Origin of the sequence: Pseudomonas sp. FW305-28 (assembly GCF_017351395.1) — a bacterium.
GTDB classification, from domain to species: Bacteria; Pseudomonadota; Gammaproteobacteria; order Pseudomonadales; family Pseudomonadaceae; genus Aquipseudomonas; species Aquipseudomonas fluorescens_AA.
In genome coordinates, this window is sequence record NZ_JACNDD010000045.1 from 1 (window position 1) to 43,518 (window position 43,518).

At 62.2% G+C, this 43,518-nt stretch carries 44 protein-coding genes; 35 read left to right on the forward strand and 9 right to left on the reverse strand.

The genetic code is table 11. The features are described from left to right. The 4 genes from J4E53_RS12595 to J4E53_RS12610 all read right to left on the reverse strand — a co-directional run. Positions 1 to 249, reverse strand: a 249-nt coding sequence (locus tag J4E53_RS12595) for a DUF3613 domain-containing protein (protein WP_207268148.1), incomplete at its 3' end; no start/stop codon positions are given. 22 nt (positions 250 to 271) lie between these two features. After that, positions 272 to 985 (reverse strand): tetratricopeptide repeat protein, encoded by a 714-nt coding sequence (locus J4E53_RS12600; RefSeq protein ID WP_103308001.1) that lies wholly within the window; start codon positions 983 to 985, stop codon positions 272 to 274. Between the two features lie 56 nt (positions 986 to 1,041). Then, positions 1,042 to 2,265, reverse strand: coding sequence for a type II and III secretion system protein family protein (locus J4E53_RS12605; protein ID WP_060741210.1), 1,224 nt, complete (start codon positions 2,263 to 2,265; stop codon positions 1,042 to 1,044). 704 nt (positions 2,266 to 2,969) lie between these two features. Then, positions 2,970 to 3,596 (reverse strand): hypothetical protein, encoded by a 627-nt coding sequence (locus tag J4E53_RS12610; RefSeq protein ID WP_060741211.1) that lies wholly within the window; start codon positions 3,594 to 3,596, stop codon positions 2,970 to 2,972. Between the two features lie 90 nt (positions 3,597 to 3,686). Between J4E53_RS12610 and J4E53_RS12615 the strand changes: the two genes are divergently transcribed. After that, positions 3,687 to 4,685: a LysR family transcriptional regulator gene (locus J4E53_RS12615; protein WP_060741212.1), complete on the forward strand. Its 999-nt coding sequence runs from the start codon at positions 3,687 to 3,689 to the stop codon at positions 4,683 to 4,685. Positions 4,686 to 4,853: 168 nt separating this feature from the next. On the opposite strand, the gene J4E53_RS12620 is transcribed toward J4E53_RS12615, so the two are convergent. Both J4E53_RS12620 and J4E53_RS12625 read right to left on the reverse strand, forming a co-directional pair. Continuing rightward, the gene (locus J4E53_RS12620; protein ID WP_003204309.1) at positions 4,854 to 5,261 is read right to left on the reverse strand and encodes a PA2817 family protein; all 408 of its coding nucleotides are present in this window, start codon (positions 5,259 to 5,261) and stop codon (positions 4,854 to 4,856) included. A 116-nt stretch (positions 5,262 to 5,377) separates the two neighbouring features. Then, positions 5,378 to 7,825 carry an acyl-CoA dehydrogenase gene (locus J4E53_RS12625; protein WP_060741213.1) on the reverse strand — a complete coding sequence of 816 codons (2,448 nt, stop codon included), beginning with the start codon at positions 7,823 to 7,825 and terminating at the stop codon, positions 5,378 to 5,380. 382 nt (positions 7,826 to 8,207) lie between these two features. Between J4E53_RS12625 and J4E53_RS12630 the strand changes: the two genes are divergently transcribed. The 4 genes from J4E53_RS12630 (at position 8,208) to J4E53_RS12645 (ending at position 11,385) form a co-directional block, all read left to right on the forward strand. Continuing rightward, positions 8,208 to 8,867: a transglutaminase family protein gene (locus J4E53_RS12630; protein WP_103308000.1), complete on the forward strand. Its 660-nt coding sequence runs from the start codon at positions 8,208 to 8,210 to the stop codon at positions 8,865 to 8,867. 44 nt (positions 8,868 to 8,911) lie between these two features. Beyond that, complete coding sequence (locus tag J4E53_RS12635; protein ID WP_060743154.1) at positions 8,912 to 9,535, forward strand: glutathione S-transferase family protein; 624 nt, start codon at positions 8,912 to 8,914, stop codon at positions 9,533 to 9,535. A gap of 135 nt (positions 9,536 to 9,670) precedes the next feature. After that, entirely contained in the window at positions 9,671 to 10,603 is a 933-nt protein-coding gene (locus J4E53_RS12640) for an ABC transporter ATP-binding protein (protein WP_060741215.1), read from the forward strand. A gap of 2 nt (positions 10,604 to 10,605) precedes the next feature. Continuing rightward, on the forward strand, positions 10,606 to 11,385 hold the full coding sequence (locus J4E53_RS12645) for an ABC transporter permease (RefSeq protein ID WP_177431672.1): 780 nt from the start codon (positions 10,606 to 10,608) through the stop codon (positions 11,383 to 11,385). A 92-nt stretch (positions 11,386 to 11,477) separates the two neighbouring features. Here the strand turns inward: J4E53_RS12645 and J4E53_RS12650 are convergent, their stop codons facing one another. Further along, positions 11,478 to 11,993, reverse strand: a complete 516-nt coding sequence (locus J4E53_RS12650; RefSeq protein ID WP_046063671.1) for a DUF2062 domain-containing protein — start codon at positions 11,991 to 11,993, stop codon at positions 11,478 to 11,480. Positions 11,994 to 12,139: 146 nt separating this feature from the next. Between J4E53_RS12650 and J4E53_RS12655 the strand changes: the two genes are divergently transcribed. The 12 genes from J4E53_RS12655 to J4E53_RS12710 all read left to right on the forward strand — a co-directional run bounded on the left by J4E53_RS12655 (position 12,140) and on the right by J4E53_RS12710 (position 23,646). Beyond that, positions 12,140 to 14,386, forward strand: coding sequence for a DNA internalization-related competence protein ComEC/Rec2 (locus J4E53_RS12655; RefSeq protein ID WP_103307998.1), 2,247 nt, complete (start codon positions 12,140 to 12,142; stop codon positions 14,384 to 14,386). Positions 14,387 to 14,481: 95 nt separating this feature from the next. Further along, positions 14,482 to 15,117, forward strand: a complete 636-nt coding sequence (locus J4E53_RS12660; RefSeq protein WP_162491247.1) for a MotA/TolQ/ExbB proton channel family protein — start codon at positions 14,482 to 14,484, stop codon at positions 15,115 to 15,117. Beyond that, complete coding sequence (locus tag J4E53_RS12665; RefSeq protein WP_053123850.1) at positions 15,114 to 15,542, forward strand: biopolymer transporter ExbD; 429 nt, start codon at positions 15,114 to 15,116, stop codon at positions 15,540 to 15,542. Before J4E53_RS12660 ends, J4E53_RS12665 begins: the two co-directional genes overlap by 4 nt. Next, positions 15,542 to 16,552, forward strand: coding sequence for a tetraacyldisaccharide 4'-kinase (gene lpxK, locus J4E53_RS12670; protein WP_103307997.1), 1,011 nt, complete (start codon positions 15,542 to 15,544; stop codon positions 16,550 to 16,552). Before J4E53_RS12665 ends, lpxK begins: the two co-directional genes overlap by 1 nt. Positions 16,553 to 16,575: 23 nt before the next feature. Then, positions 16,576 to 16,761 (forward strand): Trm112 family protein, encoded by a 186-nt coding sequence (locus tag J4E53_RS12675; protein WP_003179363.1) that lies wholly within the window; start codon positions 16,576 to 16,578, stop codon positions 16,759 to 16,761. Beyond that, a complete protein-coding gene (gene kdsB, locus J4E53_RS12680) occupies positions 16,758 to 17,522 on the forward strand; it encodes a 3-deoxy-manno-octulosonate cytidylyltransferase (protein ID WP_103307996.1) in 765 nt (254 codons plus the stop codon). Before J4E53_RS12675 ends, kdsB begins: the two co-directional genes overlap by 4 nt. Beyond that, the gene (locus J4E53_RS12685; protein ID WP_060741219.1) at positions 17,522 to 17,986 is read left to right on the forward strand and encodes a low molecular weight protein-tyrosine-phosphatase; all 465 of its coding nucleotides are present in this window, start codon (positions 17,522 to 17,524) and stop codon (positions 17,984 to 17,986) included. The genes kdsB and J4E53_RS12685 overlap by 1 nt, the downstream gene beginning before the upstream one ends. Then, complete coding sequence (gene murB, locus J4E53_RS12690) at positions 17,983 to 19,002, forward strand: UDP-N-acetylmuramate dehydrogenase (RefSeq protein ID WP_103307995.1); 1,020 nt, start codon at positions 17,983 to 17,985, stop codon at positions 19,000 to 19,002. The genes J4E53_RS12685 and murB overlap by 4 nt, the downstream gene beginning before the upstream one ends. 279 nt (positions 19,003 to 19,281) lie before the next feature. Further along, entirely contained in the window at positions 19,282 to 19,752 is a 471-nt protein-coding gene (locus tag J4E53_RS12695; protein ID WP_060741221.1) for a (2Fe-2S)-binding protein, read from the forward strand. Continuing rightward, positions 19,749 to 22,064, forward strand: coding sequence for a xanthine dehydrogenase family protein molybdopterin-binding subunit (locus tag J4E53_RS12700; RefSeq protein WP_060741222.1), 2,316 nt, complete (start codon positions 19,749 to 19,751; stop codon positions 22,062 to 22,064). The genes J4E53_RS12695 and J4E53_RS12700 overlap by 4 nt, the downstream gene beginning before the upstream one ends. Further along, the gene (locus J4E53_RS12705) at positions 22,064 to 23,035 is read left to right on the forward strand and encodes an XdhC family protein (RefSeq protein ID WP_103307994.1); all 972 of its coding nucleotides are present in this window, start codon (positions 22,064 to 22,066) and stop codon (positions 23,033 to 23,035) included. Before J4E53_RS12700 ends, J4E53_RS12705 begins: the two co-directional genes overlap by 1 nt. Positions 23,036 to 23,055: 20 nt before the next feature. Beyond that, positions 23,056 to 23,646, forward strand: a complete 591-nt coding sequence (locus J4E53_RS12710) for an NTP transferase domain-containing protein (protein WP_103307993.1) — start codon at positions 23,056 to 23,058, stop codon at positions 23,644 to 23,646. A 206-nt stretch (positions 23,647 to 23,852) separates the two neighbouring features. Here J4E53_RS12710 and rne read toward each other — a convergent pair whose 3' ends face one another. Further along, positions 23,853 to 27,047: a ribonuclease E gene (rne, locus tag J4E53_RS12715; protein WP_103307992.1), complete on the reverse strand. Its 3,195-nt coding sequence runs from the start codon at positions 27,045 to 27,047 to the stop codon at positions 23,853 to 23,855. 708 nt (positions 27,048 to 27,755) lie between these two features. Between rne and rluC the strand changes: the two genes are divergently transcribed. From rluC to J4E53_RS12730, 3 genes are read left to right on the forward strand one after another with little or no spacing between them, the layout of a single operon-like run. After that, on the forward strand, positions 27,756 to 28,712 hold the full coding sequence (rluC, locus tag J4E53_RS12720) for a 23S rRNA pseudouridine(955/2504/2580) synthase RluC (RefSeq protein ID WP_060743156.1): 957 nt from the start codon (positions 27,756 to 27,758) through the stop codon (positions 28,710 to 28,712). After that, complete coding sequence (locus J4E53_RS12725; protein WP_060741226.1) at positions 28,702 to 29,364, forward strand: HAD-IA family hydrolase; 663 nt, start codon at positions 28,702 to 28,704, stop codon at positions 29,362 to 29,364. The genes rluC and J4E53_RS12725 overlap by 11 nt, the downstream gene beginning before the upstream one ends. Before the next feature lie 20 nt (positions 29,365 to 29,384). Continuing rightward, a complete protein-coding gene (locus tag J4E53_RS12730) occupies positions 29,385 to 30,374 on the forward strand; it encodes a S49 family peptidase (RefSeq protein ID WP_103307991.1) in 990 nt (329 codons plus the stop codon). A 148-nt stretch (positions 30,375 to 30,522) separates the two neighbouring features. Here J4E53_RS12730 and J4E53_RS12735 read toward each other — a convergent pair whose 3' ends face one another. After that, positions 30,523 to 31,101, reverse strand: a complete 579-nt coding sequence (locus tag J4E53_RS12735) for a nucleoside triphosphate pyrophosphatase (protein WP_103307990.1) — start codon at positions 31,099 to 31,101, stop codon at positions 30,523 to 30,525. Positions 31,102 to 31,206: 105 nt separating this feature from the next. On the opposite strand from J4E53_RS12735, the gene J4E53_RS12740 reads away from it, so the two are divergent. The 15 genes from J4E53_RS12740 to J4E53_RS12810 form a co-directional block, all read left to right on the forward strand. Continuing rightward, positions 31,207 to 31,734, forward strand: coding sequence for a YceD family protein (locus tag J4E53_RS12740; protein WP_003204262.1), 528 nt, complete (start codon positions 31,207 to 31,209; stop codon positions 31,732 to 31,734). A 13-nt stretch (positions 31,735 to 31,747) separates the two neighbouring features. After that, positions 31,748 to 31,930, forward strand: coding sequence for a 50S ribosomal protein L32 (gene rpmF, locus J4E53_RS12745; protein ID WP_003179396.1), 183 nt, complete (start codon positions 31,748 to 31,750; stop codon positions 31,928 to 31,930). 4 nt (positions 31,931 to 31,934) lie between these two features. Next, positions 31,935 to 32,945 carry a phosphate acyltransferase PlsX gene (gene plsX / locus J4E53_RS12750; RefSeq protein ID WP_072406324.1) on the forward strand — a complete coding sequence of 337 codons (1,011 nt, stop codon included), beginning with the start codon at positions 31,935 to 31,937 and terminating at the stop codon, positions 32,943 to 32,945. Between the two features lie 123 nt (positions 32,946 to 33,068). After that, complete coding sequence (fabD, locus tag J4E53_RS12755; protein WP_103307989.1) at positions 33,069 to 34,007, forward strand: ACP S-malonyltransferase; 939 nt, start codon at positions 33,069 to 33,071, stop codon at positions 34,005 to 34,007. Between the two features lie 15 nt (positions 34,008 to 34,022). Next, on the forward strand, positions 34,023 to 34,766 hold the full coding sequence (fabG, locus tag J4E53_RS12760) for a 3-oxoacyl-ACP reductase FabG (protein WP_060741231.1): 744 nt from the start codon (positions 34,023 to 34,025) through the stop codon (positions 34,764 to 34,766). Positions 34,767 to 34,957: 191 nt separating this feature from the next. Continuing rightward, a complete protein-coding gene (gene acpP / locus J4E53_RS12765) occupies positions 34,958 to 35,194 on the forward strand; it encodes an acyl carrier protein (protein WP_003175607.1) in 237 nt (78 codons plus the stop codon). A 108-nt stretch (positions 35,195 to 35,302) separates the two neighbouring features. Further along, positions 35,303 to 36,547: a beta-ketoacyl-ACP synthase II gene (gene fabF / locus J4E53_RS12770; RefSeq protein WP_092255817.1), complete on the forward strand. Its 1,245-nt coding sequence runs from the start codon at positions 35,303 to 35,305 to the stop codon at positions 36,545 to 36,547. Further along, positions 36,547 to 37,362, forward strand: coding sequence for an aminodeoxychorismate lyase (pabC, locus tag J4E53_RS12775; RefSeq protein ID WP_103307988.1), 816 nt, complete (start codon positions 36,547 to 36,549; stop codon positions 37,360 to 37,362). The genes fabF and pabC overlap by 1 nt, the downstream gene beginning before the upstream one ends. A 3-nt stretch (positions 37,363 to 37,365) precedes the next feature. Further along, on the forward strand, positions 37,366 to 38,526 hold the full coding sequence (gene mltG / locus J4E53_RS12780; protein WP_060741234.1) for an endolytic transglycosylase MltG: 1,161 nt from the start codon (positions 37,366 to 37,368) through the stop codon (positions 38,524 to 38,526). A 20-nt stretch (positions 38,527 to 38,546) separates the two neighbouring features. After that, positions 38,547 to 39,179: a dTMP kinase gene (tmk, locus tag J4E53_RS12785; RefSeq protein WP_060743157.1), complete on the forward strand. Its 633-nt coding sequence runs from the start codon at positions 38,547 to 38,549 to the stop codon at positions 39,177 to 39,179. Further along, entirely contained in the window at positions 39,172 to 40,158 is a 987-nt protein-coding gene (locus tag J4E53_RS12790; protein WP_103307987.1) for a DNA polymerase III subunit delta', read from the forward strand. The genes tmk and J4E53_RS12790 overlap by 8 nt, the downstream gene beginning before the upstream one ends. 49 nt (positions 40,159 to 40,207) lie before the next feature. Further along, the gene (locus tag J4E53_RS12795; RefSeq protein WP_060741236.1) at positions 40,208 to 40,564 is read left to right on the forward strand and encodes a PilZ domain-containing protein; all 357 of its coding nucleotides are present in this window, start codon (positions 40,208 to 40,210) and stop codon (positions 40,562 to 40,564) included. Positions 40,565 to 40,575: 11 nt separating this feature from the next. Then, positions 40,576 to 41,370 (forward strand): TatD family hydrolase, encoded by a 795-nt coding sequence (locus J4E53_RS12800; protein ID WP_103307986.1) that lies wholly within the window; start codon positions 40,576 to 40,578, stop codon positions 41,368 to 41,370. A gap of 385 nt (positions 41,371 to 41,755) precedes the next feature. Then, entirely contained in the window at positions 41,756 to 42,394 is a 639-nt protein-coding gene (locus J4E53_RS12805) for a TetR/AcrR family transcriptional regulator (protein ID WP_060741238.1), read from the forward strand. A 156-nt stretch (positions 42,395 to 42,550) separates the two neighbouring features. Beyond that, positions 42,551 to 43,518, forward strand: a 968-nt coding sequence (locus tag J4E53_RS12810) for a GTP 3',8-cyclase MoaA (RefSeq protein WP_060741239.1), incomplete at its 3' end; no start/stop codon positions are given.

A 43,518-nucleotide genomic window follows, 5' to 3' on the forward strand; every position in this document is an offset into this window, starting at 1 on the left:
TCCACCCGAGTCCTGGTCAAAGAACTCCGGGATCGGGTAGTTGAAGCTGTTGAGCCAACGCTGCATGGCCATCTCGCGTTCGGCGGCCGAGGCGGTTTGCAGGTTGGTGGAGGCCACCACGCCGCGAATCTGCAGTTGCATCCAGCTCTCGGTGCCTTGCTGTGCGGCCGAGGAGGGGCCTGGCTCAATGGCCCAGGCGGCGGTGGACAGGCTCACCATGCACACGATCATCAATTGTTTGGTCATCATTTCTTGAACTCCTCGTAACGCTCTACTTGACCGCGCCGGTTGAAGCATCGACGACCTCGGCCAGGTGGTTGGCGGGTGACGTCGCTGCCTGAGTGGCCGAACCCCTGATTTTTTCCGCGCGGGCTTGGGCATCTGCCACTTGCTGGGGGCTGAGCTTGGCCATGTTCGCGAGCTCGGCGGCCTGCTTCCAGTTGTCCTGGTAAATCAGCAGGGTCACCATGTTGAGCGCGGCCAGCGTGTCGGACTGCTGGAGCTCCATGGCGGTCATGAACTCGAAGCGGGCTTCTGAAATGCGTCGCTGATTGAGGTAGACAACCCCCAGGTCATTGCGGATCTTGCCTTCGGTCGGGGCCATCTTCGCGGCGCGTTCGAGGTATTGCGTCGCGGCCGAATTGTCATTCCTGGCGGCCGCCAATTGACCCAGGCCATGCTCACCGTCAGCGGCCAGGCATGTCCCCAGCAGGCTTTTGTACAACGGTTCGGCCTCGTTGCGGCCCATCAGGCGCAGTACCCGAGCCTTGCGCAGGCGGACCTGGACCAAGTCTTCGGGCAAGCGTTCGAGGTTCGCCAGACTGGCGTATAGACGGCCCTCGTTGGCCATGTCTTCCGCCATGTTCAAGGCCAGTTCCTGGTCGGCTCCGGGCTTGGCGCAATCGGCTGTGCGTGAAGCCACCACGCCGCTGCTGGCACAACCGGCAAGCATCAAGGACGCCGCTAATGCGATCACTGTTTTCATGGAATACCCCTTGGCGAACCGTTGGAGGTCGCACGCGTTGCACACCAGGCGCCGGCTCATTGGGAAAGCCCGCTGCGGTTGTCGAACTCGCCATGTTCGAGGAAGTACATACGGTAGAAATTCGGGTCGTAATTGCGCAGTTGCTCACCCGGCAAGGTCGGCAGTTGCGCGTCGGCCGCCAACGGTTGGACCAGGTGCGGCGTGACGATCATCAGCAGTTCGCGCTCTTCGCGGTTGATGGAGTTGTCACGAAAGAACGCACCGAGAATCGGCACGTCGCCAAGCCCTGGAAACTTGTTCACCTGGGCGCTGTTGCGGGTGCTGATCAGGCCGCTGATGACGAAACTTTCGCCATCGGCCAGGGCGATGCTGGTATCGGTACGGCGCACGGTGAGTGCGGGCACCAATGTCCCGGCGATGTTCACCGCGTTGGTGAAGTCCAGCTCACTGACTTCCGGTGCCACCTTCAAGGCGATGCGATTCTTGCCAATGACGGTGGGGGTCAGGGTCAGGCGTATACCGAATTCCTTGTACTCGATGGACACATTGTCGCTGCCGGCACTGGGTACCGGAATCGGCACTTCGCCGCCGGCCAGGAAACTCGCGCTTTGCCCGCTGAGGGCCACCAGGCTCGGCCGCGCCAGGGTATAGGCAAAACCGCTGCCTTCCAGGGCGTTGATCATCAACAGGGTCTTACCGGTGGCGAAAGACAGGTTGAACATGTCGTTATTGACCGGCAATGAAGGCCGGACAACGCCGCCGATGGTGGGCAAGGTCCTCGGCGAGCCGAACAGGAAATTGCCACGGCTGCCGAAAATCGACGTTGAGGCTTCCTTGAGCTTGGTCCGGCTGACTTCAACGAAACGGATGTCGGTCTGTACCTGGGCGAGCAGCATCGGGTCTTCGGAAGGCATGCTCGCAGCGCCCGTCAGCGCCTCAGTGGCCCGGCCTTTGACAAAGACCATGCTCTGGCGCGGTATTTTCGAACAGTCGGTCCAGACCATCAGGCTGGTGGCGCCGGGCGCCAGGCCCGTGAGGATGAAGGCATCGCTGCCACTGGGTTGCACATCGGCAATTTTCGGGTCGCCGACAGCCAATTTCGTCACGGGTGCGAGGATACGCAGTTCGCTCTGGAGCCCTTGGCCGACCTCGAAGGTCGCCGGCAGATTGTCCAGTTGCGAACAATTTGCCGCAGCGGCCTGAGCCGCATCCAGGCCAAGGCCCATCCAGAACAGGCCATGAATGAAATGTTTTAAAACGGGGGCGGTGCGCTGGGTCATGAAGTGATCCTCGATAGAGAGGCCATCCTTAGGCTTAACCAGTGCCACGGATCACTTGAGAGGCCCGGGCTGCCCCTTCTATTTCATCCAACCCTTCAGCGGTCCGGGCACAGGCCTCATTGCTACAAGCAAACGGGCGCATTACACCGGCCTGACCGAACGGCAGGCAGCTTACGAAAAAGCTTTATGGGAACCGGAATATCCGGGTTTTCGAGCAAGGAGACCGATGTCAATCAGGTCGTCTGAAGGGTGATTTGACCCTGCCTTGTTCTCGCTTCTTTTTGAAGGTAGTTCAAGCATGGCAAAGCGCCACGCCTCAAACAAAAAAAACGACTAAAAAGTGACGGAAGGAAAATTGGTGATCAAGTGGCCGTCAATAATTTGTCTTTTGCGTGTTTTTTGCGTGACAGATTTACATGAGAAACAGGGCCGCCTTGCGACGAAAAAATCAGGATCACCCCGTGGTGTATATTTTTTACGGCTTAGCGCTGGTGCTCTCCTGCAAGCGCTATCAGCAGTGCCTCAGGCTGGTCTGGCTCGTGGAGCAGACCTTTCCCGTGGTGGGTTGTGGAGAAACATGAAGGGTTACCTGGGAAGCAGAACGCGCCGCTGATCGAGGTACTCGACGCCAAGGACCGGGGGCCGATCCGTCTGGATCGAGTAGGCCTGAGAGCCGCGGGCCAGGCTGCTGGCCACGGCGGGTATCAGTCCACGTGGTAGTGAACCGACAAGGTGCCTTTCTTTTGTGAAAGCGAGGCGATGGTGACTGTTCCCAGTTCCTGCAGGCACCGTACGTGAGTGCCGCCGCAGCCATAGGCGCACAGCTCACCGAAACCGACTTCTCGCGTGCCTTCGCGCAATGCGATCAGGCGAGGCAAATCCTCGGCAATCCACTCATCGATGCCTTGCTGGATGATTGATCTGTCCAGCTCCTGAGGATTTTCCCCTGGCTGGAATTGCACACGGCTTTCGCCGGGCCAGTGGTGGGCCTTGATCGGTTTCCAGCCACGGCTTTCGGCAAAATGGCCGATCAGGTGCCCGGCCGAGTGCAGGCGTGAATTCAGCCGCCGCCGCTGCTCATCCACGCGGATCGTGGCCATGCCCGGGGCTACTGGGCGGTCGACGTAATGAATGATCTGTTGCCCGTCCTGAACGACGCGCAGTACTTGGCCGTCGTCGATCCATCCGGTGTCGCAGGGCTGCCCACCGCCCTGGGGGTGGAACAGGGTGGCGCGCAGCACCACGGCGAATTCGTTTTCCTGGGGGCTGCAGTCCAGGACTTCCACGTTGGCCTTGAGGTCATCGCTATGGAAAAAAAGGCGAAGCGTCATGGTCCATACCCACATCAGAAATTGTGACGGGATTATAGGTAGCGTGTAAAAGGGTGATAATCCGTTCAAATTTCAAAGGACTGTTGCGTCATGAGCACAAATCTACCGTTGCCGTTGCTCGCCGAAATGGCGGTCTTCGTCAAGGTCGTGGAGACCGGCAGCTTTTCCGAAGCGGCCCGCCAGTCAGGCTCATCGCCGTCGGCCATCAGCCGCAGCATTTCTCGCCTGGAGAAAGCCCTGGCGACCCGATTGCTGCAGCGCACCACCCGCAAGTTGCGTTTGAGCGATGGCGGGGAAGAGGTGTTCAAGCGCTGCCAGGAGATGGTCGCCGCCGCTCGGTCAGTGATGGAGATCAGCGGCCAGTTCACCCAGGAAGCGGAAGGGCGCATCCGCGTCAGCGTGCCCAAGGCAGTGGGGCGTTTCGTGATTCATCCACACATGCCTGAATTTTTGCGCCGTTATCCGAAGGTCGATGTGGAGTTGTTCCTGGAGGATCGGCCGGTCGACCTGATCGATGATCACGTGGACCTGGCTATCCGGATTACCGATCAACCATCAGCCGGGCTGGTGGGGCGCCAGTTGCTGACCATTGACCACCTGCTTTGTGCCACGCCGCAATACCTGGCGGAACACGGTGTTCCCACGCATCCCCACGATTTGCTGGAGCACAGTTGCATTTACTTGGGCGAAACGCCCAATGACGCGCGTTGGAAATTCAAGAAAGGCAGCAAGTCGGTCACCGTAGGCGTGCGCGGACGCTATGCGGCCAATCACACGGGGGTACGGTTGGGGGCGGTCTTGCAGCACATCGGCATCGGTAGCCTGCCGTATTTCACCGCCCGTCACGCCTTGGAACAGGGGTTGATCGTGCAGGTATTGGCCGACTGGACGTTCCTCGCTTCGTACCACGGTGGCTTGTGGTTGCTGCATTCGCCGACCCGCTACCTGCCGCCGAAGCTGCGGGTGTTCATTGATTATCTGGTGGAGTGCCTGGCGAAGGAGCCGACCTTGAACAAGGTGGCGGGAGGAGGGCGTTCCAGCAAGGTCGCGGCGCACTATGAGTTGCCGGAAAGTGACGGGTTGTTCTGACGGGCCTCATCGCGAGCAAGCTCGCTCCCACACTGGCTGCGGTTGATCATGACTTTCTGTGGGAGCGAGCGTGCTCGCGATGAGGCCGGTCCAGGCAACACATTTGGGCAAGGCCAAAAAAAGGCCCGCCGGTTTAACCGTGCGGGCCTTTTTCAGGAGGGATCGCAATCAGTGCTTGCTGTCCTGGTCCGACATCGCCAGCAATTGCTTTTCCTGGTTCCAGTCGAAAGGCTCGTCGTTTTGCTCGGCTTCGAAACGACGTTCTTCCAGGGCCTGGTACAGGGCGATTTCTTCGTCAGGCATGTAGTGCAGGCAGTCACCGGCGAAGTACCAGAGCAGGTCGCGAGGCACCAGGTGGGCGATCTGTGGGTAACGCACGATCACTTGGCACAGGAGGTCCTGGCCCAGGTACTGGCTTTCGATTGGGTCGACGGGCAACTGCGCGCGCAACTCGTCGAAGCGCTCCAGGAACAAGGCGTGGCTTTCTTCGGGCACCTGTTCGGCCTCACCCACGGCGACCAGGATGCTGCGCAAGTGGTCAAGCAAGACAAGGTGATCGGCAACGACATTGGACACGAGATAAGTCCTCAAGAGCAAAACGGGCGCAGGAGTATAAAGCCCTTGCGCCCGCTTTTATAGATGAAGAGCTGTAGGTGAAGAGCTACAGGTGACGGCGTACCTGGCCGTCAGTATCAACGGACCTTGTCTGGCGCCAGCGTCAGTTCGGCCTTGTCGAAATCATCCACGTCGATGACTTTGCGCCGCGCCGCCTCGGCTGCGCGCAAGGCCTGCGCTTCACCGGCTTGCAGCACGCCGGCCTCCAGGGCCGCATCGATGAGGGGTTCGCCAGGCGCCGGGTTGAGCTGACCCTGCTTGAGCGCACCGTGCAGTTTCTTGTGCAGCGGATGGGCGGCCGCCAGCAGGTCGGCGGCGTGTTGCAGGGCGCCCACCGGATCGTCGGTCGATTGCGGGCGATAGCAACCCTGCAGCAACTCTTCGAGAGTCGGATCACCCTTGGGCCGGCCGATGACCGCGGCCACCTCGGCGTCGAGCCTGTCGCTCGGGCCCTTGTGACGCCGACCGAAGGGGAACACCACCAGGCGCAACAGGCAACCCAGTACCCGGTTCGGGAAGTTGCTCAGCAGTTCATCCAGCGCACGTTCCGACTGGCCGAGGCTTTCTTCCATGGCCCAGGTGAACAGCGGCGTCATGTGGTCCGGCGAATCCAGGTCGTGATAACGCTTGAGCGCGGCGGACGCCAGGTACAGGTTGCTCAAGACGTCACCCAGGCGGGCCGACAAGCGTTCGCGGCGTTTGAGCTCTCCGCCCAGCAGCATCATGCTCAAATCCGCCAGCAGCGCGAATGCCGCGGCCTGCCGGTTGAGGGCGCGGAAATACCCCTGGCTCAAGGCATTGCCGGGGGCCCTCTCGAAATGCCCCAGGCCCAGGTTGAGCACCAGGGTGCTGGCGGCGTTGCTGACGGCGAAACCGATGTGCTTGAGCAGCAAGGCATCGAACTCGACCAGCGCCTGGTCCTTGTCTTCACGGGTTGCCAGGGCCATTTCCTTGAGGACGAACGGATGGCAGCGAATGGCGCCCTGGCCGAAGATCATCAGGTTGCGCGACAGAATGTTCGCGCCTTCGACCGTGATGAAGATTGGCGCACCTTGCCAACTGCGCCCCAGGTAATTGTTCGGGCCCATGATGATGCCCTTGCCGCCATGTACGTCCATGGCGTGGCTGATGCACTCGCGACCACGTTCGGTCAGGTGGTACTTGAGAATGGCCGACAGCACCGAAGGTTTTTCCCCCAGGTCCACGGCGTTGGCGGTCAGCATGCGTGCCGCATCCATCAACCAGGCGTTGCCGCCGATGCGCGCCATGGCCTCCTGGATACCTTCGAACGCCGACAACGGTACGTTGAATTGTTCGCGGACCTGGGCGTACTGGCCCGTCACCAGGCTGGTGAACTTCGCAGCGCCGGTGCCCACCGCGGGCAGGGAAATCGAGCGCCCGACCGACAGGCAGTTCATCAGCATCATCCAGCCCTTGCCGAGCATGGCCTGACCGCCGATGAGGAAGTCCAGCGGGATGAACACGTCCTTGCCCCAGTTCGGTCCGTTCATGAATGCGGCGCCCAGGGGCAGGTGACGGCGGCCGATATGCACGCCTGGGGTGTCGGTGGGAATCAAGGCGAGGCTGATGCCCAGGTCTTCTTCGTCACCCAGCAGGTGGTCGGGGTCATACGCCTTGAAGGCCAGGCCCAGGAGCGTGGCCACCGGGCCGAGGGTGATGTAGCGTTTTTCCCAGTTCAGGCGCAGGCCGAGGGTCTCCTGGCCCTCCCATTCACCCTTGCAGATGATGCCGGTGTCGGGCATCGCCCCGGCGTCGGAGCCGGCCAGCGGCCCGGTCAGGGCGAAGCAGGGGATATCGTCGCCGCGGGCCAGTCGCGGCAGGTAATGGTCGCGTTGCTCGTCGGTGCCGTAGTGCAGCAGCAGTTCGGCCGGGCCGAGGGAGTTGGGGACCATCACGGTGGAGGCCAGGTCGCCGCTGCGCGTGGCCAGTTTCATCGCGACCTGGGAATGGGCATAGGCGGAGAAGCCCTTGCCGCCATATTCCTTGGGAATGATCAGCGCGAAGAACCCGTGCTCCTTGATATGGGCCCAGGCTTCAGGGGGCAGGTCCATGGCCTGACCGATCTGCCAGTCGCTGACCATCGCGCAGAGGGCCTCGGTAGGGCCGTCGAGGAACGCTTGCTCTTCCTCGGTCAGTTGCACCTTGGGGTAGGCCAGCAGCACGTCCCAGTCCGGGCGGCCGCTGAACAGTTCGCCATCCCACCACACCGTGCCGGCATCGATGGCGTCGCGCTCGGTCTCGGACATGGGCGGCAGGGTTTTCTGGAACCAGTCGAACATCGGCGCGCTGAAATATTTGCGGCGCAGGTCCGGTAGCAGCAGCGGGGCCGCGACAGCCGCGAGCACCACCCAGAGGATCAGCATCAGCCAGCCGGGCGCGTGGCTGAAAATGCCCATGGCCAACAGGTAGACCGCGACGATACCCAGCGCGGGCAGCGGTGCGGTGCGTCGATGCGCCAGCCAGGCGATCCCGACAACCAGGACCAGTATCCACAACAACAGCATATGTAATCCTCCGTGAACCAAGGCAAAACCGACTTTCAGAGCTTAGACGGCATCTGCAAAACCGGCAGTCGGCGCGATGTGATTGAATTCCTGGGAAACCCTGGTTGCATTGCGCCAGTCTGGTTGGCAACAGCCGCGGGAAATCGTTCGTTAACAAGGTGAGAAAACGCCATTGTTTGGCCGGAATGCCGTTATCCCTGGGCCGGGGCTGTGGATAAACTCGAGGCAAGCCCTCCGTAGGAGCTGCCGAAGGCTGCGATCTTTTGATCTTTATCTTGATCTTGATCTTTCGCTTGCGATTCAACTGTCTGGGACAAGATCGCAGCCTCGTTGCACTCGACAGCTCCTACGCGGGGGTGATGTTTTTCCAGAGGCCTTCCCTATGCAGCAATACCTGAACCCCGGCCGCTTCATCGACAGCGATCACCCCGCGGTCATCGACTTCGCCGAAAACCACCGCGGCACCGAGCGCGACCCGCGGGCCCAGGCGGTCAGCCTGTATTACGCTGTGCGTGAGGCGGTGCGCTACAACCCCTATACCTTCAGTCGCGACCCGGCAACCTTGCGCGGCAGTTACGCGCTGGCTGCGAGTGAAAGCTATTGCGTACCCAAGGCCACCTTGCTGGCCGGTTGCGCCCGGCATTGCGGCATCCCGGCGCGGATCGGCCTGGCGGATGTGCGCAACCACCTGTCCACCCCGCGTCTGCTGGAACTGCTCAGAAGCGACGTGTTCGCCATGCACGGTTATACCGAGCTGTACCTGAACGACCGCTGGGTCAAGGCCACGCCGGCTTTCAACCAGGGCTTGTGCGCGTTGTTCGACGTGGCCCCGCTTGAATTCGACGGTCGCCACGATAGCGTCTTCCACCCGTTCAATCGGCAAGGAGCGAAGCTGATGGAGTACATCACCGACCATGGCCAGTTCGCCGACGTGCCCGAGGCATTCTTCTTCGAACACCTGGAGAAGTGCTACCCGCACCTGTTCGGCGAACAGGTGCCGCGCCTGCTCGGCGACATGCAGGGCGATTTGAGTCGCGCCTGATCCGGCGTATGCTGCTGCGGCATTTATCCATCGAGGACGCCGTGATGCTGAAGATATGGGGCCGGAAAAATTCATCGAATGTGCGCAAGGCATTATGGTGCGCGGAGGAGTTGGGGCTGGCCTACGAGGCCATCGATGCGGGCGGGGCGTTCGGTGTGGTGGACACGCCCGAGTACCGCGCGAAAAACCCCAACGGCCGCGTGCCGATGATCGAGGACGACGGCTTCGTGCTCTGGGAATCCAACACCATCGTGCGTTACCTGGCGGCCCGTCATGCGTCGGGTTCGGCCTGGTATCCTGCTGACGTACAGGCCCGGGCCCAGGCTGAAAAATGGATGGACTGGACCACGTCCAGCTTTGCCGCACCGTTTCGCACGGTGTTCTGGGGCGTCTTGCGCACCCCGGCCGAACAACAGGATTGGACGGCCATCCATGCGGCGATCAAGGAGTGCGACGATTTGCTGGCCATGGTCGAGCGCACCTTGAGTGAACAGCTTTACCTGTCGGGTGATGAAATCGGCATGGGCGACATTCCCCTGGGCAGTTTCATTTATGCCTGGTTCGAGATGCCCATCCAGCGCGCCGAGCGGCCTGCCGTACAGGCCTGGTACGCGCGGTTGCAGCAGCGCCCGGCCTACCGCAAAGCCGTCATGACCGCGTTGACTTAATACCTACTATCAACACACTTGACTGTACTTGTGCGGCGACGCCAAGCACCATTGCCTTGGTGCGCCGTGTTGCATTGCTCGCCGCCCGCCCTTATCTATTCTTTTCTTCCCTCCCTTCTTGGTGCGTAATCCGATATGAGTTCCGCTCTGTCCATCCGGCAGCTAACCAAAACCTACGGCAACGGTTTCCAGGCCTTGAGTGGTATCGATCTGGACGTCGCCGAAGGTGATTTCTTCGCCTTGCTCGGCCCTAACGGTGCCGGCAAATCCACCACCATCGGCATTCTTTCCACCCTGGTGAACAAGACCAGCGGCACGGTGAACGTGTTCGGTCATGACCTGGACCGCGAGCCCGCAGCCCTCAAGCGCTGCATCGGCGTGGTGCCCCAGGAATTCAACTTCAACCAGTTCGAAAAGACCTTCGACATCGTCGTGACCCAGGCCGGTTATTACGGCATCCCGCCAAAGATCGCCAACGAGCGCGCCGAGCAGTACCTGACCCAATTGGGCCTGTGGGACAAGCGTGACGTGCCGTCCCGTTCACTGTCCGGCGGCATGAAGCGTCGCCTGATGATCGCCCGCGCACTGGTGCATGAGCCGCGCCTGCTGATCCTCGACGAACCGACCGCTGGCGTGGACATCGAGCTGCGTCGCTCGATGTGGAGCTTCCTGACCGAGCTGAACCAGAAAGGCATCACCATCATCCTCACCACCCATTACCTGGAAGAGGCTGAGCAGTTGTGCCGCAACATCGGCATCATCGACCACGGCACCATTGTCGAGAACACCAGCATGCGCCAGTTGCTCAGCCAACTGCATGTGGAAACCTTCCTGCTGGACCTGAAACACGACCTGAAGACCGCGCCCCAGCTCGTCGGCTATCCGGCCCGCCTGGTGGACAGCCATACCCTGGAAGTGCAGGTGGACAAAGCCGTGGGCATCACCGGGCTGTTCACCCAACTGGCCCTGCAAAACATTGAAGTGCTGAGCCTGCGCAACAAAACCAATCGCCTCGAGGAGTTGTTCGTGTCCCTGGTGGAGAAGAATCTGGCGAAGGTGGCGGTATGAGCATGGGTTCCGAACTGCGCCCCAACCTCATCGCCCTCAATACCATCGTTTACCGTGAAGTCCGGCGTTTCACGCGGATCTGGCCGCAGACGCTGCTGCCGCCGGCCATCACCATGGTCTTGTACTTCGTGATCTTCGGTAACCTGATCGGCCGGCAGATCGGCGACATGGGTGGCTTCACGTACATGGACTACATCGTGCCGGGGCTGATCATGATGTCGGTGATCACCAACTCCTACGGCAACGTGGTGTCGAGTTTCTTCGGCAGCAAGTTCCAGCGCTCGATCGAAGAGCTGATGGTCTCGCCGGTGTCGCCCCATACGATCCTCATCGGCTACACCTTGGGCGGTGTCCTGCGCGGCCTGGCGGTGGGCCTGATCGTGACCCTGCTGTCGTTGTTCTTCACCGATCTGCAGGTGCATCACCTGGGGGTGACGGTCTTGGTGGTGGTGCTCACGGCCACGATCTTTTCGCTGCTGGGTTTCATCAATGCCGTGTTTGCGCGCAACTTCGATGACATCTCGATTATCCCGACGTTCGTGCTCACGCCGCTGACTTACCTGGGCGGGGTGTTCTACTCGATCTCCCTGTTGCCGCCGTTCTGGCAGACCGTATCCCTGGCCAACCCGGTGCTGCACATGGTCAACGCGTTCCGCTACGGCATCCTCGGGGTGTCGGACATCAAGATCAGCATCGCCATCACCTTCATGCTGGTGGCAACCGTGGTGCTCTACATCGGCTGCGCGCGGTTGCTGGTCAGCGGGCGCGGCATGCGCACCTGACCCCTGCCCCCTGTGGAAGCGAGCTTGCTCGCGATGGCGTCAGCGAAACACCACAAAAAAGGCCTCCATTCCCAGGAGGCCTTTTTTGCATCTCACATCCGGCTTTTCTTGCGCCGCCGCCACTGTCTGGCCACCCACCAGCGCCAGTAACTCATGGTGACGAAGTAGGCCAGGGCGCCGAGCACCAGGCCGGTCACCACCGAGCCCAGCAGGAATGGCTGCCACAAGGTGGACAATTGGCCGCTGATCCATTCCCAGGTCAGTTCTTCGGGCAGTGTCCGGGCAGGCACATCCATCAGCCAGGCACCGGTCTGGTAGGTGCAGAAAAACACCGCAGGCATGGTGATCGGATTGGTCAGCCAGACCAGGCTCACCGCAATCGGCATATTGCCGCGCACCGTGACGGCCAGCGCGGCGGCCAGCAACATCTGCAACGGGATTGGCAGGAATGCGGCAAACAGGCCAACAGCCATCGCCCGGGCCACGGAGTGCCGATTGAGGTGCCAAAGGTTGGGGTCATGCAGCAGGGTGCCGAGAAAACGTAAGGACTTATGTTCCCGAATGCTCTCTGGGTCAGGCATGTAACGTTTGAATAGGCGCCGGGGCATAAGGCTTCTCGGTCGGTTCAACGCAGTAAAGGCCGCAAGTATGTCTGGATTCTACGGCTGACAGATTCAGACTTTGTGACAATTGATAACGCCGGGGGTGCCGCTGAGCGTCTATGCCTGAAGAGGGGCACTCTAAAGGACGGGTTATGCGCACAGGGTTAGTCGCGCTTGCATTGGGGTTGTTGGCCCCGATTTGTTTACCGGCACTGCCGCCGTTGTGGCTGGTTGCAGCCATGCCGGTGCTGGGGCTGATGGTGTTGCCGTTTCGAACCTACCCGTTGGGTTTTTTCCTGTTCGGGCTGGCTTGGGCCAGCCTGTCGGCCCAGTGGGCGCTGGACAATCGATTACCCGCCGCCCTGGACGGTGAAACCCGCTGGGTCGAAGGGCGCGTTGTCGGTTTGCCGCAACAGGGCGACGGCGTGGTGCGCTTCGAACTGGCCGATGCCCATTCGCGTCGTACCCGCTTACCGACAACGATGCGCCTCGCCTGGTTCGGGGGGCCGCCCATCAACAGTGGCGAACGATGGCGATTGGTGGTGAAGCTCAAGCGCCCCGCCGGGTTGTTGAATCCACACGGCTTCGACTATGCCGCCTGGTTGTTGAGCCGCGGCGTTGGCGCGACCGGTACCGTCAAGGACGGGCGGCTCCTGCAAGCGGCCCGGGGTGCCTGGCGTGACGAGGTGCGCCAGGCGCTGGCACAGGTCGACGCCCATGGCCGCTCCGGCGCGCTGGCGGCATTGGTCCTGGGCGACGGCGGCGGGCTGAGTCGCGAGGACTGGCAGGTTTTGCAAGACACCGGCACCGTTCATTTGCTGGTGATCTCCGGGCAACACATCGGCCTGCTGGCCGGCCTGGTGTACCTGTTGGTGGCCGGCGCGGCGCGTTATGGCCTGTGGCCGGCAGGGCTGGCGTGGTTGCCCTGGGCCTGTGCGCTGGCCTTTTGCGCCGCCCTGGGCTACGGCTTGCTCGCCGGCTTCGAGGTGCCGGTACGACGGGCCTGCGCGATGATTGGCCTGGTGCTGCTGTGGCGCTTGCGTTTCAAACAGCCGGATCCGTGGTGGGCATGGCTGCTGGCGTTCACCGGGGTGCTGGTGTTCGACCCGCTTGCCAGCCTGCGGCCAGGGTTCTGGTTGTCGTTTGCGGCCGTGGCCATCCTGATGTTCACCTTTGGCGCTCGCCTGGGGCCCTGGCGCTGGTGGCAAACCTGGACCCGTGCCCAGTGGCTGGTTGCGGTCGGCCTGTGTCCGTTGCTGTTGATCGTGGGCTTGCCGGTCAGCCTCAGCGGGCCGCTGGTGAACTTGCTCGCGGTGCCCTGGATCAGCCTGCTGGTCCTGCCGCCAGCGCTGCTCGGCACGGCATTGTTGCCGGTGCCGCTCATCGGTGAAGGCCTGCTGTGGATCGCCGGTGGGTTGCTTGATCTGTTGTTCAAAGGGCTGGGGTTGATTGCCGGACGAATACCCGCCTGGGTCCCCGTTGCGGTCCCGCCGTGGGCCTTGGGCATCGCCGCTTCAGGGGCATTTTTGCTGCTGTTGCCCAACGGCGTGCCGCTGCGTGTGCTGGGGTGGCCGATGGTGCTGCTGATGGTGTTTCCCCCGCGAGAACACCTGCCGCAAGGGCACGCCGAGGTCTGGCAACTGGACGTGGGCCAAGGGCTGGCGGTGCTGGTACGCACCCGGCATCACAGCCTGCTTTACGACGCGGGGCCGCGCTTTGGCGAGGCCGATGCCGGCGAACGCGTCGTACTGCCGACCTTGCGCAAGCTCGGTGTGCACGGCTTGGACCTGATGCTCCTCAGCCATGCCGACGCCGATCATGCCGGCGGCGCCCAAGCGGTGCGCAATGGGCTGCCGACGATGGAAGTCATCAGTGGCGATCCCGACGTGCTGCCCGATGAACTGCAAGCCGGGCCTTGCGACAGCGGCAGGCGCTGGGAATGGGATGGCGTCGGGTTCGAGCTGTGGCGCTGGGCATCTGCTGTCGAAAGCAACCAGAAGTCCTGCGTCCTGTTGGTGGAGGCCGGCGGTGAACGCCTGCTGTTGACCGGCGATATCGACACCCCTGCCGAGCGCGCCTTGCTCGACGAGGCCCTGGCGCTACCGATCCAGTGGCTGGCCGCGCCTCATCACGGCAGCCGCAGTTCGTCGTCGATGGGGTTGTTGTCGCGGCTCAAGCCGCACTCGGTGTTGATCTCTCGAGGGCAGGGCAACGCGTTCGGTCATCCCCATCCCCAAGTGATGGCCCGCTATCGCCGCTCGGGCCTGGCGATCTACGACAGCGCCGAGCAGGGCGCCATTCGTCTGCAACTGGGCGCGTTCGAGTTGCCGCGCACCGAGGCCGGTCATCGACGTTACTGGCGCGACCCGCCCGCCGTCGGGCCACCGGGGCAACATTGATCCAGCGCAACCGGCTGATGCGCTTATCGGCGGGGCGGGTCTGCAAGGCGAGTCTGTGTGATAAAGTGGCGCACTTTTTCGAGGGGGCAGTCACTGTGTGGGAATTGGTCAAATCCGGCGGCTGGATGATGTTGCCGATCATTCTGAGTTCCATCGCGGCACTGGGTATCGTTGCCGAACGCCTGTGGACCCTGCGGGCCAGCCGCGTGACCCCGGAGCATCTGCTCGGGCAGGTCTGGGTCTGGATCAAGGACAAGCAACTGAACAAGGACAAGCTCAAGGAGCTGCGGGCCAGTTCGCCGCTGGGGGAAATCCTCGCCGCGGGCCTGGCGAACTCCAAGCATGGTCGCGAGATCATGAAAGAGTGCATCGAGGAAGCCGCCGCCCGGGTCATCCATGAGCTGGAGCGCTATATCAACGCCTTGGGCACCATCGCCGCCATGTCCCCGCTGCTGGGCCTGCTAGGGACGGTGCTGGGCATGATCGACATCTTCAGCGCGTTTACCGGCTCCGGCATGACCACTAACGCCGCGGTACTGGCCGGGGGGATTTCCAAGGCCCTGATCACCACCGCCGCCGGCCTGATGGTGGGTATTCCGGCGGTGTTCTTCCATCGGTTCCTGCAACGGCGCGTCGACGAGTTGGTCGTTGGCATGGAGCAGGAAGCCATCAAGCTGGTCGAGGTGGTGCAGGGTGACCGTGACGTGGACCTGGCTGGGGGCAAGCAGTGAAATTCCGCCGCAAGCCACGGGAAAACATCGAGATCAACCTTGCGTCGCTGATCGACGTGGTGTTCATCCTGCTGCTGTTTTTCGTCGTGACCACCACGTTCACCCGGGAAACCCAGCTCAAGGTTGAATTGCCGCAAGCCGTCAGCGGCTCGCCGGCCGAAGACCAGCAATTGAAGAACCTGGAAGTCACCATCAGCGCCGAAGGGGCGTTCTCGGTGAATAACCAGTTGCTGCCCAAGAGCGACCTGGCGAGCCTGATCGAGGCCCTGCAGAAAGAATCCGGCGGCGATACCAACCTGCCGCTGTCCATCAGCGCTGACGGCAAGACCCCTCATCAATCGGTGATCACCGCCATGGACGCGGCCGGCAAGCTCGGTTTCAGCCATCTGCGCATGACCACGGTCGAGGCGGCTCCCGCACCCTGATGGCTATGTCCGATCGATTGCTTGCCGCGTGGTACCAAGGCCACCCGGCCCTGGCCCTGCTACGGCCGCTGGAGTGGTTGTACCGGCGGGTGGTGGTGAGCAAGCGCGAGCGTTTCCTGGCGGGTGAAGGCCAGATCTACCAGCCCCCCGTGCCGTTGGTGGTGGTGGGCAATATCACCGTGGGTGGCACTGGCAAGACGCCGTTGATCCTGTGGCTGATCCAGCACTGCCAGCGCAGTGGCTTGCGGGTCGGGGTGGTCAGCCGGGGCTATGGCGCCAAGCCGCCGCAACTGCCGTGGCGGGTCGCGGCCGAGCAGGGCGCCGACGTCGCGGGGGACGAGCCGCTGTTGATCGTCCAGCGCACGGGCGTGCCGTTGATGATCGACCCCGACCGCAGTCGCGCGGTCCAGGCGCTGCTGGAGGCCGAGCCGCTGGACCTGATCCTGTCCGACGACGGCATGCAGCATTATCGGCTGGCCCGGGACCTCGAGCTGGTGCTGATCGATAGCGCCCGGGGCCTGGGCAACCGGCGTTGCCTGCCCGCCGGGCCGTTGCGCGAACCGGTCGAGCGCCTGCAATCGGTCGACGCCGTGCTGTACAACGGCGCCAGTGCCGACCGCGAAGACGGCTTCGCCTTCCAATTGCGCCCCACCGAACTGGTGAACCTGGCCAGTGGTGAACGCCGTCCCCTCGACCATTTCCCACCCGGCCAGGCCCTGCACGCCGTGGCCGGCATCGGCAACCCCCAGCGTTTCTTCAAGACCCTCGAAACGCTACACTGGCGGCCAATACCGCACGGGTTTGCCGACCATGCCGAATACAGCGCCCAGGCCTTGAACTTCACGCCAGCCCTGCCGGTGGTCATGACGGAAAAAGACGCGGTCAAATGCCGTGCCTTCGCCGCGTCCGACTGGTGGTACCTGGCGGTGGACGCCGCGCCGTCGCCGGCCTTCGCGGCCTGGTTCGATACGCAGTTGATGCGCCTGTTGCCGGATCGGCTCTTGCCTTAACACCTTTTACCCAGGGGAATTCCATGGACACCAAACTGCTCGATATTCTGGCCTGCCCGGTCTGCAAAGGTCCGCTCAAGCTCAGCGCCGACAAGACCGAACTGATCAGCAAGGGCGCCGGCCTGGCCTACCCGATTCGCGATGGCATCCCGGTGATGCTCGAAAGTGAAGCCCGCACCCTGACCACCGACGAGCGCCTGGATAAATGACCACCGCCTTTACCGTTGTCATTCCGTCGCGCTTCGCCTCGACGCGCCTGCCCGGCAAGCCGTTGCTGTCGATCGCCGGCAAGCCGATGATCCAGCACGTCTGGGAGCAAGCCAGTAAAAGCAGCGCCCAGCGCGTGGTGGTGGCGACTGACGATGCGCGCATCGTCGAGGCCTGCAAAGGCTTTGGCGCCGAGGTCGTGCTGACGCGCGAAGACCATAATTCCGGTACCGATCGCCTGGCGGAGGTCGCGGCGAAGCTCGGCCTTGCCGCCGACGCGATTGTGGTCAATGTGCAAGGTGACGAGCCGTTGATCCCGCCGAGCGTGATCGATCAGGTCGCCGCCAACCTCGCTGCCCACACCGAAGCGCGCATGGCCACCCTGGCCGAGCCGATCGAGGATGTGCAGACCCTGTTCAATCCCAACGTGGTCAAGGTGGTCAGTGACCTCAATGGCCTGGCGTTGACCTTCAGCCGTGCGACGTTGCCCTGGGCGCGGGATGCCTTCGCCCAAGGTCGCGACGTGATGCCGGAAGGCGTGCCGTATCGTCGTCACATCGGCATCTACGCCTACCGCGCCGGCTTTCTCCAGGACTTCGTCGCCTGGGGCCCGTGCTGGCTGGAAAACACTGAAGCCCTGGAACAGCTGCGAGCGCTGTGGCATGGCGTGCGGATCCATGTCGCCGATGCGCTGATCGCCCCGCCGACCGGTGTCGACACCGCCGAAGACCTCGAGCGCGTTCGTCGCCTGCTGGAGGCCTGATGCGGGTCCTGTTCGTCTGCCTCGGCAATATCTGCCGCTCGCCCACCGCCGAAGGCATCTTGCGCCACAAGTTGCGAGAGGCCGGGCTGGCCGGGCAGGTGGAAGTCGCTTCCGCCGGCACCGGTGACTGGCACGTCGGCAAGGCCCCGGACAAGCGCAGCCAGGCGGCGGCCTTGAAGCGTGGCTACGACCTGTCGGCCCAGCGCGCGCAACAGGTGACGCGCGCCGATTTCGCCGCCTATGACCTGATCCTGGCGATGGACAGCAGCAACCTGCGCAATCTCCAGGCCCTGCAACCGGCCAATGGCAAGGCCGAGCTGGATCTGTTCCTGCGGCGCTACGAAGCCGAACTCGATGACGTGCCGGACCCGTACTACGACGGCGAGCAGGGCTTCGAGCAGGTGTTGGACTTGATCGAGCGGGCCACGGATCGCCTGGTGATCGAATTGAAGGGGCGGTTATGACCTTGCAGGTACGGGCGGGCGTCAGCCTCAAGCCCTTCAACAGTTTTGGCGTGGACGTCAGCGCCCGGTTGTTCGCCGAAGCCCGCGACGATGGCGAAGTTCGCCAGGCGCTGGCCTATGCCAGCGAGCATGCCGTGCCGTTGCTGGTGATCGGCGGCGGCAGCAACCTGTTGCTGACTGGCGACATCGACGCCTTGGTGCTGCGCATGGCCAGCCAGGGGATTCGCCTGCTCAGCGATGATGGCGAACGGGTGGTGATCGAGGCCGAAGCCGGGGAACCCTGGCATCCCTTCGTCCAGCATACGCTGGCACAAGGCTGGTCGGGCCTGGAAAACCTCAGCCTGATTCCCGGCACCGTAGGCGCGGCACCGATGCAAAACATCGGCGCCTACGGTGTGGAGATCAAGGATGTCTTCGCCGGCCTCACCGCCCTGGATCGCCAGACCGGCGAGCTGAGGGACTTCACCCTTGAAGATTGTCGGTTTGCTTATCGCGACAGCCTGTTCAAACAGCAAGCGGGCCGCTGGTTGATCCTGCGGGTGCGCTTTGCCCTCAGCCGCGCCGCACACTTGCACCTGGAGTACGGCCCGGTCCGCCAGCGATTGACCGAGCAGGGCATCGATCAGCCGACGCCCACGGATGTGAGCCGGGCCATTTGCAGCATCCGCAGCGAAAAACTCCCCGACCCGGCCATGCTGGGCAATGCCGGCAGCTTCTTCAAGAACCCGCTGGTGCCGGCCACGCATGTGGCGTATCTCAAGCAGCAATACCCTGATCTTGTGGCTTATCCACAGCCAGGAGGGCAGATGAAGATCGCCGCCGGCTGGCTGATCGAACGGGCCGGCTGGAAGGGTTTTCGCGAGGGGGATGCGGGGGTGCATAAGTTGCAGGCGTTGGTGCTGGTCAACTACGGCGATGCCACGGGCCCGCAACTGTTGGACCTGGCCTTGCGCATCCAGAAAGACATTGCCGAACGTTTCCAGGTCGAGCTGGAAATGGAGCCCAATCGGTACTGAGCGCGGTGGGAGCAAAGCTTGCTCGCGATCAACTGAACAACGCCCTGCCACAATCACGCACAGATCATTTGTGCAGGATTGTGCAGGGCGTTTTGCGTGATCCTGGGTTAATTTAGTTCGCTAACGATGCGACCATCGCATCCTAAAGGCCCGATGCAGACGCCTGTGTGCGCCTGCATAAGAGAGCCCGATCAGCCTGAGCCAGTCTGCGACAACCGACCTGTTACCCAAGCGGCAGATTGCTCGACCCCATCACTCGAATATTGTGCGGGCGTGCCCATGATTACCCTGAAACTCAATGGAAAAGACCATCAACTGGATGTGACCGAGGACATGCCGCTGCTGTGGGCTATCCGGGATGTAGCCGGTTACAACGGCACCAAGTTCGGCTGCGGCCTGGGCCTGTGTGGCGCCTGCACCATCCACATCGACGGCGCCCCGGCGCGCAGTTGCATCACGCCAATCGGCTCGGTGAAAGGGCAGGACGTCAGCACCATCGACGGCCTTCATGCCGACCCGGTCGGGCAAATCGTCCAGAAGGCCTGGCTCGACACGGCGGTGGCTCAGTGTGGTTACTGCCAGGGCGGTCAGATCATGTCCGCCACCGCGTTGCTCAAGACCAACCCCAACCCGAGCGATGAGCAGATCGAAGAAGCCATGGTCGGCAACATCTGCCGTTGCGGCACGTACAACCGGATCAAGACCGCGATCCGCCAGGCTTCCACTCACCTGAAGGAGGCCAAGGCATGAGCCGCTTGCCCGATGATTTCATGCTGAGCAACCTCAGCCGCCGTGGTTTCCTCAAGGGGGCGAGCGCCACCGGCGTGCTGGTGCTGGCGGCGACGTGGGGTCTGCCGGATGCCTTTGCCGAGGAAAAGAAATTCGGCGCCGAGGGCATGCCCCATGGCGCGGTCGACGACCCGAAGGTGTACGTCAGCATTGCCAGCGATGGCAGCGTGACGGTGATTTGCAACCGTTCGGAAATGGGCCAGGGCGTGCGCACCAGCCTGAGCATGGTGGTCGCCGACGAACTGGACGCTGACTGGGCGCTCGTCAAGGTCAAGCAGGCGCCGGCCGATGAGGCGCGTTTCGGCAACCAGGATACCGACGGTTCGCGCAGCATGCGCCACTGGTACGAGCCGATGCGCCGTTGCGGGGCTGCCGCCCGGACCATGCTGGAACTGGCCGCTGCCGCCCAGTGGAAGGTCCCGGTGGGTGAATGCCATGCCCAACTGCACAAAGTGCTGCACCAGCCTTCGGGGCGCGAACTGGGCTATGGCGAATTGGCTGCCGCCGCCAGTGCCTTGGCGGTGCCGGCCCGCGACAGCTTGCGTCTCAAGCAGCCATCGGAGTTCCGCTACATCGGCAAGGAAGCGAGCCGGGCCATCGATGGCGCGGACATCGTCAACGGTCGTGCGGTGTTTGGTGCCGATGTGCATTTCGACGGCATGCTCTATGCGGTCATCGCGCGTCCGCCGGTCTATGGCGGCAAGGTCAAGAGCGTGGACAGCAGCGCGGCGCTGAAGGTACCGGGCGTGGTCAAGGTGGTTCAGATAGAGGGGCGCCCGCTGCCCTCGGAGTTCCAGCCGTTGGGCGGCGTAGCGGTAGTAGCGAAGAACACCTGGGCGGCGATCAAGGGCCGCGAGGCGCTGAAAATCCAGTGGGACGACGGCCCGAATGCCGGTTATGACTCCATTGCCTATCGCAAGGAACTGGAAGCGGCCGCCCTCAAGCCGGGAAAAGTCGTGCGCAGCAGCGGTGACCTCGACGATGCGCTGGCCAAGGCTGATTCGACGTTGGAGGCGTCGTATTACTTGCCGCACCTGTCCCAGTCCCCCATGGAGCCGATGGTTGCCGTCGCCCGGTTCAAGGACGGCCAATGCGAGGCCTGGGCGCCGAGCCAGGCGCCGCAGGTGACCCGTGAACGTGTCGCCGAACGCCTGGGCATTCCTTTCGAGAAGGTCACGGTGAACATCACGTTGCTGGGCGGCGGTTTCGGACGCAAGTCGAAACCCGACTTTGTCGTCGAGGCGGCGGTCCTCGCCAAGGAGTTTCCCGGCCAGGCAGTACGGGTGCAATGGACCCGCGAGGACGACATTCATCACTCGTATTTCCACACCGTATCGGCCGAATACCTCAAGGCCGGCCTGAACCAGGACGGTATGCCGTCCGGTTGGCTGCACCGCACCGTAGCCCCGAGCATCACCGCACTGTTCGCACCGGGCATGACTCACGAGGCACCGTTCGAAATAGGCATGGGCGTGACCAACATGGCCTACGCCATTCCCAACCTGCGCCTGGAGAACCCCGAGGCGGTGGCCCATGCCCGGGTGGGTTGGTATCGCTCGGTGTCGAACATTCCTCACGGCTTCGCAATCCAGAGCTTCATTGACGAACTGGCCCACAAAGCCGGCCAGGATCCGCTGAAGTACCAGGTCAAATTGCTCGGGCCGGACCGTAAGATCGATCCGCGTACCTTGAGCGAAGAATGGAATTACGGCGAATCCCCCGAGCGTTACCCGATTGATACGGCGCGGATCCGCACGGTGCTGGAAACCGCCGCGAAGGCCGCCGGTTGGGGCCGGGAACTGCCCAAGGGCCGTGGCCTGGGGCTGGCGGTGCACTACAGCTTCGTCACCTACGTGGCGGCGGTGCTCGAGGTGGAGGTCAAGGACGATGGCACGGTGATCGTGCACAAGGCGGACATTGCCGTGGACTGCGGCCCACAGATCAACCCCGAACGCATCCGCTCGCAATTCGAAGGTGCCTGCGTCATGGGCCTGGGCAATGCCATGGTGGGTGAAATCAGTTTCAAGGATGGCAAGGTACAGCAGGACAATTTCCATATGTACGAAGTGGCGCGCATGTCCCTGGCGCCCAAGGAAGTGGCCGTGCACCTGGTCACGCCTCCGGGTGAGGTGCCGTTGGGTGGGGTTGGCGAGCCGGGCGTGCCGCCGATTGCGCCGGCCCTGTGCAACGCGATTTTCGCCGCCACCGGCCAGCGTATCCGTAACCTGCCTGTGCGCTATCAGCTGCAAGGCTGGCAACAGGCCAAGGCCTGATGGACAGCGTCGATCTGAATGTCCTGCGCAGCGTGCTCGAGTGGCGCCGCGCCGGGCAGCGGGTGGTGTTGTTCACTGTGGTCCAGACCTGGGGCACTGCGCCAAGACCGCCGGGGGCGATGCTGGCCCTGCGCGAAGATGGCGTGGTGATCGGTTCGGTGTCGGGCGGTTGTGTCGAGGATGACCTGATCGCCCGGCTGCACGACGGCCGTATTCCGGCGGACGGTCCGCCGGTGCAACTGATCACCTATGGCGTCACCCGAGAAGAAGCGGCGCGCTTTGGCCTGCCGTGCGGCGGGACCCTGCGCCTGACCGAAGAGCGGGTGGGCGATCCGCAGTGGGTCGCAGCGTTATTGGAGCGCTGCGAAGCCCATGAAATCGTCGCCCGTGAGCTGACGCTGACCAGTGGCAACGTGGTCCTGACCCCGGCCAGCAAGACCGACGCCCTGATGTTCGATGGGCAGGTGTTGCGGGCCATTTACGGCCCGCGTTGGCGGTTGCTGCTGATCGGTGCCGGGCAATTGTCGCGCTACGTGGCGGAAATGGCCCGGCTACTGGATTTCGAAGTGCTGATCTGCGATCCGCGCAAGGAGTTCGTCTATGGTTGGGAAGAGCAGCATGGGCGCTTCGTCTCGGGGATGCCCGACGAAGCCGTGTTGAGCATCCAGACCGACGAGCGCACGGCCATTGTGGCGCTGACCCATGATCCACGCCTGGATGACATGGCGCTGCTCACGGCCCTGGACTCCAAGGCTTTTTATGTCGGCGCCCTGGGTTCGCGGGTCAACAGCCAGAAACGCCGGGACAACCTGGCTCAGCTAGGCTTGTCTGCGGAGGCGATTGACCGCTTGCATGGACCGATCGGCTTGCACATCGGCAGCCATACCCCGGCGGAAATCGCCTTGTCGCTGTTGGCCGAAATCGTGGCCATCAAGAATGGCGTGGAACTGCGGCAGAAAAAACCGCTGTAAGCCGTGGATAAGGAGGGCGTATGAGCGAGTCGATTGGCGTGGTCATCCTGGCGGCCGGAACGGGCAGCCGTTTTCGCCAGATTGCAGGCCCCGACAAGGATAAATTGCTTGCCGATTGCACCGGGCGTGACGGTGCCGTGCGCTCGGTGATCGAGCAGGTGCTGGTGAATCTGCCAGCCTCCCTGGAAAAGCGCGTGCTGGTGACGCGCAAGGATCGACCGCAAGCCATTCGCATGGCCCAGGCCTATGGCTGCGATGTCGTGGAGCTGGACTCCCCCGGCCTGGGCGACAGCATTGCCGCCGGTGTCCAGGCCTGCCCTGAGCTGGATGGCTGGCTGATGGTGCTGGGGGACATGCCCTTCATCCTGCCGTCGAGCATCGAGCAGGCGGTAGCGGGGATTCGCGCGGACGGCATCAGCGTGCCGGTCCTGGCCGGTGAGTACGGGCATCCGGTGGGGTTTGGTCGTGGGTTTGGGCCGAAACTGATGGCGCTGACCGGTGATCGCGGCGCTAAGGTATTGTTTGCCGGGGCGCAGGTGGTCGAAGTGCCGGTGGATGACCCTGGCGTGACGTGGGATGTGGATGTGCCAGAGGCACTGGCCTTCAAATAACAGGCGACGCAGAACCCTGTAGGAGCGAGCTTGCTCGCGAAAGCGGTCTGACTTCAGTATTGATGCAAGCTGACCCGGCGCTATCGCGAGCAAGCTCGCTCCCACATTGGATTTTTGTCCGGTCCCAGTCCCCTGTGGATAAGTCTGAAGGCATAAAAAAGCCCCGCCTGGGGTTACCAGGCGGGGCTTTTTACTGGGCGGTGGAATCAGGCGTGAGGTTTAGGCTCGTGCTCTTTTTCCAGGGCTTCAGTGTGACGCGGCGCGATTTCTTCAGCGGTGTGCTGAGGCTCGTCGAACGTCGGAGCCGATTCAACCGGGGTTTCGGCGGCCGGGGCAGGGGCTGCCTCGGCGACTTCTTCCACGACTGGCGCAGGCTCGGCAGCAGGCGCTTGAGCGGCGGCGACGGCGGCTTGTTCGGCTTCCTTCTGCAGACGCTCGGCTTCACGCTTGCGACGACGCACTTCACGCGGATCGTTCGGGGCACGGCCATTCGCGGTCAGGGCGCTGGCAGGTGCAGGCTCTTCCACCGGGGCAGGGGCTTCGGCAACCACCGGCGCCTCGACCACTGGAGCAGGCTCGACCACTTCTGGCTCGACCGCTTTCACAGGCTCTGGTGCCGGCTCAGGTGCCGGCTCAGGCTCGGCAACAGGTGCCGGTGCGGCTGGCTCGGCGGTCCAGTTGAACGCAGTCTGCTCTTCGCGGACAGGCTCTGGTGCCTTTTCCTCGGCCGGTGCTTCGACGACCGGTTCGGCAGCAACGACTGGAGCCTCGACGACCGGTGCTGGCTCGGCGACGACTTCAGCTTCAGGCTGGGCGTCAGGGGCCGGTGCGAGTTCCACTTCTGGCGAGGCGGTGGCTTCTACCGGGGTAGTGGCCTCGACCAACGGCGCTTCAACCGGCGCGCTTTCCACCGCAGCGGTGGCACGTTCGGCTTGTTCGTGAGCCTGGGCTTCAGCCGGGGCGCTGATCGCGCTGCTGGCAACGGCCGCAGTCACGGCCAGGCCGGCGGCCAGGTCCGCGGCGCTTGGCGCTTCGGCGTTCTCGGTGGACTCGGACTCTTCCGAACCTTCGATCACGTTGCCGTTGGCGTCGCGCTGACGTTCACGACGGTTGCTGCGACGACGCTGGCCACGGGAGCGGCGGCGTGGACGATCGCCTTCGGCGGTGTCCTGGCCATCTTCCTGCAACTGCTCTTCGGCGTTCAGCACTTCTTCTTCGCTGGCAGCGGCGGCTGCCTGCTCGGCGCGTGGCTGGCGTTCTTCACGTGGAGGACGCGGTGCGCGTTCTTCACGAGGCTGGCGGGCTGGACGCTCTTCAGTGGTGGCGGCAGCCACGGCCGGGGCGGCATCCAGTGGCTCGCGCAGTTCACGAACACGTTCTTCACGCTCGCCACGTGGCTTGCGGTCTTCACGCGGTGCGCGTGGCTGGCGCTCTTCACGGGGCGGACGCGGTGCGCGTTCTTCGCGGGCTACGACTGGCGCTTCCTCACGGGCTTCGCGCGGCTGGCGTTCTTCACGCGGTTCACGTGGCGCACGTTCTTCACGCGGTGCGCGTTCTTCGCGAGGCTTGCGCTCTTCATCGCGACGACCGTTGCGGTTGCGGGTCTGCTGGCGACCGTTGCGGCGTTCTTCGTTGCGGGCAGGGCGCTCGGTAGCGGCAGGCTTGGCGACGACGGCCGGGGTAACGGGTTCTTCCTTGGTGGCGAACAGGCTGACCAGCGACTTCACCAGGCCTTTGAACAGGCTTGGTTCGGGGGCTGCGGCCGGGGCGGCAACCGGAGCGGCCACTTCGGTCGGAACCGGAGCGTTGGCGCGGGCCGGAGCAGTCTTGACTGCGGCTTCCTGGCGAACCAGGGTGCGAGTGGCGGCGGCCGGCTGGACTTCTTCCACTTCGGCAGCGGCAGCAGCGATTTCGTAGCTGGACTGGTTGGTGTGGGCTTCCGGGCTGTCATCGCGCAGGCGCTGCACTTCGAAGTGCGGCGTCTCGAGGTGATCGTTCGGCAGGATGACGATGCGGGCGCGGGTGCGCAGTTCGATCTTGGTGATCGAGTTGCGTTTTTCGTTGAGCAGGAACGCAGCCACCGGGATCGGCACCTGGGCGCGAACTTCGGCGGTGCGGTCTTTCAGGGCTTCTTCTTCGATCAGGCGCAGGATCGCCAGGGACAGCGACTCGACGTCACGGATGATGCCGGTGCCATTGCAACGCGGGCAAACGATGCCGCTGCTTTCGCCCAGGGACGGACGCAGGCGCTGACGGGACATTTCCAGCAGGCCGAAGCGCGAGATGCGACCGACCTGTACGCGGGCGCGGTCGGCTTCCAGGCATTCACGGACCTTTTCTTCCACGGCGCGCTGGTTCTTGGCCGGGGTCATGTCGATGAAGTCGATGACGATCAGGCCGCCGATGTCGCGCAGGCGCAACTGACGGGCGATTTCCTCGGCGGCTTCAAGGTTGGTCTGCAGGGCGGTTTCTTCGATGTCGCTGCCTTTGGTGGCGCGGGCCGAGTTGATGTCGATGGACACCAGGGCTTCGGTCGGGTCGATGACGATGGAGCCGCCGGACGGCAGTTCGACGACGCGCTGGAAGGCGGTCTCGATCTGGCTTTCGATCTGGAAACGGTTGAACAGCGGAACGCTGTCTTCGTAGAGCTTGATCTTGCTGGCGTACTGCGGCATCACCTGGCGAATGAAGGTCAGGGCTTCGTCCTGGGCTTCGACGCTGTCGATCAGCACTTCGCCGATGTCCTGGCGCAGGTAATCGCGGATGGCGCGGATGATCACGTTGCTTTCCTGGTAGATCAGGAACGGCGCGGAACGATCCAGCGAGGCTTCTTTGATGGCGGTCCACAGTTGCAGCAGGTAGTCGAGGTCCCACTGCATTTCTTCGCTGCTGCGGCCCAGGCCGGCAGTGCGCACGATCAGGCCCATGTCGGCTGGCGCGACCAGGCCGTTGAGGGCTTCACGCAGTTCGTTGCGCTCTTCGCCTTCGATGCGGCGGGAGATGCCGCCGGCACGCGGGTTGTTCGGCATCAGGACCAGGTAACGGCCGGCCAGGCTGATGAAGGTGGTCAGGGCGGCGCCCTTGTTGCCACGTTCTTCTTTTTCGACCTGGACGATGACTTCCTGGCCTTCGCTCAGGACGTCCTTGATGTTGACGCGGCCTTCAGGGGCCTTCTTGAAGTATTCGCGGGAGATTTCTTTGAGGGGCAGGAAGCCGTGGCGCTCGGAGCCGAAATCGACAAAGGCAGCCTCAAGGCTCGGTTCGATGCGAGTAATCCGGCCTTTATAGATGTTGGCCTTCTTCTGCTCGCGTGCACCGGATTCGATATCCAGGTCGTAGAGGCGCTGGCCGTCTACCAGTGCAACACGCAACTCTTCGGGTTGAGTTGCGTTAATCAACATTCTTTTCATGTAGTACCGTCGGTTTCCGGGCTGCCGGAAACGGCGTTCGGCACACACGACTTCTCACGGTCGGTGTCAGGTGCGTCCTGGCGATGGCGAGGCCATTCCAGTGTCCAGCGAGTTCGGCCCAATGATGGCGAAGTCGCGACGGACGCGTCCTGCTTGCTGGTACTCAAGCACTCAGTCAGGAGGAGGAATCAACCGGCGTCTGTGGACGAGATGAAGCGTCTGAATATAAGCCTAGTGCTACACAGTCCGACGGTTGTACGTCTCCACCCTACACGTATCCCTGATAATTCGGGTGCTGCCGCGCGCAGAATCCGCAGCGGGTTGGCATTTACCGTGAGCTCCGGAAGGGGAGGTCACGCATCATGGCTAATTTAGGCGTTGTTTCCGAAGCTCTCGCTCGGGGTCGTTCGCAGCTGACTGCACTTTGTGAACTGGCCGTGAATGTGGCGCGCAAGGCGAGTCAAAACTCTGCTTTGCGGCGTATTTCAGGCCTCATGTCACCTGCGCTCGTTACACCTGAAAACTCTACCGTTACGTAGCGAAAGCCCCGTAGGACGGCCTCTCGTCCTCGTGAATTGCGTTGGTCAGGGCCGGTTTTTGACCGCTGGTCCACTGTCCAGCCACTTTTGGCGGCGTTCGCGACTATAGCAGCAATGATTAAGTGCTTCAATTCCATAAAAAATTGTTATGATCGCCGCCATGACAACTACTGCCCCTTCGACCCCTGGCGTTCAACTGCTCGAGGTCTCGCCGGAATATGCCGGCCAACGAATCGATAATTTCCTGCTGGCCCGGCTCAAAGGCGTGCCCAAGACCTTGATCTACCGCATTTTGCGCAAAGGCGAAGTGCGGGTGAACAAAGGTCGGATCAAGCCCGAATACAAGCTCCAGGCCGGTGACATCGTGCGCGTGCCGCCGGTTCGCGTGCCCGAGCGCGATGAGCCGGTGCCCTTGGCCCAGGGATTGCTGCAACGCCTTGAAGCCTCGATCGTCTACGAAGACAAGGCCCTGATCGTGATCAACAAGCCCGCGGGCATTGCGGTTCACGGCGGCAGCGGCCTGAATTTCGGAGTGATCGAAGCCTTTCGTCAGTTGCGTCCGGACGCCAAGGAGCTGGAACTGGTCCATCGCCTCGACCGCGACACCTCCGGCCTGCTGATGATCGCCAAGAAACGCAGCATGTTGCGCCATCTGCATGAGCAGTTGCGTGGCGACGGCGTCGACAAGCGCTACATGGCGCTGGTGCGTGGTCGCTGGGAAACCTCCATCAAGCAAGTTCGTGCGCCGCTGCTCAAGAGCAACCTGCGTTCCGGCGAGCGCATGGTCGAGGTCAACGAGGAGGGCAAGGAGGCGCTGACGGTGTTCAAGGTCTTGCGCCGTTTCGACGACTTCGCCACCTTGGTCGAGGCCAAGCCGGTGACCGGGCGCACGCACCAGATCCGCGTCCATACCCTGCACGCCGGCCACTGCATTGCCGGTGACAGCAAATACGGCGATGACGACTTCACCAAGGAAATCCGCGACCTGGGCGGCAAGCGCCTGTTTCTCCATGCCTATATGCTCACCGTGCCGTTGCCCGATGGTGGCGAGCTGAAATTGCAGGCCCCGGTGGATGACATGTGGGCCAAGACCGTGGAGCGGCTGAGTGCATCCTGATTACAAATTGCTGATATTCGATTGGGACGGCACTCTTGCCAATTCCATCGGTCGGATCGTGGAGTCGATGCATGTCGCATCGGATCGCTCGGGTTTTGCCCGGTGCGACGATTTTGCGGTGAAGGGCATCATCGGCTTGGGGTTGCCGGAAGCGATTCGCAGTTTGTACCCGGAGATCGACGACGATGAACTGGTGGTTTTTCGCCAGCACTATGCCGATCACTACATTGCGCTGGAGGCCGAGCCTTCGCCGTTGTTCGAGGGCGTGGTTCATACCCTTGAAACCTTGAAGGGCGAGGGTTATCGCTTGGCGGTCGCGACCGGCAAGGCTCGTCGTGGGTTGGATCGGGTATTGAAGGCCCATGGTTGGGACGATTATTTCGATATCACCCGTGCCGCCGATGAGACGGCCAGCAAGCCGCATCCGCTGATGCTCGAGCAGATACTGGCTCATTGTGGGGTGCTGCCTGCGCAGGCGTTGATGGTGGGGGATTCCTCGTTCGACCTGCAGATGGCGCGCAATGCCGGCATGGGTTCGGTGGCTGTCAGCTATGGTGCGCAGTCCATCGAGGCACTCAAGGTGTTCGAGCCGCGACTGGCGATTGATCATTTTCCTGAATTGCACGCCTGGCTGAGCCAGCGCGCCGATTAAAGTCTGTTGAGGATGCATGTATGACCGATGAATGGAAGGCACCGGCCAAGGCGAGCGCTGACAACGGTGACGAAAAAAGCTGGAAGCTGCTGGAAAAGACCCTGTTGGCCGGGGTGGAGGAGCAGCGTCGTGCGCGGCGCTGGGGGATCTTCTTCAAATGCCTGGTCTTCATCTATCTGTTTTTCGGCTTGGCGATGATCTTCCAGGCGGTTGATGGCAAGAAGAGTCCGGGAGGTGGTTCGGCCTATACGGCGGTCATCGACATCGAAGGCATGATTGCCGACAAAGAGGCGGCCAGTGCGGACAATATTATCGGCAGTCTACGGGCCGCGTTCGAAGATTCGAAGGTCAAGGGCGTGGTGCTGCGCATCAACAGTCCGGGTGGTAGCCCGGTGCAGGCCGGCTACGTCTATGACGAAATCGTCCGCTTGCGCGCGGCGCATCCGGATATCAAGGTCTACGCGGTGATTTCCGACCTTGGTGCCTCGGGTGCCTATTACATCGCCAGTGCGGCGGACCAGATCTATGCCGACAAGGCCAGCCTGGTGGGCTCCATTGGCGTGACGGCGGCGGGTTATGGCTTCGTCCAGACGCTGGACAAGCTTGGGGTGGAGCGCCGGGTCTATACCGCGGGCGAGCACAAATCCTTCCTCGATCCGTTCCAGCCGCAAAAGCCTGAGGAAACGGCGTTCTGGCAGGGCGTGCTCGACACTACCCATAAGCAGTTCATCGCCAGCGTCAAGAAGGGGCGGGGCGAGCGCCTGAAAGACAAGGAGCACCCGGAGCTCTTCTCCGGGCTGGTCTGGTCGGGCGAGCAGGCGTTGCCGCTGGGCTTGATCGATGGCTTGGGCAGCGCCAGTTCGGTGGCTCGGGACGTGATTGGCGAGAAAGAGTTGGTGGATTTCACCATTGAGGAGTCGCCGCTCGACCGTTTCTCGAAAAAACTGGGCGCCAGCATCGCCGAGCGTCTGGCGATGTGGATGGGGTTCCAGGGGCCGGCGTTGCGCTGATTGCCAGCGCTGCTCTGAAAGATCGTACCGATCCTTGTGGCGAGGGAGCTTGCTCCCGCTGGGCTGCGCAGCAGTCCCTTTTGTTGCGGTCGCTTCGCAACCGAGCGGGAGCGAGCGCCCTCGTCACACAGGTATGCAGGCCCAGGCTTCAGGGGGTTTGCACACCCTCGGCCAGCAACATGTCCACAAGGCGAATCAGCGGCAGCCCGACCAGGCTGGTGGCGTCCGGTCCTTCGGTGCTCTGGAACAGGCTTACACCCAGCCCTTCGGCCTTGAAGCTGCCGGCGCAATCGTAGGGTTGCTCGGCGCGCAGGTAGCGTTCGACGCGCTCTGGATCCAGGGTGCGCATATTGACTGTAAATGCAACGCAATCGACCTGGCAGGCGCCTGTCTGGCTGTTGAGCAGCGCCAGGCCGGTCAGGAACGTGACCTTGGCGCCGCTGGCGGCCAACAGCTGTTCACGCGCGTTCTCGAAGGTGTGAGGCTTGCCCAGGATGCGCTCGCCGAGCACGGCGACCTGGTCTGAGCCGATGATCAGGTGCCCTGGATAGCTTTGGGCCAATGCCAGGGCTTTTTCCCGGGCCAGGCGTTTGACCAGTTCGAGGGCGGGTTCGCCGGGCCGATGGCTTTCGTCGATATCGGGTGAGTGGCAGACGAACGGCAGTCCCAGGCGGGCGAGCAATTCCCGGCGATAGACCGAGCTTGAGGCAAGTAATAAAGGCAGCATGGGCATCTCCAGGAGTCGGGGACGAATTCTAGCGAGGCACGCAAGTGACGGACAGGGCTGAATTTCCTTTGACATGGCCGGGGGCATCCCTATAATGCTGCGCCTATGTTGAATGACCCGATTCCACCTCACGTTGACCCGCGCAAATTGGCTGACCGTGGCACCACCCTTCAAGGTGAACTGCTGCTGGCCGATTTGAAGAGACTCTGCGACCCGCTTTCCGACGATGTCGGTACGGTCCAGGCCAAATTCGTTTTTGAACGAGATGAACGTAAATCTGTGGTTATCCACAGCTTTATCGACACTGAAGTCAAAATGGTTTGCCAGCGTTGTCTTGAGCTGGTCACCCTGCCGATCCACAGCGAATGCAGTTACGCCGTGGTGAAGGAGGGTGCGAATACCCAGTCGTTGCCGAAAGGTTATGACGTGCTGGAACTGGGCGAAGATCCATTGGATCTGCAGTCACTGATCGAGGAGGAGCTTCTGCTCGCCTTGCCCATTGTGCCTGCTCATCATCCGGAAGAATGCCAGCAGCCGGCGGGAGCAGATGAGCCCGAACCGAGCGAGGACGAGGTAACGCGGTCCAACCCGTTCAGTGTATTGGCGCAGTTAAAGCGTGACCCAAACGTTTAGGAGTTAATCAATTATGGCTGTTCAGCAGAACAAAAAATCCCGCTCTGCCCGTGACATGCGCCGTTCGCACGACGCTCTCGAGGCTAGCACCCTGTCCGTAGAAAAGACCACCGGTGAAGTTCACCTGCGTCACCACGTATCGCCAGAAGGCGTATACCGTGGCCGTAAAGTGATCGACAAGGGCGCCGACGAGTAATCACTTGTCCGCTCAAGTCATCGCGATTGACGCAATGGGCGGGGACTTCGGTCCCCGCAGCATTGTTCAGGCCAGCCTTGCTTGTCTGAATGCTACACCCTCGCTGCACCTGACCCTCGTCGGTCAATCCCCCCTCCTGGAAGACATGCTCAGCGGCCAATCGGCTGTGGATCGCGCGCGCCTGACGATTGTCCCGGCGTCCGAAATCATCACCATGGACGAAAAGCCGGCCCAGGCCCTGCGCGGCAAGCCTGACGCCTCGATGCGGGTGGCCCTTGAGCTGCTGCGTGATGGCAAGGTCCAGGCTTGTGTCAGCGCGGGCAATACCGGTGCGCTGATGGCGCTGTCACGCTATGTGCTCAAGACCTTGCCGGGTATCGACCGGCCCGCGATGGTGGCGGCGATCCCGACCCAGCGTGGCTTCTGTCAGTTGCTCGACCTGGGGGCGAACGTCGATTGCAGTGCCGAGCATCTGCTGCAGTTTGCGGTGATGGGCTCGGTCGCGGCTGAAACCCTGGGCATTGTGCGTCCTCGCGTGGCGTTGCTGAACATCGGCACCGAAGACATCAAGGGCAACCAGCAGGTCAAGCTGGCGGCCACGTTGTTGCAGGCGGCGCGGGGCATCAACTACATCGGTTTCGTCGAAGGCGATGGTCTGTACCGTGGCGAGGCCGATGTGGTGGTCTGTGACGGTTTCGTGGGCAATATCCTGCTCAAGTCCAGCGAGGGGCTGGCGACCATGATCGGCCAGCGCATCGAGACCTTGTTCAGGCAAAGCCTCGCTTCGCGGGTGGTCGGCGCCCTGGCGCTGCCGTTGATGCGTCGCTTGCAGGCGGACCTGGCGCCGGCGCGGCACAACGGTGCGAGTTTCCTCGGGTTGCAAGGTATCGTGATCAAGAGTCACGGGTCGGCGGGTGTGCAGGGTTTCCAAAGTGCGATCAACCGAGCGGTGATCGAGATCCAGGAGAACCTGCCGGAGCGCTTGCACGGTCGCCTCGAGGATTTGTTAACTTAGGCGTTTTCGTCCGACAATGCTTAAATGTGACCGGTCGGTTCAACCCGCCATCCAACTTTCAGTTTGCTAGCGCCCCCAGGGGCGTCAATTTTTGACGACAAGATCATTAGGGGCTTTGTTTTCATGTCTGCTTCCCTCGCATTCGTCTTTCCAGGGCAGGGCTCGCAGTCCCTCGGCATGCTGGCCGAGCTGGGCGCGCAATACCCGCTGATCCTCGAAACATTCAAAGAAGCTTCCAATGCGCTCGGCTATGACTTGTGGGCACTGACCCAGCAAGGGCCGGAAGAGCGGCTCAATCAAACCGATAAAACCCAGCCGGCCATCCTCACCGCCTCGATCGCCTTGTGGCGCCTGTGGCTGGCTGAAGGTGGCGCGCGCCCGGCATTCGTCGCCGGTCACAGCCTGGGCGAATACAGCGCCCTCGTGGCCGCTGGCAGCCTGAGCCTGGGCGCCGCGGTGAAACTGGTGGAGCGTCGTGGCCAGTTGATGCAGGAAGCCGTTCCGGCCGGGCAGGGCGGCATGGCCGCGATCCTCGGCCTGGAAGACGCCGATGTACTGGCGGCCTGTGCCGAGGCGGCGCAAGGCGAAGTGGTCAGCGCGGTGAACTTCAATTCCCCGGGCCAGGTGGTCATCGCCGGTGCCAAGGCGGCTGTCGAGCGTGCCATCGAGGGCTGCAAGGCCCGTGGTGCCAAGCGCGCCATGCCACTGCCGGTCAGCGTGCCGTCGCACTGTGAGCTGATGCGTCCGGCCGCCGAGCGCTTTGCCGAGTCCATCGCTGCCATCGACTGGCAGGCCCCGCAGATTCCCGTGGTGCAGAATGTCAGCGCCAACGTGGCGCCTGATCTCGAGACCTTGAAGCGCGATCTGCTGGAACAACTCTACAAGCCGGTTCGCTGGGTCGAATCGGTGCAGACCCTGGCAGCCAAGGGCGCGACCGAACTGGTCGAGTGCGGTCCTGGCAAAGTGCTGGCGGGCCTGAACAAACGCTGCGCCGAAGGCGTATCGACTTCCAACCTCAATACCCCAGATGCCTTCGCTGCCGCCCGTGCAGCGCAGGCCTGAACAGGAGAAACTTGCATGAGTCTGCAAGGTAAAGTTGCACTGGTGACCGGTGCAAGCCGTGGCATCGGCCAGGCCATCGCCCTGGAGCTGGGTCGTCAAGGCGCCATCGTCATCGGCACCGCGACTTCCGCTTCGGGCGCCGAGCGTATCGCCGCGACCCTGAAGGAAAACGACATCCAGGGCACCGGCCTCGAGCTGAACGTCACCAGCGACGAATCCGTTGCGGCGGTGCTGGCAAGCATTCAGGAGCAGTTCGGCGCACCGGCGATCCTGGTCAATAATGCCGGTATCACCCGCGATAACCTGATGATGCGCATGAAAGATGACGAATGGTTCGACGTCGTCGACACCAACCTGAACAGTCTGTACCGGCTGTCCAAGGGCGTTCTGCGTGGCATGACCAAGGCTCGCTGGGGTCGAATTATCAGCATTGGCTCGGTTGTGGGTGCCATGGGCAACGCAGGCCAAGTAAACTATGCTGCGGCTAAAGCCGGTCTGGAAGGTTTCAGCCGTGCGCTGGCGCGTGAAGTGGGTTCGCGCTCGATTACGGTAAACTCGGTTGCACCGGGTTTCATCGACACCGACATGACCCGTGAACTGCCGGAAGCACAGCGTGAAGCGTTGCTGACACAGATTCCGCTGGGTCGTCTGGGGCAAGCTCAAGAAATCGCGTCCGTGGTCGCTTTTCTTGCGTCGGACGGTGCGGCATACGTGACCGGGGCTACAATCCCGGTGAACGGCGGGATGTACATGAGTTAAATGTGACGGATTGCTTCAAAAAAATGTCATACGAGCTGTCTAAAATCCGTTATAAAGCTGCAATCAATTTATAGACGGCGGGCCGCAGGGTTTGAGGAGTGAAGCTTTCGGTTGAAAAACCGAAAAGTTCTTCTATACACTTACCCACCGGCCAGCTGCCTGAATTTGTCCATTAGGAGTGAAAACAAGGTATGAGCACCATCGAAGAGCGCGTCAAGAAAATCGTTGCCGAGCAACTGGGCGTTAAAGAAGAAGAAGTTGTGAACACCGCTTCCTTCGTAGAAGACCTGGGTGCCGACTCCCTTGACACCGTTGAGCTGGTGATGGCTCTGGAAGAGGAATTCGAGACCGAGATTCCTGACGAAGAAGCTGAGAAGATCACTACTGTACAAGCTGCTATCGACTACGTTACCAGCCACCAGGCGTAATCGTATTCAGTCGTCGCTAGCTGTCATGGAAAAACCGCACTGCCGTCACGGCGTGCGGTTTTTTCTTTAGGCCTGATGCAAAGTCGTCATTAGAAAAAGGAGAGTGCTGTGTCGCGTAGACGCGTCGTAGTCACCGGTATGGGTATGTTGTCGCCACTGGGCACGGATGTGCCGAGCAGTTGGCAGGGCATTCTGGCTGGCCGCAGTGGCATTGGTCTGATCGAACACACCGACCTTTCTGCCTATTCCACCCGTTTTGGCGGCTCGGTAAAGGGCTTCAATGTCGAGGAATACCTGTCGGTCAAGGAAGCCCGCAAGCTCGACCTGTTCATTCAGTACGGCCTGGCAGCCGGTTTCCAGGCAGTGCGTAACGCTGGCCTGGAAGTCACCGACGCCAACCGTGAACGCATCGGCGTGGCCATGGGGTCGGGTATTGGCGGCTTGACCAATATCGAAGAAACCAGCCGCACGCTGCACGATTCGGGACCGCGACGGATTTCTCCGTTCTTCGTGCCGGGCTCGATCATCAACATGATTTCCGGTTTCCTGTCCATCCACCTGGGTGCCCAGGGGCCCAACTACGCCATCGCCACGGCGTGCACCACCGGTACCCACTGCATCGGCATGGCCGCGCGCAACATCATGTACGACGAAGCGGACGTGATGATCGCCGGTGGCGCTGAAATGGCCGCTTGCGGTCTTGGCATGGGCGGTTTCGGCGCGTCCCGTGCGCTGTCGACCCGCAACGACGAGCCCGCCCGCGCGAGCCGGCCATGGGACAAGGGCCGCGATGGCTTCGTACTGTCCGACGGTGCCGGTGCGCTGGTGCTCGAGGAGCTGGAACACGCCAAGGCGCGCGGCGCGACCATCTACGCCGAACTGATCGGCTTCGGCACCAGTGGCGACGCGTACCACATGACCTCGCCACCGGCCGATGGCGCCGGTGCGGCCCGTTGCATCGCCAATGCCTTGCGTGACGCGAAAATCAACGGCGAGCAGGTGCAATACATCAACGCCCACGGTACTTCCACACCGGCCGGCGACCTGGCCGAAGCCCAGGCGATCAAGACCGTGTTCGGCGAGCACGCCTACAAGCTGGCGGTCAGTTCGACCAAGTCCATGACCGGTCACCTGCTGGGTGCGGCTGGAGCGGTGGAAGCGATCTTCAGCGTACTGGCGATCAACAGCCAGACGGCGCCGCCGACCATCAACCTCGATGAGCCGGACGACGGCTGCGACCTGGACTTCGTGCCGCACACTGCCCGCGGCATGGACATCGATGTGGTGCTGTCCAACTCCTTCGGCTTTGGCGGGACCAACGGTTCGCTGGTGTTCCGCCGGTTCGCCGGTTGATGGAAAGCTGGGTCGACGGTCAGCCAGCCGACGTCCTGTCGCTGAAAGATCGCGGCCTGGCTTACGGGGATGGGTTGTTCGAGACCATCGCCGTGCGCGGTGGCAACCTGCTGTTGCTGGAGCGTCACCTGCAGCGCCTGGAAGCAGGTTGCCAGCGGTTGGCGCTCAACATCGACATGAGCGCGTTGAGCGCAGAGCTGGACGTTTACGCCCGCGGCCTGGGCGACGGCGTGCTGAAGTTGATCGTGACCCGTGGCGACAGCCTGCGCGGTTATGCCGCTGATCCCTCGACGCCGGCCAGGCGTATCCTGCAAGGCAGTCCGGCGGCCGCCTATCCCGCCGTCCATGGCGACCAAGGCATTCTTCTGTTTCCCTGCACCGTGCGTTTGTCCGAGCAGCCCTTGCTCGCCGGGCTCAAGCACCTCAACCGCCTGGAGCAAGTGCTGGCCCGTGCCGAATGGCGCGATGCGCAGTACGCTGAAGGCTTGATGCTGGACGCGTCCGGACGGGTGATCGAAGGTGTGTTCAGCAACCTCTTCCTGGTGCGCGATGGCGTCTTGTTCACGGCGGACCTGAGCCGTTGCGGTGTGGCTGGCGTGATGCGCGCCGAATTATTGTTTCAAGCCAAGTCCCAAGGCATCGTCACGCAAATCAGCGACATCAGCCTCGAACAACTGCACCAGGCCGATGAAGTCTTCGTCTGTAATAGCGTTTATGGCGTGTGGCCAGTGCGCGGATGCGGTTCGGCGCGCTGGTCGGTTGGCCCGCTCACCCGTAAACTGCAGACCCTTGCCCGTGCGCTATTGGATGTTTGATTCGTGAGACGTAAATTCTTGCTGCTGCTGGAGACCGGACTGGTCCTGGCAGGGCTGTTGTTGGGCGCTTCGGCCTGGAAGATTCATTCGGCGCTGCAACAGCCGCTGAACATCACCCAGGAAGAATTGCTGGACGTGCCCAACGGGACCACCCCGACCGGAACCCTCAAGCGCCTCGAAGCCGATGGCTTGATCAGGGACGCTTTCTGGCTGCGGATCTATTGGCGCTTCAATCTTGCCGACCAGCCGTTGCACTCCGGCGAGTACCGTATGGTGCCAGGCATGACCATGGAAGGCCTGATCGCCGTCTGGAAGCGCGGCGAAGTGGTGCAATACAGCGTGACGCTGGTGGAAGGCTGGAATTTCCGCCAGGTGCGCGCCGCGCTGGCCAAGGATGAAAAGCTCCAGCAGACCCTCACCGACCTGAGCGACAGCCAGGTCATGGACCGTCTCGGTCATTCGGGCGTATTTCCCGAGGGGCGGTTCTTCCCGGACACCTATCGCTTCGTGCGCGGTACCTCGGATGTCGACCTGCTGAAGAAAGCCTACGACCGCTTGGAAGACGTGCTCGCCAAAGAGTGGGCACAGCGTTCCGCCGATGTGCCTTACACCTTGCCGTACCAGGCGCTGATCATGGCGTCCCTGGTGGAGAAGGAAACCGGTGTGCCCCAAGAGCGCGGGCAGATTGCCGGCGTCTTCGTACGGCGCATGCGCCTGGGCATGCTGCTGCAGACCGATCCCACGGTGATCTACGGCCTGGGCGAGCGTTACACCGGCAAACTCACCCGCGCCCATTTGAAAGAAGAAAACCCTTATAACACCTACCTGATCCCGGGCTTGCCGCCGACGCCGATCGCGATGGTGGGACGCGAAGCGATTCATGCCGCGTTGAACCCGGCGCCGGGCAACAGCCTTTACTTTGTCGCACGGGGCGATGGCAGCCACGTGTTTTCCGATGACCTGGAGTCGCACAACAACGCCGTGCGCGAGTTCCAGCTCAAGCGCCGTGCCGACTACCGCTCCAGCCCGGCCCCGGCAACGCCGGGCGAACAGGCGCCGATTCCGGCGGCATCGCCCGATACGGCCCCCGAAGCAGTGCCCCAGGTGCCGCCACAGGTACCGGCCCCCGAACCGGACGCCAGCGAGCCACCGAGCCCGCAATGACTTTGATTAAGGATCGCCCCGTGACTGGCTTGTTTATAACGCTGGAAGGCCCGGAAGGCGCCGGCAAGAGCACCAACCGCGAATACTTGGCCGAACGCCTGCGGGCCGCCGGCATCGAGGTGGTATTGACCCGTGAGCCGGGCGGCACGCCGCTGGCCGAGCGCATTCGCGAGGTACTGCTGGCCCCCCTTGAAGAGGTCATGAACCCTGACACTGAGCTGCTGCTGGTGTTCGCTGCCCGGGCGCAGCATCTGGCCGAGGTGATTCGCCCGGCGCTGGCCCGTGGCGCCGTGGTGCTCTGCGATCGTTTTACCGATTCGACCTACGCCTACCAGGGCGGCGGCCGGGGCTTGTCCGTGGAGCGCATCGCCGCGCTGGAAACCTTCGTCCAGGGTGACCTGCGACCGGACCTTACCCTGGTGTTCGACTTGCCAGTGGAAATTGGCCTGGCCCGCGCCAGCGCCCGTGGCCGGCTGGATCGTTTCGAGCTCGAGGGCCAGGATTTCTTCAATGCCGTGCGCAACGCCTTCCTGGGGCGCGCCAAGGCCGATCCGGCGCGTTACCTGCTGATCGATGCCGCGCAGCCGCTGACCCAGGTCCAGCAATCCCTGGACGGCTTGTTGCCACGTTTGCTGGAGCGTGTCCGTGGCTGAAGCCTATCCCTGGCAAGACGGTCTCTGGCAGCAACTGGCCGGTCGTGCCCAGCATGCCCACGCCTATCTGCTGCACGGCCCGGTCGGCATCGGCAAGCGGGCACTGGCCGAACGCCTGATGGCCAGCCTGCTGTGCCTGCGTCCGGGTGCTTCGAACGCCTGTGGTGAATGCAAGTCCTGCCTGCTGCTCAAGGCCGGCAGCCATCCTGACAATTACGTGCTGGAACCGGAAGAGGCGGACAAGGCGATCAAGGTCGACCAGGTCCGGGACCTGGTCAGCTTCGTGGTTCAGACCTCGCAGATGGGCGGGCGCAAAGTGGTGCTGATCGAGCCGGTCGAGTCGATGAACATCAACGCTGCCAACGCCTTGCTCAAGAGCCTCGAAGAGCCCTCCGGCGATACCGTGCTGCTGCTGGTCAGCCACCAGCCGAGTCGCTTGTTGCCGACCATCAAGAGTCGCTGCGTGCAACAGGCCTGTCCGTTGCCGAGCGAAGCGATGAGCTTGCAATGGCTGGCCAAGGCCTTGCCTGAGAACACCGATGAAGAACGTATCGAGTTGCTGACCCTCGCGGCCGGCTCGCCCCTGGCGGCTGTCAGCCTTCAGGCCCAAGGCGTGCGTGAACAGCGGGCCCTGGTGGTGGATGGGGTGAAGAAACTGCTCAAGCAGCAGCAATCCCCCACGCAATTGGCTGAGGGTTGGAACGCCATCCCGCTACTCCTGCTGTTTGACTGGTTCTGCGACTGGTCGAGCCTGATCCTGCGTTACCAGTTGACCGAAGACGAGGCGGGCCTGGGGCTGGCGGACATGCGCAAGGTGATCCAGTACCTGGCGCAAAAAAGCAGCCAGGATAAAATCTTGAACATCCAGGACTGGATTCTTGCCCAACGGCAGAAGGTGCTGAGCAAGGCGAACCTCAATCGGGTGCTGTTGCTCGAGGCGCTGCTGGTGCAGTGGGCGAGTTTGCCTGGTCGAAACTGACAGAGACGGCCCAGCTACTAAACTCAGCTCAACCGCAGCGGAGATCAGCATGAACGAACCTGTCAGTCCCGGCCCACGCAACGGCATCCTGTCCCTGACCATCAAGGACAAGTCGGTGCTTTACGCCGCCTACATGCCCTTCATCAAGAACGGCGGCCTGTTCATTCCGACCAACAAGCATTATCGCTTGGGCGATGAAGTGTTCATGCTCTTGAGCCTGATGGACGAGGCGGAGAAAATTCCGGTCGCCGGCAAGGTGATCTGGCTGACCCCCAAGGGCGCCCAGGGCAATCGGGCCGCCGGCGTAGGCGTGCAGTTCAACGACGGCGACAATTCGGCCCGCAATCAGATCGAAACCCACCTGGCCGGCTCCCTGAAGTCCGACCGTCCCACCCATACGATGTAGCCTGGCCTTTTATGCTTGTAGACTCCCATTGTCACCTTGACCGTCTCGACCTCGCTGCCCATGGCGGCTCCCTGGATGCTGCGCTGGACGCGGCCCGTGGCCGGGGTGTGGGGCACTTCCTGTGCATCGGCGTCAGCGCCGACAACGCCGCCGACGTCAAGGCCTTGGCCGAGCGGTATGCCGATGTCGACTGTTCGGTCGGTATCCATCCACTGGATGTCCAGCCCGACGCCGCGCCGGCGCTCGATTGGCTGTTGCGTGAGCTCGATCATCCGCGGGTGGTCGCCATTGGCGAAACCGGCCTGGACTATCACTACGAGCCAGAAGCCGCCGACGTGCAGCAAGCCTCGTTCCGGCTGCACCTGGAGGCCGCCCGGCAGACCGGCAAGCCGGTGATCATCCACACCCGTGGCGCCCGGGCCGACACCCTGGCCTTGCTGCGTGACGCCGCGCTGCCCCAGGCCGGTGTGCTGCATTGCTTCACCGAAGACTGGGACATGGCCAAGGCGGCCCTGGACATGGGCTATTACATTTCCTTGTCCGGGATTGTCACGTTCCGCAATGCCGATGCCTTGCGCGACGTTGCGAGCAAAGTGCCGGCTGATCGGCTGTTGGTGGAAACCGACTCGCCTTACCTGGCGCCGATTCCGTATCGCGGCAAGCCGAACCTTCCGCAATACGTACGGGAAGTGGCGGAATTTCTGGCGATGTTGCGCGGTGAGTCCTACGAACGGTTTGCCGAGCAGACGACGGAAAACTTTAAGCAATTGTTTCCGCTGGCTCACGTGCGTTCGGTGGATGCCTGAATTTCATGCAAAAAAAAACCCGGGTTCTGGGGGGTGAATCCGGGTTAAGACCATTAGGAGTAAAACAAAGGCACGCGGTCCGTTGGTACCTTTATCAGCGCGTCACTTGGGGGAGATGTCGCGCCGACAGTTCAAGTATTGATCAGTATGCCAACGCGTCCAGTCGGGCCGGGGCGGTTTTTAAACAAATTTGGAATACGCTCGCTTCGGATAAGTTCTCACTGTCGGCAAAGCTCGCCAGTGCGGCGCATTGGCGCGGGAAACGGCGAGCCGGGTGTGTACTGTTTTGTGAAGAACAGTGGCCGAGAACGGATGATCCGTGCATTTTTGCGTAAGTTAGGCATAATACCCGGCTTCGAATTTTGACCCTTCAGACCTTTTTCTTATGCACAAAGAACCCCGTAAGGTCCGTGAGTTTCGCCGCCGCGAGCAGGAAATTCTCGACACCGCGCTCAAGTTGTTCCTCGACCAGGGTGAAGACAGTGTCACCGTCGAGATGATTGCGGATGCCGTGGGTATCGGCAAAGGCACGATTTATAAACATTTCAAATCCAAGGCGGAGATCTACCTGCGCCTGATGCTCGACTACGAGCGCGATTTGAACGAGCTGTTGCATTCGGCCGATGTGGACAAGGACAAGGAGGCCCTGTCCCGGGCCTACTTCGAGTTCCGCATGCGCGACCCGCAGCGCTACCGCTTGTTCGACCGTCTGGAAGAGAAGGTGGTCAAGGGCAACCAGGTGCCGGAGATGGTCGAGGAACTGCACAAGATCCGCGCCTCGAACTTCGAACGCCTGACCCTGCTGATCAAGGGCCGGATCAGCGAGGGCAAGCTCGAGGACGTGCCGCCTTATTTCCACTATTGCGCTGCCTGGGCGTTGGTGCATGGCGCGGTGGCGCTGTATCACTCGCCGTTCTGGAGCAACGTGCTGGAAGACCAGGAAGGTTTCTTCCAGTTCCTGATGGACATCGGCGTGCGCATGGGCAACAAGCGCAAGCGCGACACCGACGTCCCGAGCAACTGACTGGCCGCAAGGCAACAAGACATTCAGCTGCCTTATTGCGCCATGTCCGCTTACATGGCGCAGTGCCCCAGTAATATACTCAGGCTTGGGTCTTGCGAAATCTTGATTTTCAGGTCAATTATCGCGAGTCCGATTTTTCTTGTGCCGGAGTGATCCATGATCGTTGACCGTCAAGGCAGGCGTTTCCGTAATTTGCGGATCAGCCTGACCTCAGCCTGCAATTACGCCTGTACCTATTGCGTGCCTGATGGCAAGCGGTTGGTGGCTGCGCAGGATGAATTGTCGGCCGATGCCATGGCACGCGGCGTGGCCTATTTGATCGAGGCCGCCGGTATCGAGCGGCTGCGCATCACGGGCGGCGAGCCGCTGGTCAGCCCCAAGCTCGAGCGTTTCATGACGGCTGTAGGGCAGATGGGCCTGGAAGACATCAGCCTGACCACCAATGGCCAGTTGCTGGCCAAAAAACTGCCCTTGCTGGTGGACGCCGGTATTCGTCGCATCAACGTTTCCCTCGACACCCTGGACCCCGTTGCGTTTCGCAGTATCGCCCGTGGCGGTGACCTGGCGACCGTGCTCGACGGCATGGAACAGGCCCGGGCCGCCGGGTTGAAGATCAAGGTCAACATGGTGCCGTTGCGCGGACAGAACCTGGACCAGGTGATGCCGTTGCTCGAATACTGCCTGGAACGTGGTTATGAGTTGCGTTTCATCGAGTTGATGCGCATGGGCCACCTGGCCAGCGATTCCAACGCCTTCCTGCAGCAGTTCGTCAGCCTCCAGCAACTGCTCAGCCTGATCGGCGATCAGTACGAATACCTGCAAGCCGATGCGCCGGTGGATGCCACGGCGGTGCGCTATGAAATCCCGGGGTTGGGGCATTTCGGCGTGATCGCCAATGAAAGCGTGCCTTTCTGCCGGACCTGCTCGCGCCTGCGGCTGTCCTCTACGGGGTGGTTGCATGGCTGCCTGTCCTCCAGTAACCGTCACTTTGTCGGCGATCTTCTGGACAAGCCGCGTCACCAGGCGTTGCCCGCTCTTCAGCGATTGCTGGTCAAGGCCTTGGGAGATAAGCAGGAAGTGGCGTTCTCTGGTGGTGCGACCATCATGAAGATCATCGGCGGCTG

Bases quoted from the DNA above. Each gene is read 5' to 3' on its own strand.
- J4E53_RS12650 (WP_046063671.1), bottom strand. From the start codon at position 11,993: ATGCCCCGGCGCCTATTCAAACGTTACATGCCTGACCCAGAGAGCATT.
- rluC (WP_060743156.1), top strand. From the start codon at position 27,756: ATGACAACTACTGCCCCTTCGACCCCTGGCGTTCAACTGCTCGAGGTC.
- J4E53_RS12610 (WP_060741211.1), bottom strand. From the start codon at position 3,596: ATGACGCTTCGCCTTTTTTTCCATAGCGATGACCTCAAGGCCAACGTG.
- J4E53_RS12795 (WP_060741236.1), top strand. From the start codon at position 40,208: ATGAACGAACCTGTCAGTCCCGGCCCACGCAACGGCATCCTGTCCCTG.
- J4E53_RS12695 (WP_060741221.1), top strand. From the start codon at position 19,282: ATGATTACCCTGAAACTCAATGGAAAAGACCATCAACTGGATGTGACC.
- J4E53_RS12630 (WP_103308000.1), top strand. From the start codon at position 8,208: ATGCAGCAATACCTGAACCCCGGCCGCTTCATCGACAGCGATCACCCC.
- J4E53_RS12740 (WP_003204262.1), top strand. From the start codon at position 31,207: ATGTTGAATGACCCGATTCCACCTCACGTTGACCCGCGCAAATTGGCT.
- acpP (WP_003175607.1), top strand. From the start codon at position 34,958: ATGAGCACCATCGAAGAGCGCGTCAAGAAAATCGTTGCCGAGCAACTG.
- kdsB (WP_103307996.1), top strand. From the start codon at position 16,758: ATGACCACCGCCTTTACCGTTGTCATTCCGTCGCGCTTCGCCTCGACG.
- J4E53_RS12625 (WP_060741213.1), bottom strand. From the start codon at position 7,825: ATGCTGTTGTTGTGGATACTGGTCCTGGTTGTCGGGATCGCCTGGCTG.
- J4E53_RS12605 (WP_060741210.1), bottom strand. From the start codon at position 2,265: ATGACCCAGCGCACCGCCCCCGTTTTAAAACATTTCATTCATGGCCTG.
- murB (WP_103307995.1), top strand. From the start codon at position 17,983: ATGACCTTGCAGGTACGGGCGGGCGTCAGCCTCAAGCCCTTCAACAGT.
- fabD (WP_103307989.1), top strand. From the start codon at position 33,069: ATGTCTGCTTCCCTCGCATTCGTCTTTCCAGGGCAGGGCTCGCAGTCC.
- J4E53_RS12700 (WP_060741222.1), top strand. From the start codon at position 19,749: ATGAGCCGCTTGCCCGATGATTTCATGCTGAGCAACCTCAGCCGCCGT.
- J4E53_RS12730 (WP_103307991.1), top strand. From the start codon at position 29,385: ATGACCGATGAATGGAAGGCACCGGCCAAGGCGAGCGCTGACAACGGT.
- J4E53_RS12710 (WP_103307993.1), top strand. From the start codon at position 23,056: ATGAGCGAGTCGATTGGCGTGGTCATCCTGGCGGCCGGAACGGGCAGC.
- J4E53_RS12735 (WP_103307990.1), bottom strand. From the start codon at position 31,101: ATGCTGCCTTTATTACTTGCCTCAAGCTCGGTCTATCGCCGGGAATTG.
- fabG (WP_060741231.1), top strand. From the start codon at position 34,023: ATGAGTCTGCAAGGTAAAGTTGCACTGGTGACCGGTGCAAGCCGTGGC.
- J4E53_RS12635 (WP_060743154.1), top strand. From the start codon at position 8,912: ATGCTGAAGATATGGGGCCGGAAAAATTCATCGAATGTGCGCAAGGCA.
- rne (WP_103307992.1), bottom strand. From the start codon at position 27,047: ATGTTGATTAACGCAACTCAACCCGAAGAGTTGCGTGTTGCACTGGTA.
- J4E53_RS12805 (WP_060741238.1), top strand. From the start codon at position 41,756: ATGCACAAAGAACCCCGTAAGGTCCGTGAGTTTCGCCGCCGCGAGCAG.
- lpxK (WP_103307997.1), top strand. From the start codon at position 15,542: ATGGCTATGTCCGATCGATTGCTTGCCGCGTGGTACCAAGGCCACCCG.
- J4E53_RS12685 (WP_060741219.1), top strand. From the start codon at position 17,522: ATGCGGGTCCTGTTCGTCTGCCTCGGCAATATCTGCCGCTCGCCCACC.
- pabC (WP_103307988.1), top strand. From the start codon at position 36,547: ATGGAAAGCTGGGTCGACGGTCAGCCAGCCGACGTCCTGTCGCTGAAA.
- J4E53_RS12655 (WP_103307998.1), top strand. From the start codon at position 12,140: ATGCGCACAGGGTTAGTCGCGCTTGCATTGGGGTTGTTGGCCCCGATT.
- J4E53_RS12600 (WP_103308001.1), bottom strand. From the start codon at position 985: ATGAAAACAGTGATCGCATTAGCGGCGTCCTTGATGCTTGCCGGTTGT.
- J4E53_RS12615 (WP_060741212.1), top strand. From the start codon at position 3,687: ATGAGCACAAATCTACCGTTGCCGTTGCTCGCCGAAATGGCGGTCTTC.
- J4E53_RS12675 (WP_003179363.1), top strand. From the start codon at position 16,576: ATGGACACCAAACTGCTCGATATTCTGGCCTGCCCGGTCTGCAAAGGT.
- J4E53_RS12640 (WP_060741215.1), top strand. From the start codon at position 9,671: ATGAGTTCCGCTCTGTCCATCCGGCAGCTAACCAAAACCTACGGCAAC.
- J4E53_RS12645 (WP_177431672.1), top strand. From the start codon at position 10,606: ATGGGTTCCGAACTGCGCCCCAACCTCATCGCCCTCAATACCATCGTT.
- J4E53_RS12705 (WP_103307994.1), top strand. From the start codon at position 22,064: ATGGACAGCGTCGATCTGAATGTCCTGCGCAGCGTGCTCGAGTGGCGC.
- J4E53_RS12800 (WP_103307986.1), top strand. From the start codon at position 40,576: ATGCTTGTAGACTCCCATTGTCACCTTGACCGTCTCGACCTCGCTGCC.
- rpmF (WP_003179396.1), top strand. From the start codon at position 31,748: ATGGCTGTTCAGCAGAACAAAAAATCCCGCTCTGCCCGTGACATGCGC.